The following is a 46,165-nucleotide window of genomic DNA, read 5'->3' as shown; positions in this document are numbered from 1 at the left end:
ATCGCGATCGGTCATCCGATCGGCGCGTCGGGCTGCCGGATTCTCGTCACGCTGCTGCACGAAATGCAGAAGCGCGACGCGAAGAAGGGTCTGGCGTCGCTGTGCATCGGCGGCGGCATGGGTGTCGCGCTGGCGGTGGAACGTCCGTAATAAGTCACAGATAGTCACTGGCGGGATTGGGAAGGGCCAGCGGGCGGCAAGGAGATCGCCGTCCGCATAACGAAAATGGAGTGAGGAATGGCGAAGCGTATAGCGTATGTAACCGGCGGGATGGGCGGCATCGGCACCAGCATCAGCCAGCGCCTGCTTAAAGATGGCTTTACGGTCGTCGTGGGCTGCGGTCCGAATTCGCCGCGCCGGGTGAAATGGCTGGAAGACCAGAAGGCGCTCGGCTTCGAATTCATCGCCTCGGAAGGCAACGTCGGCGACTGGGAATCGACCAAGAACGCGTTCGACAAGGTCAAGGCCGAAGTCGGCGAGATCGATGTCCTCGTGAACAACGCGGGCATCACGCGCGACGTCGTGTTCCGCAAGATGACGCACGAAGACTGGACCGCCGTCATCGACACGAACCTGACGAGCCTCTTCAACGTGACGAAGCAGGTCATCGACGGCATGGTCGAGCGCGGCTGGGGCCGGATCATCAACATTTCGTCGGTGAACGGGCAGAAAGGCCAGTTCGGCCAGACGAACTACTCGACCGCCAAGGCCGGCATTCACGGCTTCACAATGGCGCTCGCGCAGGAAGTGGCCACCAAGGGCGTGACGGTCAACACCGTGTCGCCGGGCTATATCGGCACGGACATGGTGAAGGCGATCCGTCCGGAAGTGCTGGAGAAGATCGTCGCGACCATTCCGGTGCGCCGTCTCGGCACCCCGGACGAAATCGGCTCGATCTGCGCGTGGCTCGCGTCCGAAGAATCGGGCTTCGCGACCGGCGCGGACTTCTCGCTGAACGGCGGCTTGCATATGGGCTGACGGGCGGCGGCTTCCCGCGACGCCGAAACGCGCGCGGGAAGTCACCACTCGCCGGATTTATCAACGATGCGGCGAACATGCAGCAGCGCTTTTTTGCGACAACGCAAGACCTGCTTGCTGCCATCGCAGTAAAGTTTTGCGTTTAAAGGCGTTAAATGACCACCACTACTACTACAAAGAAACCCGCCGAACGACTCATCAAAAAGTATCCAAACCGTCGGCTGTACGACACGGAAACGAGCACCTACATCACGTTGTCGGATGTGAAACAGCTCGTGCTCGATCAGGAAGATTTCAAGGTGCTCGACGCGAAGTCCAACGACGACCTCACGCGCAGCATCCTTCTGCAGATCATTCTGGAAGAAGAGAGCGGCGGCCTGCCGATGTTCTCGTCGGTGATGCTCTCGCAGATCATCCGTTTCTACGGCCACGCGATGCAGGGCATGATGGGCACGTATCTGGAGAAGAACATCCAGGCGTTCATCGACATCCAGCAGAAGCTGACCGAGCAGAGCAAGGGCATCTACGACGGCAACGCGCTCAACCCCGAAGTCTGGTCGCAGTTCATGAACATGCAGGCGCCGATGATGCAGGGCATGATGACGAGCTACATCGAGCAGTCGAAAAACATGTTCGTGCAGATGCAGGAGCAGATGCAGTCGCAGGCGAAGTCGATGTTCAACACGTTTCCGTTCCCGACGCCCACGCCTTCGTCGACGGAAAAGAAGTAGTCCGGTTCGAGGGCGCGTGCGGGCGTCGAGGCTTGCGCGCCTCGGCGTGAGCGCTCGCGCGCCGTCCGTTCATTGCCCGCCCACGGCTCTCGTCGAATCGTACGCCAGCGCCGCGCCGAAATCGCCGCGATACGTATAGGCGCCGTGGTGCTCCAGTGTCGAGCGTGCATCCACGTACACCTTTCCGCCAGAATCGCGCCAGCGGCGGCAAAACGCGTAGTCCTCGGAAAGATAGCGCCCGGTTTCCGGCTCGACCATCACGTCGAAGAAGCGATGGCAGTAGCCGTGCAACGGCGAATCCGGCGGCGCGTCGGGCACGTAGCGCAACTCGGGCATGCGCGCGATCATCGTTTCGAGCACCGCGCGGCGTATGCACATGAAGCCCGTCGGCGCCTCGTCCACTTTCATGAAGCCGTCGTCGTCCACTTCGAGGCGCGCGCCGTCATGCGAATTCACCGGATAGCGCAACGCGCGTTCGAGAAACTGCGCTTGCGTGAGCCCGGCGGGAATCTCGCCCGTCCAGTCGATGCGCTTGAGCGGATACACGCCGGCGACGACATCGCGACCCGCGAGCAGCAGACGCAGCACCTGCTCCGGCGTGAAGCCGATATCGGCATCGATCCAGAAGAGATGCGTGTGCTCCGTATGCATCAGAAAATGCGCGACGGCTTCATTGCGCGCGCGTGACGAGACTTTCGCCGGCGCAGATGCGCATCGAGCCTCGCACGCCGAGGCGCCAGAGCTCGTTGGTGAGCGTGAGCATGCTGGTGGGGTAGCCGGACGTCACTTGGCCCGAGTAGCAGGGCGTGACGAAGAGCGGATTGAAATGGCGCAGCGCTGAGTAGTCGAGCATGAAACCGATGTGTGATTCGAAGCAATGAGAGACGCGGGAAGCCGCGGATTCGCTCGAGTTTGCTGCGCGCCAGCTTCAATCGGAATGAGACAAAGGAAAAGGGGGCCGAGCCGTGTCGGCGGCTCGCCGATGTAAAATAGTGGATTGGCCTGTTGCGTTCCCACAAGACACTCTTCCCGTGAAAAATTCTTTAGATTCAATCGATTCACTCGATTCACTCGCCAGGACGAAGCCCGCGCCGAAAATCGGCATGGTGTCGCTCGGCTGCCCGAAAGCGCTCGTCGATTCCGAGCAGATCATGACGCAGTTGCGCGCCGAAGGTTACGAAATCTCCGGCACCTATGACGGCGCGGACCTCGTCGTCGTCAACACCTGCGGCTTCATCGACGAAGCCGTGCAGGAAAGCCTCGACGCCATCGGCGAGGCGTTGAGCGAGAACGGCAAGGTCATCGTGACCGGCTGTCTCGGCGCGAAAAAGAGCGCGAGCGGTTCGGGCCTCATCGAGGAAGTGCATCCGAAAGTGCTGGCCGTCACCGGTCCGCACGCGACCAACGAAGTCATGAACGCGGTGCATATGCATCTGCCGAAACCGCACGATCCGTTCACCGATCTCGTGCCGCCCGCCGGCATCAAGCTGACGCCGCGCCACTACGCTTACCTGAAGGTTTCGGAAGGCTGCAACCATCGCTGCACGTTCTGCATCATCCCGTCGATGCGCGGCGATCTCGTCTCGCGCCCCGTCGCCGAAGTCATGCTGGAAGCCGAAAATCTGTTCAAGTCCGGCGTGAAGGAACTGCTCGTGATTTCGCAGGACACGAGCGCGTACGGCGTCGACGTGAAATACCGCACGGGTTTCTGGAACGGCAAGCCGCTCAAGACGCGCATGACCGAGCTCGTCGGCGCGCTCGGCGAACTCGCCGCGCAGTACGGCGCGTGGGTGCGCCTGCATTACGTGTATCCGTATCCGAGCGTCGACGAAGTCATCCCGATGATGGCCGAAGGCCCGCTGCGCGGCCACGTTCTGCCGTATCTCGACGTGCCGTTCCAGCACGCGCATCCCGAAGTGCTGAAGCGCATGAAGCGCCCGGCGAACGCGGAAAAGGTGCTCGAGCGCGTGAAGACATGGCGCGAAATCTGTCCCGATCTGACGATTCGCAGCACGTTCATCGCGGGCTTTCCGGGCGAGACGGAAGAGCAGTTTCAGACGCTGCTGGATTTCCTGAAGGAAGCGGATCTGGATCGCGTCGGCTGCTTCGCGTATTCGCCGGTCGAAGGCGCAACGGCGAACGAACTCGACGGCGCGTTGCCCGACGAAGTGCGCGAGGATCGCCGCGCGCGCTTCATGGAACTCGCGGAAGAACTGTCCGCGAAGCGCATGAAGAAGAAGGTCGGCAAGACGCTCAAAGTGCTCGTCGATGAAGTGGGCGCGGAAGGCGGCATCGGCCGCACGGCGGCGGACGCGCCGGAAATCGACGGCGTCGTGTACATCGCGCCGACGACGAAGGCATCGAAGCGCTACAAGGCCGGCGACTTCGTGTCGGTGAAGATCACCGGCGCCGATGGCCACGATCTCTGGGGCGAGGTCTAAAGCCATGCCAGGGATGCCGCACGTCCTCGCGCTCGGCGAGGCCATGATCGAGTTCAATCAGTCGACGCGCGATCAGCCGAACTATCTGCAAGGCTTCGGCGGCGACGTCTCCAACTTCCTGATCGCGGCATCGCGCCAGGGCGCGGCGACGGGCTTCGTGTCCGCGGTCGGCAACGATCACTTCGGGCAATTGCTGCTCGATCTGTGGCGCGCGGAAAACGTCGATACGTCGACGGTGCGCGTCGATCACGATGCGCCCACGGGCGTCTATTTCGTGTCGCACGGCGAGAGCGGGCATCGCTTCGACTATCTGCGCGCGGGTTCGGCGGCGAGCCGCTACGCGCCGTCGCACTTGCCGCTCGATGCGATCGCCGCCGCGAAGGTCGTGCATCTGTCGGGCATCAGTCTCGCGATCGGCGTGGCCGCCTGCGATGCCGCGCTCGCCGCGATCGACCATGCGCGCACGCACGGCGTCAAGGTCAGCTTCGACACGAACCTGCGGCTGAAGCTGTGGCCGCTCGCGCGCGCCCGCGCGGTCATGCTCGAAGCGATCCGCGCAACCGACATCTGCCTGCCGAGCTGGGACGACGTCACGCTGCTCACCGGCCACGAAGACAAAGACGCGATCGTCGATGCGCTGCTGAACCTCGGTCCGAAGGTCGTCGCGCTGAAGCTCGGCAAGGAAGGCGCGTATATCGCGACGCCGGACGAGCGGCGCGTGGTGCCGGGCCGCGTCGTGCAGGCGGTCGATGCGACGGGGGCGGGCGACTGCTTCGGCGGGGCGTTCATCGCGCGCATCGTTGCAGGCGACGATCCTTTCGCCGCGGCGCGCTACGCGAACGTCGCCGCGGCTTTGTCGACACAAGGTTTTGGCGCAGTGGCGCCGATCCCGCGAAAGGACGAGGTCGAGCGCGCGCTGGCAGAATAGCCGCACCTCAAACGAAGGAGACGACAACATGCAACGTGAAGTGGTGGTGGTAAGCGGCGTGCGCACGGCGATCGGCGATTTCGGCGGTTCGCTGAAGGACTTCAGCCCGACCGATCTCGGTGCGCGCGTCGTGCGCGAAGCGCTGTCCCGCGCGAACGTCGCGGGCGATGAAGTCGGTCACGTCGTGTTCGGCAACGTCGTGCATACGGAGCCGCGCGACATGTATCTCGCGCGCGTCGCGGCGCTCGACGGCGGCGTCACGCAGCATGCGCCCGCGCTCACGGTGAACCGTTTGTGCGGCTCGGGCTTGCAGGCGATCGTGTCGGCGTCGCAGTCCATTCTGCTCGGCGATGCCGATGTCGCCATCGGCGGCGGCGCGGAAAGCATGAGCCGCGCGGCGTACATCATGCCCGCCGCGCGCTTCGGCCAGCGCATGGGCGACACGCGCATCGTCGACATGATGGTCGGCGCGCTGAACGACCCGTTCGACAAGATCCACATGGGCGTGACGGCCGAGAACGTCGCGGCGAAGTTCGGCATCACGCGCGAGATGCAGGACGCGCTCGCGCTCGAATCGCACCGGCGCGCGGCGAAAGCGATCGAAGCCGGCTATTTCAAGGATCAGATTCTGCCGATCACGCTCGCTTCGAAGAAAGGCGACACCGTGTTCGACCGCGACGAGCACGTTCGCCTGAACGCCACCGCCGAAGACTTCGCGAAGCTCAAGCCGGTTTTTGCGAAGGAAAACGGCACGGTGACGGCGGGCAACGCGTCGGGCATCAACGATGCGGCCGCGGCCGTCGTGCTGATGGAACGCTCGCTTGCGGAAAAGCGCGGCGCGAAACCGCTCGCGCGGCTCGTCGCGTACGCGCACGCGGGCGTCGATCCGAAGATCATGGGCATCGGCCCGGTTCCCGCGACGCAGAAGGTGCTGGAGCGCGCGAGCCTCTCCGTCGACGATCTCGACGTCATCGAAGCAAACGAGGCGTTCGCCGCGCAGGCGTGCGCCGTATCGCAGGAACTGAAGCTCGATCCCGCGAAGGTCAATCCGAACGGCTCGGGCATTTCGCTCGGGCATCCGATCGGCGCGACCGGCGCGCTCATCACCGTGAAGGCGTTGTACGAACTGCAGCGCATCGGCGGGCGTTACGCGCTCGTGACGATGTGCATCGGCGGCGGCCAGGGCATCGCGGCGATCTTCGAGCGCATTTGAAGGACTCACGGATGATGCCAAGCATGAAAGGGCCGCGGACGGTCGCGGCCTTGACGATCTTCGCCGCGCTTGCCGCGTGCAATTCGCCGATGCCGGCGGGCCAGACCGGCGTGCAGGCGCAGAACGCACGCGAGCCAGCGGGCGCCGACGCGCACGGCGCGCAAGCCGCGATCAAGGAACTCGCCCTGCCGCCGCTGAAGCCGCTCACGCCGAATCCGGAGTACGCGAAGTTTCCGCGCTACGTCGGCACGCTCGGCGACAAGCAGATCGAGATGAAACTCGGCGCGAAAACCGACGAGCCCTCCGGCGTGCACGGCGAGTACCGGTTCGCCGGCAGCCCGAACGTGATTCTCGTCGCGGGCGACCGCGACGGCGACACGCTCGAAATCGAGGAATCGAACGACGGCACGCACATCACGGGCAACTGGGTCGGCAAGTTCGCGGCGGACGGCAGCGTGTCCGGCGAGCGCATGAACCCGGACGATTCGAACCCGCAGCCGTTCGATCTGCGGCCCGCCGCGGCCGGCAAGACCTTGCCCGCGACGGGCACCGCGAAGGCGCCGCCCGCGCCGTCGCTGGAACCTGCGCCGCCCGCGCCGCCCAAGAATGCCGTGGGCGGCACGAGCAACGTCATCATCGGCGAATGATTCGCTCTGTCTTCACCCCGCCGGGCGTTCCGGCGGCGGTCTCTTTTCATTCCGTATTGCAAAGCCATGACTGATTCCAGCAGCAAGGACCGCGATCTGCAAACCCGCATCGTTCAGCCTGAAGACCGCATCACGCCCGGCTTCGAGTCGTTCTCGGTGCCGGTCGCGCGCGCATCGACGGTCGTGTTTCCCGATCTCGCCTCGATGCGCTCGCTCGTCTGGAGCGACGATTCGAAGTGGCGCTACGGCCTGCACGGCACGCCGACGACCATCGCGCTCGCGCAGCGTCTCGCCGCGATCGAGGGCGGCGAATTCGCGCTGCTGCAGCCGTCGGGGCTCGCCGCGATCTCCAACATCTACTTCGGTCTCGTGAAAGCGGGCGATCACGTTCTCGTGCCCGACAACGCCTACGGTCCGAATCGCGATCACGCCGACTGGCTCGCCGCCGATTTCGGGCTGGAAGTGACCTATTACGATCCGATGACCGGCGCGGGCATCGCCGATTCGATCCGTCCGAACACGAAGCTGATCTGGCTCGAAGCGCCCGGCTCGGTGACGATGGAAGTGCAGGACGTGCCGGCGATCGTCGCCGTCGCGCGCGCGAAGGGCATCGTCACGGCGATCGACAACACGTTTTCCGCGGGCCTCGCGTTCAAGCCGTTCGAGCATGGCGTCGACATTTCCGTACAGGCGTTGACGAAATATCAGTCGGGCGGCAGCGACATCCTGATGGGCGCGACCATCACGCGCGATGAGGAACTGCACAAGAAGCTCAAACGCGCGCGGATGCGTATGGGCATCGGCGTGTCGGCGGACGATGCGTCGCTCGTGCTGCGCAGCCTGCCGTCGATGAAAGTGCGCTACGAAGCGCACGACCGCACCGCGTACGCGCTCGCCCAGTGGCTCAAGACGCGGCCCGAAGTGAAGGCGGTCCTGCATCCGGCGCTGGAGGATTGTCCCGGCCACGCGTTCTTTGCGCGCGACTTCAAGGGCGGTGCGGGCGGGCTGTTTTCGATCGTCTTCGATGGCCGCTACACGAGCGCGCAAGTCGATGCGTTCGTCGAAGCGCTCGAACTGTTCTCGATCGGCTGGAGCTGGGGCGGCGCGCACAGCCTCGCGATGCCGTACAACATCCGCTCGATGCGCACCGCGTCGCAATGGCCGCACGAAGGCGTGCTGGTGCGTTTCTACGTCGGTCTCGAAGCGGAAGCGGATTTGCGCGCGGATCTCGAAGCCGCGCTCGCCAAGGCGTTCGCCTGAATGAAAACGGCGCCCCGAAGGCGCCGTTTTCACATCGATCAGAAGAGCCGCAACAAGCCGTCGAGTCCGACGAAGTTGAACGCGAGACTCGCCGATTGCCGCACGACCGGCTTCGCGCGGAACGCGACCGATAATCCGGCTTCCGCCATCATCTTCAGGTCGTTCGAGCCGTCGCCCATTGCGATCGCGCGTTTCGGATCGATGCCGATCTGCGCGCACGTTTCGATGAGCGTGCGCGCCTTCACATCCGCGTTCACGATCTCGCCGACGACCTTGCCGGTCAGCTTCCCATCGACGATTTCGAGCGTATTCGCGCGCGTGTAATCGAGGCCGAGCCGCGCCTTCAGACGCTCGGTGAAGAACGTGAAGCCGCCCGACACGAGCAGCGTTTTCAGGCCCGCCGCGCGCGCGCCTTCGAGCATGCGTTCCGCGCCCGGCGACAGTTGCAGGCGCTCTTCGTAGACGCGTTCCAACGCGCTTGCATCGAGACCTTTGAGGAGCGCGACGCGGCGCGTGAGGCTCTCGTTGAAGTCCTTGATCTCGCCGCGCATCGACGCTTCGGTGATTGCCGCGACTTCGGCTTTCAGCCCGCAAAAATCCGCGATTTCGTCGATGCACTCGATCGTGATGAGCGTCGAATCCATGTCCATCGCGACGAGGCCGAAATCGGCGAGCTTCGCGTTCGCTTCGATAAGGGCGTAATCGAGCGCATGGGTGCCGCAATAAGCGTCGATGTCGGGGCGCTGCAGCGGATCGGCGTCGATGAGACGCAGAAGGGTGTCGTCGACGCGCTGCGTCTCTTTGGCGCGTGCGAGCGCCGCGAGCGGCCGCAGATGCGAATCGGAAATGGCGCTGGGACTTTGAATGACGAGGTTCATCAAAAAGAGCAGGAAAGGGCGGCGAAACCGCCATTGTAAAGAACCTTCAGCGCTGCACGCGCGCCGGATCGACATCCCAGTAAGGCGGCTCGCCGAACTGTACTGCGAGGAAGTCGATGAACGCGAGCGTCTTCGGCGGCACGAACGCGCGGCTCGGATACACCGCCCAGATCGCGACGGTCTGCGCGAGCGGGTAATCGTCGAGCACGGTGACGAGTTCGCCGCTCGCGAGCAAGGGCGCGACGCTCCACGTCGATTTGAGGCCGATGCCGATGCCCGCCGCGAGCGCATCCCGGATCACTTCGCCGTTGTCCGTCACGATGCGCCCGGACACGCGCACGTCGATGACGCCCGTCGGCGTGACGAAGCTCCAGTCGCGCTGATCGGCGAGGATCACGCATTCGTGATCGACGAGATCGGCGGGATGGCGCGGCGTGCCGTGTTCGGCGAGATACGCGGGCGATGCGCACAGCACGCGCCGGTTGCTCGCGAGCTTTTTCGCGACGAGCGTCGAATCCTTCAGCGCGCCGATGCGGATCGCGAGGTCGATGCCTTCATCGACGAGATCGACGATCTGATCGGTCATGCGCAAATCGACGGTCACGCCGGGAAACTGGCGCAGAAACGCCGGAATCAGCGGCGAGATGTGCTGGCGGCCGAGCGAAGACGGCATCGTCACGCGCAGCCGGCCATGCGGATGCGCCCGCGCGCGCCCGACCGATGCGCGCGCGGCTTCGGCGGCGTCGAGCAGTTCGCGCGCGCGCGCCGCGAAAATCTCGCCTTCCTGCGTGACGGAGACCCGCCGCGTCGTGCGATGCAGAAGCCGCGTGCCGAGCATGCGCTCCAGCCCGGCGATGCGCGCGCTCGCCACCGCCGGCGACAAGCCGAATTCCCGCGCCGCCGCCGACAGATTCGCCAGCGCCGCCGCGCGCACAAAAAGGCCGACGTCGAGCAGATCGAGCCGCTCGCGCGTCGTGTCTTCCGTTACAGGATCGCTCGCCATTCGATGGATTTCCCGAAAAATGTTTCAGCGATTATGACGGTTTTCGAAAGACCGATCGCACTTTAAGATCGAATCCAGTCCACTCACGACGGAGCAAAAAATGAAAGCCATCGGTTTGACCCGCTATCTCCCGATTTCCAATCCCGAATCGCTCGTCGATATCGAACTCGACAAGCCCACGCCGACCGGCCGCGATCTGCTCGTGAAAATCGAAGCGATCGCCGTCAATCCCGTCGACACGAAAGTGCGCGCGCCGAAAGACAAGGTCGAGGAGACGCCGCGCGTGCTCGGCTGGGACGCGGCGGGCGTCGTGGAAGCGGTCGGCCCGGACGTGACGCTCTTCAAGGCCGGCGATCCGGTCTACTACGCGGGCGACATTACGCGTCAAGGCGCGAACAGCGAGTTTCATCTGATCGACGAGCGCATTGTCGGCGCGAAGCCGAAATCGCTCGATTTCACCCACGCCGCCGCGCTGCCGCTCACGACGATCACCGCGTGGGAAGCGCTCTTCGAGCGGCTCGGCGTGTCGGCGGAAGGCAAGGACGCGGGCAAGTCGGTGCTGATTATCGGCGGCGCGGGCGGCGTCGGCTCGATCGGCATTCAGCTGGCGAAGCGCGTCGCGAAATTGCAGGTGATCGCCACTGCCTCGCGGCCCGAATCGGCGAAATGGGCCGAAGACCTCGGCGCGGATCACATCGTCAATCACTTCGACGACATTCCGAAGCAGATGAAGGCAATCGGCTTTCCCGAAGTCGATTACGTGCTGATCTTCAACGACACCGACAAGCATTTTCCCGCGGCCGCCGACGTCATCAAGCCGCAAGGCGGCATCGCGTCGATCGTCGAGAACGCGCAGCCCGTTCCCGTCGAATTGCTGAAAGCGAAGAGCGCGGCGTTTCACTGGGAGTTCATGTTCACGCGCGCGATGTTCAAGACGCCCGACATGATCGAGCAGCACAAGCTGCTGTCCGAAGTGGCGCGGCTGATCGACGCAGGCACCATCCGCACGACGCTCGGGAAGAATCTCGGCGCGATCAACGCGGCGAATCTGCGCGAGGCGCATCGCCTTCTGGAAGAAGGGCGCACGGTCGGCAAGCTCGTGCTGACCGGCTTCTGACGAATGTGTTGACGAACATCATCGACGTTGCTGCTCACGCGGGTTTTCCACTAGGATGAGCCAGCGGGCGGGGCGCTAGACTGGATCGGCCCTACAGCTTGCCGGCGCTTCGCGGCGCCGGTCTTTCCTTCCAAGCGCTCGATACGGAGGTGGCGGCATGAATCGTCGTTTGATCGTTCGTCGCATCGTTTCCGTCGCCGCGCTCGCGCTGTTCGCAGCGACCGCCCACGCGACGCCAGGCATCAAGGTTCTCTCCGAAGCGCCCAATGACGGCCCCATCAAGTACACGGTGAAGATGGCGTCGAAGAATTTCGGCAATGAGCAGGAAACGCGCACCATCCGCTCGGGCCAGACGGACGACTTCACCTGGCAGGGCACCGCGCCGAGCGGCGCGCAGGCCGTACCGGACGGGTGCCCGCAGGCGGCGTCGGTGCCCAAAAGCGCCGACGGGCAGGCGGTGCGGCAAGTGCAGATCCGCTTCGCGCCGGTCGTCGCGGACAACGGCGCGGCGAACGTGCAGATCAGCTTTCGCGCGTACGCGCCGAAGGGCACGAGCAAGGTGACCGTGGGCGGCAAGAGCCTGCAATGCCCCGTCGATAATCGCTTCAGCCAGATCGTGCGCTTCTCGATGCCGACTTCTACCGGCTCCAAGAAAACCGTCACGCTCGATGACGGCACGCAGTTGACCGTCACCGCGAGCCGCAAGTAACTCGATGGACGCGCCAGCCTTCCCGGCGCGTTTTTTCGATGCCGCATACGCAACTAACTGTCTTGTTTTCCGAACCGCGCAAACTTGTCGCGCAAACTCATCCTCAGTAAAGCTTACAGATGAACGGCTGCACGCAAGCGCGGGCGACCCGGCGCGCCGTGCGTCCGCACGCCCGCGCCGCTTGGCACGCTTTGTGCGATTCTTGTCGATGCCGCGCTGAAAACAGCGCGCAGAAACGCTTGGGCGCATGTTCCCGAGCGTATCCATCGATTCGATCCGACAGCGAAGGTGCCGCAATGCCGCACATGATCTGGAAAGGCGCGATCAGCTTCGGGCTGGTCCACGTGCCCGTGCAACTCTATCCGGCGACGCAGTCGGAGAAGGTCGGCTTCAACCTGCTCGACAAGCGCTCGATGGACCCGATCGGCTACAAGCAGATCAACAAGAACACGGGCAAGGAAGTCACGCGCGACAACATCGTGCGCGGCTTCGAATACGAGAAGGGCAAGTACGTCGTGATGACCGACGCCGAAATCCGCGCGGCCAATCCCGAATCGACGCAGACGGTCGATATTCTCGCCTTCGTCGATGCGCCCGAGATCTCGTTCCTCTCGCTCGATACGCCGTACTACCTCGCGCCCGATCGCAAAGGCGAAAAGGTCTACGCGCTGCTTCGCGATGCGCTGAAGGATACGGGCAAGGTCGGCATCGCGAGCGTCGTGCTGCACAACAAGCAGCATCTGGCGGCGCTGATTCCGGTCGGCCCCGCGCTCGCGCTCAACACACTGCGCTGGGGCGACGAAGTGCGCGACTTCAGCCAGTTCATGTTCCCGGACGAAGACACGAAAAAGGCCGGCGTCACGCCGAAGGAACTCGAAATGGCCAAGCGTCTCATCGACGACATGAGCGACACCTGGGACCCGACGAAGTATCACGACACCTTCAAGGACGACATCATGGCGCTCGTCGACAGGAAGGTGAAGGAAGGCAAGGTTGCCGAGGTGATGAAGATTGACGAAGGTGGCGAGGAAAAGGCATCCGCCGACATCCTCGACTTGTCCGAACTGCTCAAGCGCAGCCTGAAGAAAGGCGGCGCGGCGAAACGCGGCGGCAAGGCCGCGCAATCCGATGACGATTCGGGCGACGAAAGCGGCGAGGAAACCGCGCGTCCGGCACGCAAGACGACGCGCCGCAAACGCGCATAAGCGCACGACCCAACGACGATGGCTGAGAAACTCGAAACCTATCAACGGATGCGGCGTTTCGACAAGACGCCGGAGCCGTCCGGCGCCACGAAGCGCAGCGCGCGCGCGAAAAAGGCCACGCAAAGCGCGCTGTCCTTCGTGATTCAGGAACACGACGCACGCCGCTTGCATTACGACTTCCGTCTCGAACTCGATGGCACGCTCAAATCATGGGCGGTGCCGAAAGGGCCGAGTCTCGATCCGTCGGTGAAGCGGCTGGCGGTGCACGTCGAAGATCATCCGCTCGATTACGGCTCGTTCGAAGGCGAGATTCCCGAGGGCAACTACGGCGCGGGCAGCGTCATCGTGTGGGATCGCGGGACCTGGGCGCCGCAATCGGGCAGCGTCGAGGACGCGGCGCGCGAGTATGCAAAGGGCAAGCTCAAGTTCACGCTCGACGGCGAAAAGCTGCACGGCGGCTGGACGCTCGTGAAAAGCCACATGCGCGGCAGCGGCGACAAGGAGCAATGGCTGCTGATCAAGGAGCGTGACGACGAAGCGCGTCCCGAAGCCGAGTACGACATCTTGCTGAAGAAACCCGGCAGCGTGCTGTCCGATTCGCTCGGCGCACGCGACGAAACCGGTGCGCTGCGCGAGCGCAACGAACGCAAGGCGGGCGCGAAGAAAGCGCCGGCGCGCAAGACCTCGGCGAAAGCAGCGAAGGCGGGGAATGGTCACGCGCATCCGGATATCGTCGCGAATCGCAACGCCGAGTCGTTGCGCACGTTGTCGCACGAACCGGCGATCGAAGGCGCGCAAAAGGCGAAGCTGCCCGCGACGCTCAAGCCGCAACTCGCCACGCTCGTCGATGCCGCGCCGCCCGGAGATGATTGGGGCTACGAAATAAAGTTCGATGGTTATCGCGTGCTCGCGCGCATCGAAACGGTGAAGGGCAAGCGCGAAGTTCGCATCTATACGCGCAACGGCAACGACTGGACCGCGAAGTTCTCGAAGCAGGTGAAGGCGCTCGACAAGCTCGATATCGAAAGCGGCTGGCTGGACGGCGAAGCCGTGGTGCTCGACGAGCGCGGCTTGCCCGACTTCCAGGCGCTGCAGAACGCATTCGACGTGGGGCGCCCGCAAGACATCGTCGTCTATTTCTTCGACGTGCCGTATCTGAACGGCTACGACTTGCGCAACGTGCCGCTCGTGCAACGCCGCGCGATCCTGAAGGCGGTCATCGAGCCGCTCGACGATCCGGTGCTGCGCTTCTCGCAAGACTTCGCCTTTCACGCCGACGACCTGCTCAAGAGCGCTTGCGACATGGCGCTGGAAGGCATCATCGGCAAGCGGATCGACAGCACCTATGTCTCGGGGCGCAGTGCGTCGTGGATCAAGCTCAAGTGCAGACGCCGCCAGGAATTCGTGATCGGCGGCTATTCGGAGCCCTCTGGCAGCCGCGGGCAGTTCGGCGCGCTGCTGCTCGGCGTCTACGATACGGACGGCAAGTTGCAGTACGCAGGGCGCGTCGGCAGCGGCTTCGATCACGCGACGCTCGTCGCGGTGAAGAAGGAACTCGACAAGCGCGAGACTCAACGCATGCCCTTTGCAAGCGAGCCGCAGGAACGCAGCCGCACGCCCGTGCATTGGGTGAAGCCCGAGCTCGTGGCCGAATGCAATTTCGCGGAATGGACCAAGGAGCGCATCGTGCGACAAGCATCGTTCGTCAGTTTGCGGGACGATAAACCCGCGCGTCAGATCGTGAAGGAAGAGCCCGTGGCCGCGAAGAAAGTCGCGGCAAAGAAAATCGCGGCGAAGAAGACGACGGCCGCGAAAAAGGCCAAGGCAAGTCCGGCTGAAATCGAAGGCGTGAAGATCAGCCATCCGGATCGCGTGATCGACAAATCGACGGGGCTGACCAAGCTCGACGTCGTCGAGTATTACGCGTCGGTCGCCGACTGGATGCTGCCGCATCTGAAGGATCGGCCGGTGTCGCTCGTGCGCGCGCCGGAAGACATCGGCGGCGAGCTGTTCTTTCAGAAGCACAGCGCGAAGCTCGCGATTCCGCATATCACGCAGCATCCCGATATCGATCCGGGACATCCGCCGCTGCTCACGATCGAATCGTCGCAGGCGCTCGTCGGCACCGCGCAGATGGGCACGATCGAGCTGCATACGTGGAACGCGGTGGCGTCGAACATCGAGAAGCCGGATCGCATGATCTTCGATCTCGATCCGGGCGAAGGCGTCGGCTGGGAACGCATGATCGAGGCCGCGAAGCTCACGAAGGATCTGCTCGTCGAGCTCGGTCTCACGTCGTTCTGCAAGACGAGCGGCGGCAAGGGCTTTCATGTGGTCGTGCCGCTTGCGAAGCAGGCGAGCTGGGACGACATGAAGGATTTCTCGCAGGCCGTCGCGCAGCATATGGCGAGCACGCTGCCCAAGCTCTTCTCCGCGAAAATGGGCATGCAGAATCGCAAGGGCAAGATCTTCATCGACTATCTGCGCAACAACCGCGGCTCCAGCACGGTCGCCGCATTCTCGCTGCGCGCGCGGCCGGGGCTCGGCGCATCCATGCCGCTTGCCTGGGACGAACTCGATTCCGTCACGAGCGGCGATCAATGGCATATCGGCAACGTGCGCGAGCGGCTCGATGCGCTGAAGAGCGATCCGTGGGCGGGCTATGACAAGGCGCGTCAGCGGCTCACGGCGGAGATGAAGAAGCGGCTTGGCATGAACGCATCGCGCAAGTGAGCGTTCACAAGGAGACGAACATGAAGCAGGCGAACGCGGGCCCGAAGAGCGTGCCCGAACGCGGACGCGAAATGGCGAGCAAGGATCGCGAGAAGCAGGCGCGCGACGATGCGTCGAACGCGCCGCTGCCTCACGAGGCGGATCAGAACGTCGAATCGCAACGCGAACATGGCGCGCGCGATGTTGGCAAGCAGGCGCACGAGGACCTCGAACACGGTCTCGTCGACACGGACCGGCGCGGCGGCGGCGACTATCAGCGCGACACGCAGCGCGACGAACATGCGAATGCGAACAGCGGCGAAGGGCAGTCGAAGGAGCGCTGAACCGAACGGTGAAAAGCCTTCGCGGATGGCAGCGCGCGGGCCGCTTGCGTAGAATGATTCGTTGATCGGGAGCGGGCTTGAACGCAACGTTCGCCGCGTTTTTTCTACCGATGCGCGTATTTCAACAAGCGCGCAAACCGGTAAGCCCTTCCGATGCTTGCATCCCATGACCGCTTTGCGGACTGAAGCCAACACAACGGAACATGCCACTCGACCTTCTGTCCCGTCTGAAGAACGAAACCGCTGCGTGCCACGCGCGGCTGGAGAATGCGCTCGACCTGATGCGGGACGACCTTCAGCGCGACGAATACATCGCGCTGCTCGAACGATTCTATGGTTACGTCGCGCCGTGGGAAGACGCGGCGGCCGCGTGCCTGCCGTCGTCGCTCGCGGACTTTTTCGATGCGCGCCGCAAGGCGTCGCTCCTCGCCGCCGATCTCGCCGCGCTGACGGGTGAAACGCCGTCCGCCGGATCGCTGCCGCAAGCCGGCGCGCGCGATGACCTGCCGCGTATGGACAACATCGGCGATGCCATCGGCTCGATGTACGTGATGGAAGGCAGCACGCTCGGCGGCCGCTTCATCGCGCCGCATGTGGCCGCGCGTCTCGATCTCGCGCCGGGCATCGGCAACGCGTATTTCGACGGCTACGGCCCGCGCACGGGCAGCATGTGGAACGCGTTTCGCGAGACCGCGGCGGCAAGCGTGCCCGAACGCCTTCACGACGATGCGGTGAAAGCCGCCATCGCGACGTTCGAAAGTCTGCAAGCGTGGCTGTGTCCTGAAGCAATCGGCATCGAGTATTCGCAGCCCGCGCCGGGAGCGGGTTCATGAGCGAGTCCGCGAGCGAGCCGCCCATCGGCGCGAGGGCCGTGCGCGAAGCATCGCAAGGACCGCCCGATGCCGAAGCGCGCCGGCGCACGCTCAGCTCGGGCGTCGCCAGCCAGGACTGCGATGCCGAGCCGATCCACATTCCCGGCGGCATCCAGCCGCATGGATTTCTGCTCGTGCTGTCCGACGATCTGCACATCCTGCAGGTCAGCGAGAACCTCGTCTCGCTGACGAACGCGGGTGTCGACGAACTGCTCGGCGCTCCGCTCGATGTCGTGCTCGGCGCGGCGGGCGCGCAGCGCATCGGGCAGGCGGCCGCCACGTCCGCGCTCGACGACGCGCCGCTTTACATCGGCCCGATCGATCTCGCGCCGTCGTCGTCCGATAAGGCGTTGCGCCTCGATGTGACGATACATCGTCATGACGGCACGCTCATCGTCGAGATGGAGACCGCCGCCGCGACGGGCGATGCGTTCGCGTCGATGTATCCGCTCGTCCGCACGTTCGCGCGCGGGCTGCAGGAGGGCGGCAGCGTGCAGGCGCTCGCGGAGCTCGCCGTGCGCGAAGTGCGGGCGATCACGGGCTTCGGCCGCGTGATGCTCTATAGCTTCGACGAGGAAGGCCGCAGCCACGTGCTCGCCGAGGACCGCGACGCGAGTTATCCGTCGTTCCTGCATCAGTTCTTCCCGGCGTCGGACATTCCGCGTCAGGCACGCGCGCTGTATCTGAAGAACCGTATCCGCCTCGTCGCCGATGTCGACTACACGCCCGCGCGCCTCGTGCCGAGCGTGAATCCCGTCACCGGCCGCCCCACCGATCTCACGTTTGCGACGCTGCGCAGCTTCTCGCCCGTGCATCTGGAGTACATGCGCAACATGGGCACGCATGCGTCGATGTCCGTGTCGATCGTCGTGCGGGGACAGTTGTGGGGACTCATCTCGTGTCACGATCACAGCGCGCGCATCGTGCCGTTCAATACGCGCGTCGCGGTCGAGCATCTCGGGCACATGCTGTCCTTGCAGATCGAAGCGAAGGAAGAGCGCGCCGAGGGCGAATATCTGAGCGCGCTGCGCCGCACGATGAGCCGCCTGATTTCGGCGATGGGCGAGCACGAGAACTTCGTCGCCGGCTTGCGCGCCGTGCCGGGCGACGTACTGAGTTTCGCGCGTTCGGCGGGCGCGGCGATCGTCTTCGACGATCAGGTCACGCTGCTCGGCGCAACACCGGACGAGGACACCGTGCGCGCGCTCACGCACTGGCTCGCGGAAAACACGTCCGGCGTGTGGGCGACGGATTCGCTCGCGCGCGAATGGCCGCCCGCCAAGGCGCACGAAGACAAGGCGTGCGGCGTGCTCGCGGTGCCGGTCTCGCAGATCTTCCGCAACTATTTGCTTTGGTTCCGTCCCGAACTGATGCAGACGATCGAATGGGCGGGCGAGCCGGTCAAGATCGAAAGCGCGGATGGCTCGAGCGCGCCGCGCACGAGCTTTTCGCCGTGGCTCGAAACGGTGCGCGGCCATTCGGCGCTGTGGCGTCAGAGCGAGCTCGAAATCGCCGCCGAACTGCGCGGCGCGCTGCTGAACATCGTGCTGCGCCGCGCGGAAGAGCGCGCGGAACTCGCGACCGAACTCACGCGCGCGAACAAGGAGCTGGAGGCGTTCTCGTATTCGGTATCGCATGATCTGCGCGCGCCGTTGCGCCATATCGCCGGATACGGCGATCTTCTGCGCGAGCAGGAAGGCGAGCGCATGTCGGACAAGAGCCGGCGGTTTCTCAACAACATGCTGGAATCTGCGCGTTTCGCGGGCACGCTCGTCGACGACCTGCTGACGTTCTCGCAGATGGGCCGCGCCGCGCTCCGGCCCGCGCCGGTCGATCTCGGCCTGCTCGTGAAGTCGGTCGTGCAGGAAGTCGAGGTGGAAGGCTCGGGAAGAAGCATCGAATGGGTGATCGGCGATCTGCCGCGCGTGACCGGCGACGCCGCTTTCCTTCAGCTTGCGGTGCGCAACCTGATATCGAACGCGGTGAAATATACGCGGACGCGGGAATCGGCGAAAATCGAGATATTCGCGACCCGAAGCGGCGACGAATACGTGATCGGCGTGCGCGACAACGGCGTCGGCTTCGACATGAAGTACGGCGCGAAGCTGTTCGGGGTGTTCCAGCGCCTGCATCGCGCGGAAGAGTTCGAGGGCACGGGCATCGGGCTCGCCAACGTGCGGCGCATCATCGAGCGTCATGACGGGCGCACGTGGGCCGAAGGGCGGCTGGGAGAGGGCGCGGTATTCTATTTCTCGCTGCCCGTGACATTCCGCAACGCGAACGGGACGCAAGGCGCGCCAAATACAAAGTCAAGAAAAAACCATGCTTAAACCGATATTGCTCGTCGAAGACAATCCGAACGATCTCGAGCTCACGCTCGTCGCGCTCGACAAGAGTCAGCTCGCCAACGAGGTGATCGTGGCGCGCGACGGTCAGGAAGCCATCGACTATCTCACCTCCGAAGGCGAGTGGAAGGAGCGCGCGCCCGGCAATCCGGCGGTGATCCTGCTCGACCTGAAGCTGCCGAAGATCGACGGCCTCGAAGTGCTCGACATGATCCGCTCGAACGCATCGCTGAAGAGCGTGCCGGTGGTCATGCTCACGTCGTCGCGCGAGGAGCAGGATCTCATCCGCAGCTATGAACTCGGCGTCAACGCATATGTGGTGAAGCCGGTGGAATTCGCCGAATTCGTCGAGGCGATCAGCGATCTCGGCGTGTTCTGGGCCGTGCTCAACGAGCCGCCGCCGGGCTCGACGCGCTTTCGCCGCCCGCCGCCCGCGCAATGACCGCTGCGCCCATGAGCACGAATCCGTCCCGGCCGGTGCGCCCGCAAGCGTCCTTTCAAGAGGACGCCTAGATCATGCAGCCTCTGCATCTGCTTCTCGTCGAAGACAACGCACTCGATGCGGAGCTGACGATCGCCCAACTCGAACGCGCGGACTATGCGGTCGAGGCGTCGATCGTGTACGACTCCGCGGCGTTCATCGCCGAGCTGGAGAAAAAGCGCTTCGACGTGATCCTCGCCGACTTCGTGATGCCGACCTTCTCAGGCATCGAGGCGCTCACCATCGCGAGCGAGCGTTCCCCGGACACGCCGTTCATCTTCGTGTCGGGCTTGCTCGGCGAAGAGCACGCCGTCGATATGCTCAAGCGCGGCGCAACCGATTACGTGCTGAAACAGCGCCTGCAGCGGCTGCCCGCCGTCGTGCGCCGCGCGATGCGCGAGAGCGCCGAGCGCGCGCAACGCATCGCCGTCGAGCGGGCGTTGCGCGAAACGGAGACGCATTTCCGCCTGCTCATCGATGCGCTGAAGGATTACGCGGTCATCACGCTCGATCCCGAAGGCCGCATCCGCACATGGAACGCGGCGTCGGAGCGCATTCTGGGCTTTCCCGCGCAGGACGTGCTCGGCCAGTCCGCGAACATCTTCTATGCGCAGGAAGATCGCGAGGGCGGCGTGTTCGACGCCGAGCTGGAAACCGCGCGGCGCGAAGGCAGCGCGAGCGACGACCGCTGGCTCTGGCGCAAGGATGGCCATTCGTTTTTCGCCTCGGGCGTGACGACGGCGATCCGCAGCGAGCACGACGAACTGATCGGCTTTTCGAAGATCGTGCGCGACGCGACCGACGCCCACATGGCCGCCGACGCGCTGCGGCTCGCAAAGGATCAGGCGGAATCGGCGAATCGCGCGAAGGACCATTTTCTGGCGGTGCTCTCGCATGAACTGCGCACGCCGCTCACGCCGATTCTCGCCGCCGTGCGCCTGCTTGAAATGAAGCACTCGCTGCCGCGCGAGGCGCATCCGACGCTCGATCTCATCCGCCGCAATGTCGAGCTGGAAGCGCGCCTCATCGACGATCTGCTCGATCTCACGAGCATCGCGCGCGGCAAGCTGTCGCTGAATTTCGCGAGCGTCGCGCTCGATACCTTGCTGACGAGCGCGCTCGACATGTCCGAAGCCGATCTGCGCGCGAAGAGCCTCACGCTCGAAACGCATTTCGACGCGGGCCGGTTCGTCGTGCTCGGCGACGCGGCGCGCCTTCAGCAGATCATCTGGAATCTGATGAAGAACGCGGTGAAGTTCACGCCGGCGGGCGGGCGCATCGACGTGCGGACCTGGAATCCGGATCCGTCGACGATCGCCGTTTCCGTGACGGACAGCGGCATCGGCATCAGCGCGGAGGCGTTGCCGCGCATTTTCTCGGCGTTCGAACAGGCCGACGATTCCATCACGCGCTCGTTCGGCGGCCTCGGGCTCGGTCTCGCGATCGCGAGCACGCTCGCGCAGAAGCACGGCGGCACGCTTTCGGCCTACAGCGAAGGCCGCGACGCGGGCGCGCGCTTCACGCTGACGCTGCCGCTCGCGAAACTGCAACCCGCGCGCGAGGACGAGCCGCTCATCGAAGCCGCGAGCCGGGAACAGGGACGCGCGCTCAAGGTGCTGCTCGTGGAGGACAACGAGCAGACGTCGTCGGCGATGGCCGAAGTGCTCGAAATGCTCGGCCACGAAGTGTCGGTTGCCGTAACGGTCGCTCAGGCGCTCGAACGCGCGAAGAGCGGGCCGTTCGATCTGCTCGTCAGCGATATCGGCCTGCCGGACGGCAGCGGACTCGATATCGCGCGCGCGTGGCAGAACCTGCAGCCCGACAAGCCGTCGGTGGCGATCACGGGCTACGGCATGGACGAGGACATCCGCCGTTGCCGCGAAGCCGGTTTTCGCGATCATCTGACCAAGCCGGTCAATTTCTCGCGGCTCGAAGCGCTGATTCAATCGCTCGCGGAACAGCATTCGAAATAAGCTATCGGCGCGCGCCGGTCGAAGAAATTTGACAGGCGTCTGCGGGCTTGTGTCGATTCGCGCGCGGCCCGTTCGTCGTAGGCTATGAGACCGCGCCAAACCCGGCGCGCTCACTCACTACACGGAGCCGACATGTCCCAATCCGCCGTCAAGCCGATTCCCGAAGGCATGCGTTCGCTGACCCCGCATCTCGTGTGCGCGGGCGCCGCAGAAGCGATCGAGTTCTACAAGCGCGCGTTCAACGCCATCGAGCTGGGCCGCATGCCCGGGCCCGACGGCAAGCTCATGCACGCGATGGTCAAAATCGGCGATTCCATGCTGATGCTCGTCGATGAGTTCCCGCAATTCGGCTCGGTCGGTCCGAAGGCGCTGAACGGATCGCCGGTCACGATTCACCTGTATGTCGAAGACGCCGACGCCACCGTGAAGCAGGCCGAAAGCGCCGGCGCGAAAGTCACGATGCCCGTCGCCGACATGTTCTGGGGCGACCGCTACGGGCGTCTCGAAGACCCGTTCGGTCATCAATGGTCGGTCGCGACGCATACGCGTGACATGACGCCGGAAGAAATGAAGCAGGCGATGGCGCAGCAGCCTTGCGGTCAATGAACGAAACCACGCACGCTAGTGAGAACGGAGCAACGCACATGCACAAGATTTCGCCCTGTCTGTGGTTCCAAGGCGGCAACGCCGAAGAGGCCGCGAACTTTTATGTCAGCACGTTCAGGAACGCGCGCATCAAGGACATCATGCGCAGCACCGAGTCGGGCCCGAAGCCGGTCGGCAGCGTCATCGCCGTGATGTTCGAGCTCGAAGGCGAGGACTTCCTCGCGCTGAACGGCAATCCGGAGTTCGCGTTCACGCCGGCCGTTTCCATGTTCATCAAGTGCGAGTCGCAGGAAGAAGTCGACCATTACTGGGACAAGCTGATGGACGGCGGCCGTTCGCTGGCCTGCGGCTGGCTCACGGACCGCTTCGGCGTGACGTGGCAAGTTGCGCCGACGCGTCTGCTCGGCATGTTGCAGGACCCGGACCCGGTGAAAGCCGACCGCACCATGAAAGCGATGCAAGGGATGATCAAGCTCGATCTCCCGGCGCTCGAGCGGGCGTACAACGGCGAGTGAGCTACGCGGCGCGTTTGCGGGCTTTTCGTTCGACGAGCTTCGACGCCATGAACCGATGGTCCCGCGAAAACAGCCGCCGATACGTCAGCACGACGGCCCCGACCACGCCGAGCCCCGAGCCCGCCGCAATCAGAAACATGATGACGATCTGATACCGCACCGCCTGCAATGGCGACTGCCCGGCGAGCACCTGGCCGGTCATCATGCCGGGAAGGCTGACGAGCCCGACCACCGCCATCTGATTCAACGTCGGAATCATGCCCGCGCGCACGGCCTGGCGCGCGGGTCTCTGCGCCGCTTCCCAGCGCGAGGCGCCGAGTGCGAGCGACATCTCGACCGCCGCGCGTCCCGAAGTCAGTTCTTCGGTCATGCGCTCGATGCCGAGCGACACGCCCGTCAGGCAATTGCCGAGGATCATCCCGAGGATCGGAATCGCGTATTGCGGCTCATACCACGGATGAATCCGGATCACGACGAACAGCCCGAACGCGCCGATCAGCCACGAACTGCCCCAAATCGACAGGATGCTGTCCGCGCGCTGTCCGCGATAAGTGCGCCGTCCGCGATCGGAGGCGGCGAATCCGGCGATGACCGTCATCAGCGCCATCAGCGGCAGCACGACATACCAGCGATTGAACGCGAACACCCAGCCGAGCACGTACCCGATCAGCAGCAATTGCACGACGGTGCGGATCGCGGCGACGAAGAGCTTGCGTTCGAGACCGAGGTCGAGCGCAACCGACAGCGCGCCATTGACGACGATCAGCGCCGCCGCCAGGCCGATATCGAAGAGACTGAGGTTCTGATAGCCGCTCATCGCTTGTCCTCGCCGAGTACGCCTGCGTTCATCGTCAGATGACGCGTGGCGACGCGCCGCGCCTGATCCGGATCGTGCGATACCCAGATGCACGCGCGCGCGTCATCGGCGTCGAACCACGCGGCCACGAGCGCTTCGATCGAGCGTGCCGACGCCGGATCGAGCGATGCGGTCGGTTCGTCGAGCAGCAGCACGTCGGGCGCGAGTTGCAGCACGCGCACGAGCGCGGCGATCTGCGCCTCGCCGCCGGACAGATCGCTTGCGAACTTGTCGAGGAAGTCCGCGCTGCGTCCGGCCGCCTGCGCGAGCCGCATCGCGATACCGCGATCGAAATGCGTGTCGCGATAAGCCTTCAGCGAAAACGGATAGCGCAGATTGTCTTCGACGGTGCCGTCGAGCATCGCGGGCCGTTGCGCGATATACGCGACGCGCCGCCTGTAAGCCGGAATCTGCGCACGCGCGATGCGCTCGCCGCGCCACGTAACGAAACCGGCATCGCACGCATCGAGCAGCGCGAGCGTGCGCAGAAACACGCTCTTGCCCGAGCCCGACGGTCCGGTGATCGCGGCGCGCTGGCTTTTGTCGAGTGCGAAATCCGTGGCATGCAGCAGCACCGCGCCGCGCGCGGCGTCCCGGCGCATCACGCCATGCGTGGCGACGAGTTCGGTCGATGTCGCGTCCTGCATCGTGGGTGTGTGTGTCGTTCTTTGGATGAGCATCTTACGGACATTCGGCATTCAGCGGACGCATAAGCCGCGGGCACACGATGTGCTGCCGCAATCATAATCAGCAAAAAAGGATGGAGCCGTCATGGCGCAGGCCCGAACGACCGGAAAAAAAATCGGAAGGATCGTCGCATGGATTTTTGCCGTTCTGGCGGTTCTGATCGCAATACTGGTGGTCATTTTTCTGACGTTCGACTGGAACCGGCTGCGGCCCTGGGTGGACGACAAGGTATCGGAAGCAATCGGCCGCCGCTTTGAAATCACCGGCGATCTGAAAGTCGGCTGGCAGCGTCCGCCAAACGAGACGGGCTGGAAACGCTGGGTGCCGTGGCCGCGCTTCTCCGCTGAAAAAATCACGATCGCGAATCCGGACTGGGCGCGTCAGCAGCACTTCGCCACGCTCGATGAAATCGACTTCCAGGTCGAAGTGCTGCCGCTGCTCGCGCACGACATCGTGATTCCGACGATCAATCTCGTGAATCCGTCGATCGATGTCGAGCGGCTCAAGGACAATCGCAATAACTGGACGTTCAAGTTCAAGCAATCGACCGAGCCGTCGACCTGGAATCTCAAGCTCGGCGATATTTCACTCGCGAAGGGCACCGTCGATATCCACGATGAAGTCACGAAGGCCGAGATGCAGGTCGTCATCGATACGCTCGGCCAGGCCGTGCCGATCGGCGAGGTGATGAAGCAGCAGGAAGCGGCGTCGGCGAAGTCGTCGGCGGAAATGGTCGGCAAGAGCGGCGCGGCGAAGCTCAACAAACAAGCGGATGCGGCCGCGGCCTCGGAAGCGTCGGCGGCGTCGGCTGCATCGGCGGCGGCTGCGGCGAACGCATCGGCGCCGAATCCGGCGAGCACGTCGGCCAATACCAGCATCACGACCAAGGAAGGCCCGAAACCGCCGATTCCGCCGTACGCATTCGGCTGGACCGTGAAGGGCACGTACAACAACGGCAAGGTTTCGGGCGAAGGCAAGCTCGGCGGCGTGCTCGCCGTGCAGGACGCGAAGCGCCCGTTCCCGGTTCAGGCCGACGTGCGCCTCGGCGACACGCATATCGCGTTCGTCGGCACCGTGACCGATCCGGCGCATCTGGCCGCGCTCGATCTGCGCCTGTGGGTTCAGGCGGTGAGCATGGCGCATCTGTATCCGTTCACGGGCGTGACCTTGCCCGAAACGCCGCCGTTCGCGACCGAAGGGCGTCTGACCGGCCAGTTCCGCGAGGACGGCAACGTGTTCCACTACGAGAACTTCACCGGGCGCGTCGGCGGCAGCGATATCAACGGTTCGCTCGTCTATGCGGGCAAGAAGCCGCGTCCGCTCCTGAAGGGCGAGCTCGTGTCGCATCTGCTGCAGTTCAAGGATCTCGCGCCGATCATCGGTGCCGATTCGAACGCGAGCAAGGCGAAGCGCGGCGAGACGGAGAAGCAGCCGTCGTCGAAGGCGCTGCCGACCGAAGAGTTCAAGACCGATCGCTGGAAGGCCATTGATGCCGACGTCAAGTTCACCGGCCAGCGCATCATCAAGGATCCTGATCTGCCGATCACCGATCTGTACACGCACGTCATCATGAACGACGGCGTGCTGTCGTTCGAGCCGCTCAAGTTCGGCGTGGCGGGCGGCTCGCTCGCATCGAACATTCATCTCGACGGCAGCGCCGCGCCGCTCAAGGGCCGCGTGTCCGCGCAGGCGCGGCATCTGAAGCTCAAGCAGCTGTTCCCGACCGTGAAGACGATGCAATCCGCGCTCGGCGAGGTCAACGGCGACGCCGCGCTTTCCGCGACCGGCAATTCACCCGCAGCGCTCGCGGCGACATCGAACGGCGAGGTGAAGGCGCTCATCACGGAAGGCACCGTGAGCCGTCTGTATATGGAAGCGGCGGGGCTGAACGTGGCGAACGTGGTCTACGAGAAGCTCTTCGGCAAGCGCGACGTGAACATCAACTGCGCGGCGGCGGATTTCGTCGTGACCGACGGCGTGCTCGATTCGCGCGTGTTCGCGCTCGATACCGACGATGCCGTCATCAATGTCGACGGCACGATCAATCTGAAGACCGAGGACATGGATCTCGGCATCCATCCGCACACGAAGGGCCTGCGCATTTTCTCCCTGCGCTCGCCGCTGTACGTGAAGGGCACGTTCAAGGATCCGCACGTCGGCGTGAGTCCGGTGCTCGCGCTGCGCGGCGCGGCCGCCGTGGGTCTCGGTCTCATCAATCCGTTCGCGGCGCTGATTCCGCTCATCGCGCCGAGCAACAACAAGCCGCTGCCTTGCCAGCAGATGCTCGCCGATATCGGCAAAGCGCCGACCGCGCCGCCCGCAGGGCAGAAGCAGAAGGCGAAGGCGGCGCCGGCGTACATGTCGTCGGATGCGGCGGCGACCGGCGTGGCCAAGTCCAAGGATAAGGACGCGAAGAAGCCGGCGGCGCCGGCGCCCGCCAGCGCCGCGCAGTATCGCGGCAGCTAAGTCGCCGCCGCGCGCTCAGAACGCGTAGCGCACGCCCGCGAAGATGCTGCGGCCTTCGCCCGGATAGAAGATCGCGGTCGACGACGCGGTGCGCGCATCCGCGATCGTGCTGATGTCGCTCACGTAGCGCTTGTTGGTCAGATTGCGCGCGTCGAGAAACACCGAGAGGCCGTTGCGAAAATCCATCCCCGCCTGCACGCCGATGAGCGTATAGCCCGGCACGCGCAACGTGTTGGCGTCGTCGGCCCACGCGCCCGCCGGCACCCAGTCGACGGATGCGGAAATGTGAAAGCCGTTCGGCCGCGCATAGCCGAGCACGGCGCGCAACACGTTCACCGGCACGCCCGCGATGCGGTTGTTGCCGTACTGCGGATCGTCCTTGAAGCGGAAATCGCTCAGGTTCCACAAGCCCGACAGCGTGATCCTGTCGCCCGCGCCCGCGTGCGTGACGTCGCGCCACACATCGACCGATACGCCGGCTTCGATGCCCTGCAGCACCGTCTTGTTCGCATTGAACGTCGATGCCGGTATGTCGGGATTCGTCGTGTACTGAAGCAACTGGTCGCGCACGAGCGAGCGATACGCGGTGACGTCCCAGCTCACGCGATCGCGCGTGCCGCGCGTGCCGAGCTCGAGCGTCCACGCATGCTGCGACGTGAGCGGCGTGAATTGCGTCGTGCTCGAAAAGGTCTGCGTGAGATCGCCGAAATCCGGCACGTCCTGGCTGCGCGTAATGTCCACATACGCCTGGATGTCGCGATTCGGCTGCCACATCAACCCGAGCTTCGGATTCACGCCGCTGAATGTCTCGCTAGCCGACTTGTAGTTCGGATCGGCCGCGAGCCCGCCGTGATCGACATACTTGCGCACGTCGCGCAACGCCTTGAAGCCGGCCATCAGCGCGACGGTCGGCAGGAAGAACAGACGGTCTTCGACGTACGCCTCGTAGTTGTAGGCGCTTTGCGTCGAATCGAGCGTTTGCGCGCCTTCGTTGCCCGACACGTTCACGTACTGCCGCGCCTGCGTGTTGCCGCCGAAGAAACGCGCGCCCGCGATGACATCGTTGCGCATCCCGCTCACGTTGAACGTCGCGGTATAGCGCGGCGCGATGCCGTAGGTCCAGCCGTCCTGATCGATGACCTGGAAGATCGGGTGATACAGACTCTTGTGGATTGCCCATGTGACGATATCGAGCTGCCCGACATCGAGCTTGACGGTCGTCTTGTTGGCGATGCGCTCGGTGCGCGTATCGCGCGCCTGATCGCCCGCCAGCGCGCTCGCGGATGCCTTCGTCGGATTGTCGAGCGCGTCGGAAAGCGAGAGCGTGCCGGGAAGCTGCTGATCGACGACATACGCGCCGAGATAGAAGCGCGTCTCCACATCCGGCGAGAAGCGATAGCCGATATTCGCGTTGAACTGCTCGTACTGGCCGCGCTCGTGATCGCGATAACCGTCCGCATGATTCACCGAGAACGTGCCGATGAAATCCAGCGGACCCATCACGCGCGAAAACTGCGCGCTGCCCCGGATCGTGCCGAAGCTGCCGCCTTCGAGCCGCACGATGTTCGGCGCATCGGCGGTGTAGGCGGAAGGCGTGACGAAATCGATCGCGCCGCCCATCATCGACGAGCCGTACGCGAGGCCGTTGCCGCCCTTGTAGACATCGACGGATTGCAGCGCGAGCGGGTCGATCTGATAGTAGTCGCCGCTGCCATCGGCGAGATTGGTCGGGATGCCGTCCTGCAGTATCTCCAGCCCGCGCGTGTGATAGCCGCGCGCGAGGCCCGAGCCGCGAATCGAGAGGCGCAACTCCTGGCCGTAGCGGTTCTGCACGAACACGCCGGGCACGTTCTTGAGGACGTCGCGCAACGTGAAGGCGTAGGTGTTCTGGTAATCGGCGCTATCGACGAAGCCGACCGAGCCGACCGTCGCGTCGAGCGTGCGCTTCTGATCGGCGACGTTTTGCGATGTCAGCGAATGTTGCGCCTGTCCTTGAACGATGACGGCGGGAAGCGTCGCGGGTTCGGCCTGCGCGAATGCGCGGGTCGCGGCGAGCGCGGTGAGCCCCGTCATGAGGGCGCGTTGTCGGGCGAGTCGCTTCATGGCAGCGTCCTCGCTTCTGCGTGTGCGGACGGCACGACGCCGCCCCTTGCTGAAAGTGAGCATGGTTCTTCTTCGAATTCGTGATGAATGAGCGCGGCGCGATGGACGCGCGGCGCCGTTCGATGCCGCGAAAGGCAATCGATCCGTTAGGACGAATCAGACGAGAACCGGAGGGGCGCGAGGCTGCGCAGTGGTGAAAGGAGGCGGGGGACGCTCGATGCGAATCCGCGCGGCCGCGACGCTGCGGCGTGCAGGAACGTCGAGCGCTGCGGGGGCGCGTGCAGCAGAGATGGCGGGCGCGTGCGCGAAGAAGTGACAGTAGCCGCAAGCCTGGTCGTCGAGATGCGCGAGCGTGTCTGTCGAATGCGTCGAATGATGACCGCCCCAACGCTCGACTGTCGACGCATGCGCCGAACAGAGCTCGGCGGTGAGTTCGTCGGCATGCGCGCTGGCGGCGATCAGTTGCGAGACCATCGGCGCGAACGTGATCAGCAGCATTGCGAGCAATGCCAGCAGTGAACCCGTTCGTTGATGGAAGCGACTGCGCATGAGGACGAAGATTTGCAAATCCCGAGTGGCGGGATTATGCCACCCGCTTACTTTGTATTACAAAGCAAAGCGGACATAAATTTCGCCATCAGCGCGCGGACATGTTGTCCCCATCAATTGGGGAGCACCCTGTTGAAAACGCGCCTAAAAGTCTGCTAAATGACTGATGCCGAAGGAAAAGTCATGCGCGCTTCAGGTTGCATCAATGCGTATCGGGCTTTGTATAACTTATCCCCAGCGCACGGGGAAAGGGCTGTGGAAAACCGCTTGGCGACTCATCTAGTTTCTTGATTTCGCGCTGAAATCCCCGCGCGACGCGCATCGCGCCACTTTTTCGCTCGCGCGCGCGACATCGATGCGATGCCCGACTTATCCACAATTTCTGTGGACAGTAGTGTTGAAAAGCCTCGCGTAGACGCGTTAAGTCTTTGATGAATAAAGATTTGTACGACCTGATCGAAGACGGGCGAGCGCGTGCATCGCGATCGTGCCGCGCGCCAGGTTCAGATCGAAATGCCGGGACCGCCGTTGCTGCCCAGCAGTTGTTCGACCGAATTCGCGTCCGTGTAGTCCTGCTCGGGCAGGCCGTCGAACACGGTGATGACGTCGTTGGATACGCCCGCCTCGCGCGCGGCATCGACGATCGCGTCCTTGTTGGCGGGGTACTTCACGAGACGTAATACCTGGGCGATCTCGTTGTCGATCGGCTCGTCGTTCAAGGCGTGTTTTGCGTGCGTGTCGGTCATTCCGAGGTCCGGTGTCGAGTCAGTGAATGAGGAGGCGCGTCAGGTCTGGACCTGAATCGTCTGGCTCGCCATGCCGTGACTCGGCGTGCGCGATTTCGGCAGCGGCACATGACGCCAGCGCGCGTGATCGAGATCCTGCGCCGCGACTTCGGGCGCGGGCGGCGATACGGGCGCGGCGTTCACGCGCAGCGCGGCGCGCGTCGCGGCAATGGCGGCGGTGGATTCGTCGGTCGAACTCGTGTGCAGCGGCGCGGCATAGCACGAGACGGAAACCAGAGCCATCGACAACAACGTTGAGGTCTTCATCGGGCAACCCCTCCTCACGTAGGCAGCAGAAAAGACCAAGCAAAGCCTATGCCGATGGATATTTCCGCCACCCGCCGTGCGCTCGGACCATGACAGCGCCGCGCACACGGGCGCGACGAGTGGGCGTCGCGCAGACATACTTCGAGTGAATTGTGAAGTCGATCCGACCCGCGCGAAACGCGCGCACGCGAAGCGTGACGCGCCGCGAAATTGCACGGCTGCGCAGTTTCAGCGCGACGTCGGGTTCAGACGGAAGTATGCGTCCAGAAGTGAGGTTTTGTACACGACGCCGAGCAGCAACGGCTGCGTCTTTTTTTCGATGACCGGCAGGCGTTCGCCCTGGAACGCGAGGAAGTGCTGCAGTGCTTCGCCGAGCGACATGTCGGGCGTGAGCACGTCGAATTCCGGCTGAAGATAATCCGCGGCGGTTTTGGATGCGCAGGTCTTGTCGTCGAGCAGATCCGACGTGATGTTCTTCAGCGCCACCACGCCCTGAAAGCGCCCGGCGTCATCGACGACGTACAGATACTTCACCGGATATTCGAGGAACACGCGCGTCATGTCCTTGATGTTCGCGGACAGCGGCACGACGGTATCGGCGGGCTTGACGAGCTCGCGCATCTGCGTCGCGGCGAGACGCAGGCGCTCTTTCTCTTCACGCGTGCGCCGCAGCGTGACTTCGTACATCGACGTCTGCTCGGACGTGCGCGCGATGAAGTACGCGATCACGCACGAAACCATTAGCGGCAGCATGACCTGATACGACAGCGTCATCTCGAAGATCATCAGGATGGCCATGAGCGGCGCGTGCGTGGCCGCGGCGAGAAACGCGCCCATGCCGACCATCGCGTAGGCGAAGGGCGCGGACGTGGAGTCCGGCCAGATTGAATGCACGCCGATGCCGTAAAGACAGCCGAGCACCGCGCCGACGAAGAGCGTCGGCGTGAAGATGCCGCCGACCGCGCCCGAACCGGCGGTGGCCGCCGTCGCGATGATCTTGAAGACGAGCACGGTGAGCAGCGCGGTCCAGGTCCACGGTTCGTGCAGCAGCGAGTTCACGACTTCGTAACCGTTGCCCCAGACTTCGGGCCACCAGATCGATATCACGCCGACGATCAGCCCGCCCAGCGCGAGGCGCACGGGCAAGGGCAGGGGCAAGGTCGAGAAGCGTTTTTTCGATTCGGCGAGCAGCCGCAGGAAGTGCGGCGCGAGCGTGCCGCAGAGCAGTCCGAGCACGACGAAGAGCAGCACTTCGATGCCGGTGACGGTCGGGAACACCGGCATCTCGTACGGCGGCCTGTAGCCGGCGAACTCGCGCATCGTGATGTTGGCGACGACCGACGAGACGACGATCGGGCCGAAGCTTTCCATCGCCATCGAGCCGAGCACGAGTTCGGTGACGAAGAACGCGCCGGCGATAGGCGCGTTGTACGCCGACGTGATTCCGGCCGCCGCGCCGCACGCGACGAGCAGACGCAGGCGCGGCGGATCGAAGTGCACCCAGCGCCCGATCAGCGACGACACGAGGGCGGCGAGTTGCACCATCGACCCTTCGCGACCGATCGAGCCGCCGCTCGAAATCGTGATGAGCGACGACAAACTGCGCCATACGCTTTGCCAGACGGGCACGACGCCATCGCCGATGGTGACGGCTTCCATGTAGTCCGTGCTCGCATTCTTGCTCGCGCGCTTGCGGGCGATCAGCAGGCAGACGCCCGCGATGAGACCCCCCACGGCGGGCAACAGCACGCGCACGGGCCAGGGCAGGCTTTGCGCGAGCGCGACGAGACCTTCCGAATGATTGCCGAGGAGCCGCTGAAGGATCTCAATGCCTTCGCGAAAGACGGAGGTGGCGAAAGCACCGGCCACGCCGACGACCACCGCCCAGACGAGCATCGTATGCGAGTCCGACAGACGGAAAAGCCGTTGGGCCCGTGTACGGAGCTTGAGCAGAAAGGAGAGCACTTTTGCGAAATCGTGGAATGCTTAGAAGCAAATGGAATAAGGGACTCGCAAGGATAGCATTGCAGGGCGGCGCTGCGGACGTCGAAACGCGTTCGTCAGAGTCGAAAAAAAGCCCGGCACACGCCTGGCCGGGCTTCGTCGGAGCAATCGCGCGTCACCACTTCGGCGCGAACGGCGGATTCGCATTGCGCTTGCCTTCGTCGAGCGCATCGATTTTCGCGATGTCGTTGGCGTCGAGCTTCAGTTTCTGCGCGTCCCAGTTGGCTTTCTGATGCTCCGGATTCGTCGATGCCGACAGCACCACGATATCGCGCGAAAGCAGCCATGCGAACGTCACCTGCGCGGGCGTGGCGCCATGCTTCCCGGCGATCGCCTTGAGCGTCGCGTCCGTATGCGCGCGCCCTTCGCCGAGCGGCATGTACGCGGTCACTTTCACGCCGAGCTTTTGCGTCGCATCGACGAGCGCGCGGTTCGCGAGAAACGGGCTCACTTCAATCTGGTTCGTGACGATCGCGTCGCCGCCCGGCGCCTTCAGCGCTTCTTCGAGCAACGGCGCGGTGAAATTCGACACGCCGTAATGGCGAATCAGCCCGAGCTTCTGCGCTTCCTGCATCGCCGCGAGCGTTTCGGCGATCGGCACCGCGCCGTCGGGCGACGGCCAGTGCACGAGCGCGAGATCGATCGTGCCGATGTCGAGCTTCGCGTGACTGTCCGTGAGGCTCGCGACGAGCGCGTCGTGCGAGAGCCGTTCCCACCAGACTTTCGTCGTTACCCAGATATCGTCGCGCGCCACGCCCGATTCGCGCACGCCCTGACCGACGGCCGCTTCGTTGTTGTAGTACTGCGCGGTGTCGATATGGCGATAACCGAGCTGCAATGCGCTCTTCACCGCGTTCGTGGTCTTCGCGGCATCGACGCGAAACGTGCCGAGACCGAATGAAGGAATCGTTTCTACCATGCTGGCTCCTGGTGAGTGTCGAGGTTTCAAGCGTCCTGATCGAGTTCGGGATAGTGCCTGAAAATGCCCGATTCGTTGAACGGGATGCGCCGTTCCGAATCGACGTAAGCCGCGATGTTCGGCCGTTGCAGCACCGCATCATGAATCGCGGCCACGCGCGGATACTGCGCGCCGAACTCCTTCATCGCGCGCGGAAAGGCGTAATGCAGGCCATCGACGATCTGGAAGATGGACAGATCCACGTAAGTCGCCGTATCGCCGATCATCTGCGTATCGCCGTGCGGGTTCTGCGCAAGCACGCGCTCGAAGTACTTCATGAACTTCGGCACGCGCTTGTCCAGAAAATTCTGCGTGCGGATTTTCGCCGCGTCCTTTTGATCTTCGTAATAGAGATCGGTCGCGAGCGGATGATGCGTGTCGTGCACTTCGGCGACGAAATCCGCGATCGTCAGTTGCAGGCCGTGCGCGACGTAGCGCAGGCCCTCGTCCTTCGGCGCGAGGTTCAGCTTCGGCCCGAGATAAAGAAGAATGTTCGCGACGTGGGGGACGATCAGCTCGCCGTCCCTGAGAAACGGCGGCGCAAACGGAATATGCGGCTCAGTCTTGCTGTTCAGGACTTTCATCATCGCGTCCATGCCGTAGCCGCTGTTCTTCGATTCGCGCGCGACGTCGATATATTCGGCGCCCGCATCTTCGAGCGCGAGCCGGACGAATTCGCCTCGGCCCTGCAATCCGTCCCAATAGTAGAGTTCGTAAGCCATGAGAAAGGGCTCCTCGTCGGGGCATGCCGCATCGGCGGCGAAGCGTGAGTGTGCGCGTTTTTGACGTTCGGCGGAAAACGCGCGAACGAAGAGGCGGACGAGCAACACGCGTTCCCGTCGCGCGGCGATGCCATGACTCGTCGCGAATCGTGCAAAATCGATGTTTTGCGTTTTCGAGTAGCGGAGAAGAGATGAACAAGCAAGGCTTCACCACAGGCATCGTTCACGGCGACAGAAACGCGGGCGGCGAGCACGGCGGCGTGCGCCAGCCGATCCACACATCGGTTCAGTACGGATTCGAGCGCGTGGAAGATCTGATCGGCGTCTTCCAGGGCACGAAGAAAGGCGGTTTCAACTACGCGCGTCAGGGCACGCCGACCACCGCCGCGCTCGAACGCAAGATCACGAGCCTCGAAGACGGCATCGGCTCGATCTGCTTCGGCACCGGCATGGCGGGAATCACCGCCATTTTCCTGACCTTGCTGCGCGCGGGCGATCATCTCGTATCGAGCCGCTACGTCTTCGGCAACACCAACAGCCTGTTCGGCACGCTGCGCACGCTCGGCATCGAAGTGACGATGGTCGATGCAACTTCCGCCGAGAACGTCGCGAACGCGATCAAGCCGAATACGCGCATGGTGTTCGTCGAGACCATCGCTAACCCCGGCACGCAGATTCCCGATCTCGAAGGCATCGGCGCGTTGTGCCGCGAGCGCGGCCTCGCGTATGTCGTCGACAACACGATCACGTCGCCGGCGCTGTTCCGGCCCAAGGCGGTCGGCGCGAGCCTCGTCGTCAATTCGCTGACGAAGACCATCGCGGGTCATGGCGCGGCGCTCGGCGGTGCGGTGACGGACACGGGTCTCTTCGACTGGAGCGCCTATCCGAACATCGCCGATGATTACCGCAAATCGCCATCCAAAGAACAGGGCTTGCTGCAAGTCCGCAAGAAAGGGCTGCGCGACATGGGCGCGTCGCTGTCGTCTGAGCAGGCGCATTCCATCGCGATGGGCGCGGAAACGCTCGCCCTGCGCGTCGCGAAGTGCAGCGAGAACGCGCTCGCGCTCGCCCAGTATCTGGAGAAGCACGAGGCCATCGGGCGCGTGTTTTATCCGGGATTGCAGAGTCATCCGCAATACGAGATCGCTCAGGCGCTGTTCAAGGGTGCGTCGTGGCTGCTGTCGTTCGAGTTGCGCCGCGCAGACCGCATGATCGATGTCGTCAACGCGCTGCAGTTGCCGGTCAAGGCGACGGGCCTCGGCGACACGCGCACGCTCATCATTCCCGTTGCGCCGACGATCTTCTTCGAAGCCGGCCCCGAAGTGCGCAAGTCGATGGGCATTTCCGACGGCATGCTGCGGCTTTCGGCGGGCATCGAAGATATCGACGATCTGATCGCCGATTTCGAGCAAGCGCTCAAGCTCGCGGCATGACCTTGGTGCGCGCCTCGCGCACTACGAGGCGCGCGCGTAGTAAATGTTCTGCGGATGGCGCGCTTCGGCGAAGAAGAACCATCGCTCGGCGACGAGCCCGAGATACTGCGTGACGCACGCGAGGCAGAAGAGCGCGACCGATTGCGCACCGATCCCGAGCAGCATCAGCACGAAGGGGACGGCGAACGCGCCGACGAGAAACGTCCACTTGATGCGCGCGATCGCTTGCGCCGAGCGTCCGTGAAAGAACTCGCGCAGATTGAACGCGCCCGCCGTGAAGCCCCGCGACTTCTGCACGACGTTCGGCCCCTTGATGCCGGTCGCGCTCTGCACGGTCGATTTCGGCCGCAGCTTCGCATTGCGCTTGAGCGCGGCGACGCGCGTCGCGCAGCCCGCGAGCGTCAACGTGCACGCACAAGCGGCGAGACCCGCCGCCAGTGACGGCGCGAGCCACGCGGCGCACGCGGTCGCCAGCGTGAATCCCGATGCGCAGCCGAGCAGCACGAAGTTGACCATCGTGAGCGGCGTCGCCCATTCCTGCAGGAAGCGCAGGCATGCGTAGATCATCGCGGTGCAGACGAAAAGCGCCGCCGACGCGATCACGCCGATCACGCCGACGGCAAGCGACCACGGCGCGCCGAGCCAGTGCGCGAAGCCGTACAACGCGGCGCATCCGAGGAACGCGGGCAGGCACAGGCATTCGCGCGACAGCCACGACGTACGCCACATCGCGATGGCGCGCCATGCCCGCTCGGGATGCCCGAGATGGAAAAACGATGCGACGAGGCCCAGCCCGCCGAGCACGACCGACAACGCCGCGCCGAGGATGAAGAACAGTTGCGAAGGCGCGTCGATCAGACCGAGCTTCGCGCACGCTTCGACACCGACGAGCGCAATCAGCAAGCCTTGCGCGGCGCCGCTCAATGTCGTGAGAAACACGACGGAAAACGCGGGTTTCATGTTCGAGCTCCGATGAAAGTCAGACGCGCACGGCCATCGACGCGAGATTGAGTTCGCCGTGCGCTCCGGGTGCGTCCGGCGCTTCGGCGTCTTGAGACTGACAGCCGCACGAGCCGCCGCCGCTGCTGCACGCATTCACGGGACGACGCGGCAAATAATGATTCGCGGGCTTCGTGTCCCATTCGGGCATCAACTGATAGCCGCCGCGCTCCTCGATCGCCTTCGACACGACCGACTCGGGATCGTGGATATCGCCGAAGAGCCGCGCCGACGTCGGACACGCGAGCACGCACGCCGGCTTGCGATCGCGTTCGGGCAGCGCCTCGTTGTAGATGCGATCGGCGCACAGCGTGCACTTCGTCATCTCCTTGCGCGCTTCGTCGAGCTCGCGCGCGCCGTACGGACACGCCCACGCGCAGTACTTGCAGCCGATGCACTTGTCGAAGTCCACGAGCACGAGTCCGTCTTCCTTGCGCTTGTAGCTCGCGCCGGTCGGACAGACGGGCACGCACGGCGGATCCTCGCAGTGCAGGCACGACTTCGGAAAGTGGATCGTATCGGCGAGCGGAAATTCGCCGGCTTCATACGTCTGCACGCGGTTGAAGAAGGTGCCGGACGGATCGGCGTCGTACGGGCGCTGATCCGCGAGACTGCCAGCTTCGCCGGACGTGTTCCATTCCTTGCAGCTCGTCACGCAGGCGTGGCAGCCGACGCAGACGTTCAGATCGATCACCAGGGCCATTTGAGTCATGCCGGTCTCCTTCAGTTTTTTACGTCGCGCTTGATGGCGTTGCGCAAGCGCGCCGCGAACTCGCCGCGTCCGGCGAAGTACGTCTGCACGACGCGTTGAACCGATCCCGTCATGCCGGGCGATGGACGCATCGGCGCGAATTGCGGCAGCGTGTGATCGGCATCGCTTTCGGCGGGATAGACGCGCACGCGCACGTCGTACCACGCGGCTTGTCCGGTGATCGGATCGGAGTTCGAAAAGCGCAGGCCTTCGCGCGCGGACGCAGGAAGCTCATCCGTGATGAGGTGATTGAGCAAAAAGCCCCGCTGCGATTCGTTCGCGTCGGGACCGAGGCTCCACGCGCCCGATGCCTTGCCGATCGCGTTCCACGTCCACACCGTTCCGGGCTCGACGGCTTCGCTATAGCGCGCCATGCAGCGCACCTTGCCCCATTGCGATTCGACGTAAATCCAGCCGCCGTCCTCGATGCCGTTCGCCTTCGCCATGCGCGGATTCATGTACAACAGGTTCTCGCCGTGAATCTGCCGCAGCCACGCGTTCTGCGAGTCCCACGAGTGATACATCGCCATCGGGCGCTGCGTGACGGCCGCGAGCGGATACTGCGCGAGATCGGTCGTATCGAGTTCCAGCGGCGCGTACCAAAAGGGCAGCGGATCGAAATATTCCTCGATGCGTGCGCGCAAGTGTTCCGGCGGCTGCCGGCCTTTCGTGCGACCCTGCGCGGCGAGGCGGAACTTCTGCATCACGTCGGAATAGAGCTGGATCAGGATCGGCTCGTTGAACTTGCGAAAACCTTTATCGACGGCGAATTGCAGGTACGGCCCGTTCTGGCCGCGCATGTATTGCAGCTCTTGGGGCAGCGTGTAGTGGTAGACGCAATCGTGCTTTGCGTACTCTTCCCATTGATTCGGATTCGGCTCGCCGACGAGCGCGTCCTTGCCGTCCTTGCCGCGCCAGCCGATCAGAAAGCCCACGCCCGACCCCGGCGCCGTCTGATGATTGACGATGAAATCCGGATAGTCGCGATACTTGCGCGTGCCTTCGGGCGTCGTGAACGCGGGCAGCTTCAGGCGGCTGCCGAGCTCGACGAGCACTTCCTGGAACGGACGGCATTCGCCGGTGCGCGGCACGACCGGCACGCGCACGGAATCGACGGGACCGTCGAACTCGGAGATCGGGCGGTCCAGCATCGACATTGCGTCGTGTCGTTCGAGGTAGGTCGTGTCGGGCAGGATGAGATCGGCGAATGCGGTCATCTCCGACTGGAACGCATCGCACACGACGATGAACGGAATCTTGTATTCGCCGTTGACGTGCTTGTCGGCGAGCATGTTGCGCACTTCCATCGTGTTCATCGACGAGTTCCATGCCATGTTGGCCATGAAGATCATCAGCGTGTCGATGGGGTACGGATCGCCGCGCCATGCGTTCGTGATGACGCTGTGCATCACGCCGTGCACCGCGAGCGGATATTCCCACGAGAACGCCTTGTCGATGCGAACCGGCGTGCCGTCGTCGTGGATGAAGAGGTCCTCCGGCGCGGCGGGCCAGCCGAGCGGCCCGCTCGCGAGCGGCGTGTTCGGCTTCACCTGATCGGGGTGATTCGGCGGTTTCGCCGATGGCGGCACCGCGCGCGGAAACGGCGACTTGTGCCGGAAACCGCCCGGACGGTCGATCGTGCCGAGCAGCGACATCAGCACGGCGAGCGCGCGGATCGACTGGAAGCCGTTCGAGTGCGCGGCGAGACCGCGCATCGCGTGAAAGGCGATCGGGTTGCCCGTCACGGTGTCGTGCTTCCTGCCCCAACAATCGGTCCATTGAATCGGCAGCGTGATCTTGTGATCGCGGCTCGTCTGGATCATTTCGGCGGCGAGGCGTTCGATCGTCGCGGCGGGAATACCGGTGATCTCGGCGGCCCATTCCGGCGTGCACGTTGCGACCTGCTCGCGCAGCAACGCGAAGGAGGGCGCGACGCTCGTGCCGTCGTCGAGCGTGTAGCGGCCATCGAGCGCGGGCGCGGCATCGTCGGCGTGATGCGCGACCGCGCGATTCGTCTTCGTGTCCCACCAAAGATGATTCTGCGGAAAGAGCGGATTCGATTCGGCCGCGCTTTCGTCCTTCACGAAAAGGCCGAACGTGTCGCTCGCTTCGTTCATATCGAGCAGTTCGGCCGCGTTCGTATAGCGCGTGACGAATTCGTGATCGTAGGCGTCGGCGGCGATCAGTTCGTGGATCAGCGCCATGAAAAGCGCGCCGTCTGTGCCGGGGCGGATCGGCACCCATTCGTCGGCGATGGCCGCGTAGCCCGTGCGGACCGGATTGATCGCGATGAAGCGTCCGCCCGCGCGCTTGAATTTCGATATCGCGATCTTGAGCGGATTCGAGTGATGATCCTCCGCCGTGCCAATCATGAAGAAGAGCTTCGCGCGGTCGAGATCCGGGCCGCCGAATTCCCAGAACGAGCCGCCGATCGTATAGATCATGCCCGCGGCCATGTTCGCCGAGCAGAAGCCGCCGTGGGCCGCGTAGTTGGGCGTGCCGAAGTTCTTCGCGAAGAGGCCGGTCAGCGCCTGCATCTGGTCGCGTCCGGTGAAGAGCGCGAATTTTTTCGGATCGGTGGCGCGCAGGTGTGCGAGACGCTTTTCGAGCGTATCGAGCGCGAGCTCCCACGAGACCGGCTCGAACTGCGCTTCGCCGCGCAGTGCGCCGGGTTTTCGCATCAGCGGCTGCGTGAGGCGTGCGGGCGAATACTGCTTCATGATGCCCGACGCGCCTTTCGCGCAGATCACGCCTTGATTGAGCGGATGGTTCGGATTGCCGTCGATGTATCTGACTTCGCCGTCGCGCAGATGCACGCGGATGCCGCAACGGCACGCGCACATGTAGCACGTCGTGGTCTTGACATCGAGCTTCTCGTTCTGGGTACGAGCGCCGTGTTCCATGAGTGCTCCTTCTAAAGCGTTATCGCGCGACGGGGACGTTCGCGCGATTCGGTACTTCACTGCATCGGCGATCGATCAGCCGAAGAGGCGTTCGACGCCGAGCGTGATCGCGAGGCCGCCGCCGACCAGCCACGCATACAGGATCGCGCCGGTTGCAAGCGCACGCGGGCCGGCCTGACGGATCTGCGCGATGCGCGTCTCCATGCCGAGCGCGGTCATGGCCATCGTGAGCGCGAAGGTGTCGAGCGTGTTGATCGTGCTCGTGGCGGCATCGGGCAGAACGTGCAGCGAATTCACGACGACGAGCGCGAGAAAGCCGAGCGCGAACCAGGGCACCGCGATCTTGCCGTTGCCTTGCGCCGCGCCGTCCGCCGTGTTGCGCGAGCGGCTGATCCAGAAACCGATCACGAGCAGCACGGGCACGAGCAGCATCACGCGCGTCATCTTGACGATGGTCGCGATATGCGTCGCTTCCGGGCTGACGTTGCTCGCCGCACCGACGACCTGCGCCACTTCGTGAATCGTGCCGCCGAAAAAGAGGCCCGCGCCGAGCGTATCGAGATGCAGCCAGCCGGCGTTGAACGCGAGCGGGTAGAGGAACATCGAGAGCGTGCCGAACAGCACGACGCTGCCCACCGCCATCGCGCTCTTGTGCGGCTTCGATTGCAACGTCGATTCGAACGCGAGCACCGCGGCCGCGCCGCAAATCGCGCTGCCGGCTGCCGTGAGGAGTGCGGTATCGCGATCGAGCTTCATCAGCTTCATGCCGGCCCACGTACCGATGACGAGCGTGCTGACCACGACCAGCACCGACACCGTGAAACCCGACACGCCGACTTGCGCGATTTCCTGAAGGCTGATGCGCAGCCCGAAGAACGCGACCGCGATGCGCAGCAGCTTGCGCGCGGAGAAGTTGACGCCGGCCGCCCAGCTTTCCGGCATGCCGTGACGCAGCGCATTGCCGTAGATCGCGCCCGCGACGATGCCGACGATCAGCGGGCTGATGCCGAGCCCGGCGATAGCGGGCAGCGAAGCGAGGCGCGTGACGGCGGCGGCGAACAAGGCGACGAAGAGAATGCCGTTGAGTTGCCCGCGTCTGGATGATGCGGCCGGCGCGAGCGTTTGGGCGGACTGAACCGTGGACATGGATGAACCCGTTTGACGATGATGACTCGATGGGCTAATCCTATTCTCGATATATGAATATGAAAAATCGTGATTTAGAATGGGAAGTATCGGACCACCTTATATTTAAAACAGATGACCCCGGAACAGCTGATAACGTTCGCAACGGTCGCAGAGCACGGCAACATCAGCCGGGCGGCGGTGGCCTTGCATTTGTCGCAGCCCGCAGTGTCGGGGCAGTTGCGCCTGCTGCAGGAGGAATTCGGCGAGCCGCTTTATCAGCGTGATGGCCGCGGCGTGCGCCTGACCGCAGCCGGCGAGCAGTTGCTCGGCCATGCGGAACGCCTGCGCGAGACATTTCGCGCGGCGCACGCGCTGCGCGACGCATTGCGCGGGCTGGAGCGCGGCACGCTGCGCATCGGCGCGAGCACGACGCCAGCGAGTTATTTGCTGCCGTATCTGATCGCTGCGTTTCACAAGCGCTTTCCGGAAGTCGTCGTGACGACCATCGACGGCAATACCGCCGACATCGTCGCTGCGCTCGGCTCGCTCGATATTGCGCTGGTCGAAGGCGCGCCGGGACACGATCTGCCGCTCGGCACCACCGTCACACCGTGGCGCGAGGACGAAATCGTCGCGATCCTGCCGAATGGTCATCCGCTTGCCGACGGGCGCGATGCCGCCACGCTCGATCAGCTGAGCGAGCATCCGCTCGTGCTGCGCGAGCCCGGCTCGGGCGTGCGGCAGATCATCGAGCGCGCGTTCGCCGATTGCGATGCGCCCATGCGCGTCGCGCTGGAAATCGCGGGCGTCGAGGGCGTGAAGGAGGCGGTGCGCGCGGGCATGGGCATCGGCTTCGTATCGGCGATGTCGATCCGCCACGAGGACAGCGCGTTGCGTCGCGTGCGTATCGCGCCGCGACCGCTCACGCGGCGTTTTTCCATTTTGCTGCCGCACGCGGCAACGCCGTCACGCGTCGCGGCGCGTTTCCTGGAGTTGTGCGAGGAACCGGGTCTCATCGGCTAGGGAATTCCACTATGGCGCGTCGATGGCGGTCTGACGCACCATTCGTTCTCAACAGGGGCGCTGCGGCGTCCTTTTCGAAAATCGTTTATGGAACCGGTTCCACCGAGGAATTTCGAGGCCAAAACCCATAGTGAGAAGCGAGTGAATCAAAAATCCCGCATCGATGAAAACCGCGCAGAAGTCGTGATCGTAGCGAGCGCGTTCGGCGCCGATGCGATCCGTCGCGATGGCCACGCCGCGTGGGCGGCGGTCGCGGCGCGCGCGGGTGCGGATGGTTTCGAAGTGCGTCGCGAGTTGTTCGCCGATGACGCCAATTCGCAGCCCGATGCACTCGCGCAGCTCGGCGCACGGATTCGCGCGCACGGATTGTGGGCCGTCCATTCGACGCCCGCGACGCTGTTCCGCGACGACGGCGCGCTCGATCTCGATTCGCTGCGGCTCGCCATCGACGAGGCAGCGGCGATGGACGCGCGCATCGTCAAGCTGCAACTGGGCGGCGCGGAGCGTGGTGTCGCGACCGATCCGGCCACGCTCGATCGCCTGATGTCGGCGATCGCCGCGTCGAAAGCGCGCGTCGTCGTCGAAAACGGACAGCTGAAGGCAGGCGGCACGATCGGCGCGTTCGATGCGCTCTTCGCCGCGCTGCCCGCGCGAAGCGGCCTCGCGATGACTTTCGACACCGGAAACTGGCACTGGGCGGAGCAGGATCCGCTCGACGCGGCGCAGCGCCTCGCGCCGCACGTCGCGTATGTGCACTGCAAGGCGGTGATGGCCGAGGGCGCGCGCCGTTTTGCCGCCGCGCCCGCGAACGGCGACGCGCGTTTCGCGACGCTGCTCGCGCAGTTGCCGGGCGATGTGCCGCGCGGCATCGAATATCCGTTCATTCCGGGCGCGGACGGTTCGCTCGACGCCGACGCGGCGCGCCAGGTCGCACGAATCGCGGCATTTTGAATGCCACTTTGAATTACGCATTTTGCATTCAGCATTCATCTGCAAAGGAACCCGACATGCAAGCCAAGCCTGAAGTCCTCGACGTCGTCACTTACGGCGAAGCGATGACGATGTTCGTCGCCGCCGTTACCGGCGATCTCGCGAAGGCCGGTCAATTCACGAAGCGCGTCGCGGGCGCGGATCTGAACGTCGCGATCGGTTTGTCGCGCCTTGGTTTCAAGGTGGGCTGGATGAGCCGCGTCGGCAACGATTCGTTCGGGCGCTATGTGCTCGACGTACTCGCATCCGAAGGCATCGACGCGCGCCGTGTGACGATCGACGAGCGTTATCCGACGGGCTTTCAGCTCAAAGGCAAGTGCGACGACGGCAGCGATCCGGCCGTCGAGTATTTCCGCAAGGGTTCGGCCGCGAGCCATTTGTCGCTCGACGACTACGCCGCCGATTACGTGCTCGGCGCGCGTCATCTGCATCTGACGGGCGTGGCGCCCGCGATCTCGGCGACCTCGCGTGAGCTTGCGTTCCACATGGCCCGCGAAATGCGGGCAGCGGGCAAGACGATCTCGTTCGATCCGAATCTGCGTCCGACGCTGTGGCCGTCGCGCGAGGCGATGGCCGAATCGCTCAATGCGCTCGCCGCGCTCGCCGACTGGGTGCTGCCGGGGGTGTCCGAAGGATTGACGCTGACGGGCTATGCGAAGCCCGAGGACATCGCCGCGTTTTATCTCGATCGGGGAGCGAAGGGCGTCGTCGTGAAGCTGGGCGCGCACGGCGCGTATTTCCGCACGGCGGACGGCGAGCAGGGCATCGTGCCGGGCGTGCCGGTCGAGAAGGTCGTCGATACGGTCGGCGCGGGCGATGGCTTCGCGGTCGGCGTCGTGAGCGCGCTGCTCGAGGGACGCGATGTGCGTCACGCGATCGCGCGCGGCAATCGCATCGGCGCGCTGGCGATTCAGGTGATCGGCGACAGCGAAGGACTGCCGACGCGCGCCGCGCTCGATCTGCTCGAAGCACAGGATTCCAACGACAAGACGGCCAAAGCCGCGTTCGATCTGGCTTGAAAGCCACCAACCGAGACTCAACCGAATTGCGTTCGGAGACAACCATGCAAAGTTCTTCCAATCCCACGCTGGCCGTGCGCCGCTGGTGGGCGATCATGCCGATCGTCTTCATCACGTACAGCCTCGCGTATCTCGACCGCGCCAACTACGGTTTCGCGGCGGCGGCGGGCATCAATCAGGATTTGGGCATCAGCAAGGGACTGTCCTCGCTGATCGGCGCGCTGTTTTTTCTCGGCTATTTCTTCTTTCAGATTCCGGGCGCGATCTATGCCGAACGGCGCAGCGTGAAGAAGCTCGTGTTCTGGAGTCTCGTGCTGTGGGGCGGCTGCGCGACGCTCACGGGCATGGTGAGCAATATCCCTTCGTTGATGGCGATCCGCTTCGTGCTCGGCGTCGTCGAGGCTGCGGTGATGCCGGCGATGCTCGTCTTCATCGCGAACTGGTTCACGAAGTCGGAGCGCTCGCGTGCGAATACGTTTCTGATTCTCGGCAATCCGGTGACGGTGCTGTGGATGTCGGTCGTATCCGGTTATCTCGTGAACTCGTTCGGCTGGCGCCACATGTTCATCGCGGAAGGTTTGCCGGCGGTGGTGTGGGCGGTGATCTGGTGGTTCATCGTGAAGGACAAGCCCGCACAGGTGAGCTGGCTCACGGATCAGGAAAAGAACGATCTCGATGCGACCTTGCGCGCCGAGCAGGCCGCGATCAAGCCGGTGAAGAACTATCGCGAGGCGTTCAAGTCGCCGGCGGTGATCAAGCTGTGTGCGCAGTATTTCTGCTGGAGCATCGGCGTGTATGGGTTCGTGCTGTGGCTGCCTTCGATTCTCAAGAGCGGATCGACGCTCGGGATGGTCGAGACGGGCTGGCTGTCGGCGGTGCCGTATCTTGCGGCGACCATCGCGATGCTGCTGGCTTCGTGGGCCTCAGACAAGCTTCAGGCACGCAAGGCTTTTGTGTGGCCGTTTCTGCTGATCGGCGCGGTGGCGTTTGCCGGTTCCTACCTTCTCGGGTCGACGAACTTCTGGGCTTCTTATGCGTTGCTCGTGATCGCAGGGGCTGCGATGTATGCGCCCTATGGGCCGTTCTTTGCGATCGTGCCGGAGTTGCTGCCGAAGAATGTCGCCGGGGGGGCGATGGCGCTCATCAATAGCATGGGGGCGTTGGGGTCGTTCGTCGGGTCGTATTTTGTGGGGTATTTGAATGGGGCTACTGGATCGCCCTCTGCCTCTTACGTTTTCATGAGCGCCGCGTTGTTGATGGCTGTTTGGCTTACGCTGGCGGTTAAGCCGCAGGCGGCGGTTCGGGCTGGGGTTGTTGTGAGGCCTTGAGGTTTTTGCTTTCGCTTTTCGCTTTTGCTTTCGGTTTCGCCGGATCCCGTTGTCGTGTCGGTCTATTGGCACTGCCCCTGTGCGGGGCGGCAGTCACTTTCTTTGCCGTCGACCAGAGTTAGCGCTTTAGCGCTTACTCTGGTCCTGTGCAAAGAAAGCAACTGTATTGAGCGTCAAGGGTTGAGTTGGTAAGGATCATGGTTTTGGGGGATTCCAAGTTGTGCCGTCGCGCATCA

General features: G+C 64.0%; 41 protein-coding genes and 1 pseudogene. 25 read left to right on the top strand and 17 right to left on the bottom strand.

The window, feature by feature from the left end:
• The 3 genes and pseudogenes from NCR93_RS07740 to phaR form a co-directional block, all read left to right on the top strand.
• Positions 1-150: pseudogene (locus NCR93_RS07740) on the top strand (acetyl-CoA C-acetyltransferase); the annotation flags it as partial.
• Positions 151-237: 87 nt separating this feature from the next.
• Positions 238-978 carry a 3-ketoacyl-ACP reductase gene (locus tag NCR93_RS07735; protein ID WP_008349413.1) on the top strand — a complete coding sequence of 247 codons (741 nt, stop codon included), beginning with the start codon at positions 238-240 and terminating at the stop codon, positions 976-978.
• A gap of 155 nt (positions 979-1,133) precedes the next feature.
• On the top strand, positions 1,134-1,709 hold the full coding sequence (gene phaR, locus NCR93_RS07730) for a polyhydroxyalkanoate synthesis repressor PhaR (RefSeq protein WP_033537161.1): 576 nt from the start codon (positions 1,134-1,136) through the stop codon (positions 1,707-1,709).
• A 69-nt stretch (positions 1,710-1,778) separates the two neighbouring features.
• On the opposite strand, the gene NCR93_RS07725 is transcribed toward phaR, so the two are convergent.
• Together NCR93_RS07725 and NCR93_RS07720 are read right to left on the bottom strand one after the other, a co-directional pair.
• Positions 1,779-2,360 (bottom strand): hypothetical protein, encoded by a 582-nt coding sequence (locus tag NCR93_RS07725; protein WP_239295304.1) that lies wholly within the window; start codon positions 2,358-2,360, stop codon positions 1,779-1,781.
• 19 nt (positions 2,361-2,379) lie between these two features.
• Positions 2,380-2,562 carry a hypothetical protein gene (locus NCR93_RS07720; RefSeq protein WP_239295305.1) on the bottom strand — a complete coding sequence of 61 codons (183 nt, stop codon included), beginning with the start codon at positions 2,560-2,562 and terminating at the stop codon, positions 2,380-2,382.
• A 250-nt stretch (positions 2,563-2,812) separates the two neighbouring features.
• Between NCR93_RS07720 and rimO the strand changes: the two genes are divergently transcribed.
• The 5 genes from rimO to NCR93_RS07695 all read left to right on the top strand — a co-directional run bounded on the left by rimO (position 2,813) and on the right by NCR93_RS07695 (position 8,198).
• A complete protein-coding gene (rimO, locus tag NCR93_RS07715) occupies positions 2,813-4,150 on the top strand; it encodes a 30S ribosomal protein S12 methylthiotransferase RimO (RefSeq protein ID WP_208457004.1) in 1,338 nt (445 codons plus the stop codon).
• Between the two features lie 4 nt (positions 4,151-4,154).
• A complete protein-coding gene (locus NCR93_RS07710) occupies positions 4,155-5,078 on the top strand; it encodes a sugar kinase (RefSeq protein ID WP_175982250.1) in 924 nt (307 codons plus the stop codon).
• Between the two features lie 28 nt (positions 5,079-5,106).
• Positions 5,107-6,291, top strand: coding sequence for a beta-ketothiolase BktB (bktB, locus tag NCR93_RS07705; protein WP_175982249.1), 1,185 nt, complete (start codon positions 5,107-5,109; stop codon positions 6,289-6,291).
• 23 nt (positions 6,292-6,314) lie between these two features.
• Entirely contained in the window at positions 6,315-6,938 is a 624-nt protein-coding gene (locus tag NCR93_RS07700; protein ID WP_372492607.1) for a hypothetical protein, read from the top strand.
• A gap of 66 nt (positions 6,939-7,004) precedes the next feature.
• On the top strand, positions 7,005-8,198 hold the full coding sequence (locus tag NCR93_RS07695; protein ID WP_008349419.1) for a cystathionine beta-lyase: 1,194 nt from the start codon (positions 7,005-7,007) through the stop codon (positions 8,196-8,198).
• 38 nt (positions 8,199-8,236) lie between these two features.
• Here the strand turns inward: NCR93_RS07695 and serB are convergent, their stop codons facing one another.
• A complete protein-coding gene (serB, locus tag NCR93_RS07690; protein WP_175982248.1) occupies positions 8,237-9,076 on the bottom strand; it encodes a phosphoserine phosphatase SerB in 840 nt (279 codons plus the stop codon).
• 46 nt (positions 9,077-9,122) lie between these two features.
• Positions 9,123-10,079, bottom strand: coding sequence for a LysR family transcriptional regulator (locus NCR93_RS07685; RefSeq protein ID WP_034473407.1), 957 nt, complete (start codon positions 10,077-10,079; stop codon positions 9,123-9,125).
• Between the two features lie 100 nt (positions 10,080-10,179).
• Between NCR93_RS07685 and NCR93_RS07680 the strand changes: the two genes are divergently transcribed.
• From NCR93_RS07680 to NCR93_RS07630, 11 genes are all read left to right on the top strand, one after another.
• The gene (locus NCR93_RS07680; protein ID WP_175982247.1) at positions 10,180-11,196 is read left to right on the top strand and encodes a zinc-binding alcohol dehydrogenase family protein; all 1,017 of its coding nucleotides are present in this window, start codon (positions 10,180-10,182) and stop codon (positions 11,194-11,196) included.
• Between the two features lie 157 nt (positions 11,197-11,353).
• The gene (locus tag NCR93_RS07675; RefSeq protein WP_008349423.1) at positions 11,354-11,905 is read left to right on the top strand and encodes a DUF6013 family protein; all 552 of its coding nucleotides are present in this window, start codon (positions 11,354-11,356) and stop codon (positions 11,903-11,905) included.
• Positions 11,906-12,201: 296 nt separating this feature from the next.
• Positions 12,202-13,110 (top strand): non-homologous end joining protein Ku, encoded by a 909-nt coding sequence (ku, locus tag NCR93_RS07670; protein ID WP_175982246.1) that lies wholly within the window; start codon positions 12,202-12,204, stop codon positions 13,108-13,110.
• Between the two features lie 18 nt (positions 13,111-13,128).
• Entirely contained in the window at positions 13,129-15,843 is a 2,715-nt protein-coding gene (gene ligD, locus NCR93_RS07665) for a DNA ligase D (protein ID WP_034473413.1), read from the top strand.
• Positions 15,844-15,863: 20 nt separating this feature from the next.
• Positions 15,864-16,166 (top strand): hypothetical protein, encoded by a 303-nt coding sequence (locus NCR93_RS07660; protein WP_175982245.1) that lies wholly within the window; start codon positions 15,864-15,866, stop codon positions 16,164-16,166.
• A gap of 203 nt (positions 16,167-16,369) precedes the next feature.
• The gene (locus tag NCR93_RS07655; protein ID WP_008349429.1) at positions 16,370-16,999 is read left to right on the top strand and encodes a biliverdin-producing heme oxygenase; all 630 of its coding nucleotides are present in this window, start codon (positions 16,370-16,372) and stop codon (positions 16,997-16,999) included.
• Positions 16,996-19,368 (top strand): ATP-binding protein, encoded by a 2,373-nt coding sequence (locus NCR93_RS07650; RefSeq protein ID WP_175982244.1) that lies wholly within the window; start codon positions 16,996-16,998, stop codon positions 19,366-19,368. Before NCR93_RS07655 ends, NCR93_RS07650 begins: the two co-directional genes overlap by 4 nt.
• Positions 19,361-19,825, top strand: a complete 465-nt coding sequence (locus NCR93_RS07645; protein ID WP_008349436.1) for a response regulator — start codon at positions 19,361-19,363, stop codon at positions 19,823-19,825. The genes NCR93_RS07650 and NCR93_RS07645 overlap by 8 nt, the downstream gene beginning before the upstream one ends.
• A 74-nt stretch (positions 19,826-19,899) precedes the next feature.
• On the top strand, positions 19,900-21,837 hold the full coding sequence (locus NCR93_RS07640; protein WP_008349438.1) for a hybrid sensor histidine kinase/response regulator: 1,938 nt from the start codon (positions 19,900-19,902) through the stop codon (positions 21,835-21,837).
• A 132-nt stretch (positions 21,838-21,969) separates the two neighbouring features.
• Positions 21,970-22,443, top strand: coding sequence for a VOC family protein (locus NCR93_RS07635; RefSeq protein WP_008349441.1), 474 nt, complete (start codon positions 21,970-21,972; stop codon positions 22,441-22,443).
• A 38-nt stretch (positions 22,444-22,481) separates the two neighbouring features.
• A complete protein-coding gene (locus tag NCR93_RS07630) occupies positions 22,482-22,958 on the top strand; it encodes a VOC family protein (protein ID WP_008349443.1) in 477 nt (158 codons plus the stop codon).
• Between the two features lies 1 nt (position 22,959).
• Here NCR93_RS07630 and NCR93_RS07625 read toward each other — a convergent pair whose 3' ends face one another.
• Both NCR93_RS07625 and NCR93_RS07620 read right to left on the bottom strand, forming a co-directional pair.
• Positions 22,960-23,775, bottom strand: a complete 816-nt coding sequence (locus NCR93_RS07625; protein ID WP_008349446.1) for an ABC transporter permease — start codon at positions 23,773-23,775, stop codon at positions 22,960-22,962.
• Complete coding sequence (locus tag NCR93_RS07620; RefSeq protein ID WP_175982309.1) at positions 23,772-24,461, bottom strand: ABC transporter ATP-binding protein; 690 nt, start codon at positions 24,459-24,461, stop codon at positions 23,772-23,774. Before NCR93_RS07620 ends, NCR93_RS07625 begins: the two co-directional genes overlap by 4 nt.
• Positions 24,462-24,585: 124 nt before the next feature.
• On the opposite strand from NCR93_RS07620, the gene NCR93_RS07615 reads away from it, so the two are divergent.
• Positions 24,586-26,967: an AsmA family protein gene (locus tag NCR93_RS07615; protein ID WP_034473425.1), complete on the top strand. Its 2,382-nt coding sequence runs from the start codon at positions 24,586-24,588 to the stop codon at positions 26,965-26,967.
• Positions 26,968-26,982: 15 nt separating this feature from the next.
• On the opposite strand, the gene NCR93_RS07610 is transcribed toward NCR93_RS07615, so the two are convergent.
• From NCR93_RS07610 to NCR93_RS07580, 7 genes are all read right to left on the bottom strand, one after another.
• Positions 26,983-29,070, bottom strand: a complete 2,088-nt coding sequence (locus NCR93_RS07610) for a TonB-dependent receptor family protein (protein WP_250496840.1) — start codon at positions 29,068-29,070, stop codon at positions 26,983-26,985.
• 156 nt (positions 29,071-29,226) lie between these two features.
• Positions 29,227-29,619 (bottom strand): DUF2946 domain-containing protein, encoded by a 393-nt coding sequence (locus tag NCR93_RS07605; RefSeq protein WP_175982241.1) that lies wholly within the window; start codon positions 29,617-29,619, stop codon positions 29,227-29,229.
• 503 nt (positions 29,620-30,122) lie between these two features.
• Positions 30,123-30,365 carry a DUF2795 domain-containing protein gene (locus NCR93_RS07600; protein ID WP_034473428.1) on the bottom strand — a complete coding sequence of 81 codons (243 nt, stop codon included), beginning with the start codon at positions 30,363-30,365 and terminating at the stop codon, positions 30,123-30,125.
• A gap of 39 nt (positions 30,366-30,404) precedes the next feature.
• Positions 30,405-30,671, bottom strand: coding sequence for a hypothetical protein (locus NCR93_RS07595; protein ID WP_008349457.1), 267 nt, complete (start codon positions 30,669-30,671; stop codon positions 30,405-30,407).
• 228 nt (positions 30,672-30,899) lie between these two features.
• Positions 30,900-32,636 carry a ClcB-like voltage-gated chloride channel protein gene (locus NCR93_RS07590; protein WP_008349459.1) on the bottom strand — a complete coding sequence of 579 codons (1,737 nt, stop codon included), beginning with the start codon at positions 32,634-32,636 and terminating at the stop codon, positions 30,900-30,902.
• 154 nt (positions 32,637-32,790) lie between these two features.
• The gene (locus NCR93_RS07585) at positions 32,791-33,594 is read right to left on the bottom strand and encodes an aldo/keto reductase (protein ID WP_175982240.1); all 804 of its coding nucleotides are present in this window, start codon (positions 33,592-33,594) and stop codon (positions 32,791-32,793) included.
• A gap of 26 nt (positions 33,595-33,620) precedes the next feature.
• Entirely contained in the window at positions 33,621-34,355 is a 735-nt protein-coding gene (locus NCR93_RS07580) for a glutathione S-transferase (protein ID WP_175982239.1), read from the bottom strand.
• 191 nt (positions 34,356-34,546) lie between these two features.
• Here NCR93_RS07580 and NCR93_RS07575 point away from each other — a divergent pair, with 191 nt between their 5' ends.
• On the top strand, positions 34,547-35,788 hold the full coding sequence (locus NCR93_RS07575; RefSeq protein ID WP_175982238.1) for a cystathionine gamma-synthase family protein: 1,242 nt from the start codon (positions 34,547-34,549) through the stop codon (positions 35,786-35,788).
• A 21-nt stretch (positions 35,789-35,809) separates the two neighbouring features.
• Here NCR93_RS07575 and NCR93_RS07570 read toward each other — a convergent pair whose 3' ends face one another.
• The 4 genes from NCR93_RS07570 to NCR93_RS07555 all read right to left on the bottom strand — a co-directional run bounded on the left by NCR93_RS07570 (position 35,810) and on the right by NCR93_RS07555 (position 41,587).
• Positions 35,810-36,748: a dimethyl sulfoxide reductase anchor subunit family protein gene (locus NCR93_RS07570; protein WP_175982237.1), complete on the bottom strand. Its 939-nt coding sequence runs from the start codon at positions 36,746-36,748 to the stop codon at positions 35,810-35,812.
• A gap of 19 nt (positions 36,749-36,767) precedes the next feature.
• Positions 36,768-37,499 (bottom strand): 4Fe-4S dicluster domain-containing protein, encoded by a 732-nt coding sequence (locus NCR93_RS07565; RefSeq protein ID WP_175982236.1) that lies wholly within the window; start codon positions 37,497-37,499, stop codon positions 36,768-36,770.
• A gap of 11 nt (positions 37,500-37,510) precedes the next feature.
• On the bottom strand, positions 37,511-40,441 hold the full coding sequence (locus tag NCR93_RS07560; protein ID WP_175982235.1) for a molybdopterin oxidoreductase family protein: 2,931 nt from the start codon (positions 40,439-40,441) through the stop codon (positions 37,511-37,513).
• Between the two features lie 75 nt (positions 40,442-40,516).
• Positions 40,517-41,587 carry a YeiH family protein gene (locus NCR93_RS07555; protein WP_008349474.1) on the bottom strand — a complete coding sequence of 357 codons (1,071 nt, stop codon included), beginning with the start codon at positions 41,585-41,587 and terminating at the stop codon, positions 40,517-40,519.
• Positions 41,588-41,701: 114 nt separating this feature from the next.
• On the opposite strand from NCR93_RS07555, the gene NCR93_RS07550 reads away from it, so the two are divergent.
• From NCR93_RS07550 to NCR93_RS07535, 4 genes are all read left to right on the top strand, one after another.
• Positions 41,702-42,592 carry a LysR family transcriptional regulator gene (locus NCR93_RS07550; RefSeq protein WP_008349476.1) on the top strand — a complete coding sequence of 297 codons (891 nt, stop codon included), beginning with the start codon at positions 41,702-41,704 and terminating at the stop codon, positions 42,590-42,592.
• Positions 42,593-42,733: 141 nt separating this feature from the next.
• On the top strand, positions 42,734-43,543 hold the full coding sequence (locus tag NCR93_RS07545) for a sugar phosphate isomerase/epimerase family protein (protein ID WP_175982234.1): 810 nt from the start codon (positions 42,734-42,736) through the stop codon (positions 43,541-43,543).
• A gap of 56 nt (positions 43,544-43,599) precedes the next feature.
• On the top strand, positions 43,600-44,601 hold the full coding sequence (locus tag NCR93_RS07540; RefSeq protein WP_008349480.1) for a sugar kinase: 1,002 nt from the start codon (positions 43,600-43,602) through the stop codon (positions 44,599-44,601).
• Between the two features lie 44 nt (positions 44,602-44,645).
• The gene (locus NCR93_RS07535) at positions 44,646-45,929 is read left to right on the top strand and encodes an MFS transporter (protein ID WP_008349482.1); all 1,284 of its coding nucleotides are present in this window, start codon (positions 44,646-44,648) and stop codon (positions 45,927-45,929) included.
• The last annotated feature ends 236 nt before the right edge of the window (positions 45,930-46,165 follow it).

This window comes from Caballeronia sp. ATUFL_F1_KS39 (assembly GCF_023630985.1).
GTDB lineage: Bacteria > Pseudomonadota > Gammaproteobacteria > Burkholderiales > Burkholderiaceae > Caballeronia > Caballeronia zhejiangensis.
The sequence above is the reverse complement of the archived record's forward strand: the minus strand, read 5'-3'. Positions and strand labels throughout refer to the sequence as shown.

Coding starts and splice junctions, on each gene's coding strand:
- NCR93_RS07735 (WP_008349413.1), top strand. CDS start 238: ATGGCGAAGCGTATAGCGTATGTAACCGGCGGGATGGGCGGCATCGGC.
- phaR (WP_033537161.1), top strand. CDS start 1,134: ATGACCACCACTACTACTACAAAGAAACCCGCCGAACGACTCATCAAA.
- NCR93_RS07725 (WP_239295304.1), bottom strand. CDS start 2,360: ATGCATACGGAGCACACGCATCTCTTCTGGATCGATGCCGATATCGGC.
- NCR93_RS07720 (WP_239295305.1), bottom strand. CDS start 2,562: ATGCTCGACTACTCAGCGCTGCGCCATTTCAATCCGCTCTTCGTCACG.
- rimO (WP_208457004.1), top strand. CDS start 2,813: ATGGTGTCGCTCGGCTGCCCGAAAGCGCTCGTCGATTCCGAGCAGATC.
- NCR93_RS07710 (WP_175982250.1), top strand. CDS start 4,155: ATGCCAGGGATGCCGCACGTCCTCGCGCTCGGCGAGGCCATGATCGAG.
- bktB (WP_175982249.1), top strand. CDS start 5,107: ATGCAACGTGAAGTGGTGGTGGTAAGCGGCGTGCGCACGGCGATCGGC.
- NCR93_RS07700 (WP_372492607.1), top strand. CDS start 6,315: ATGAAAGGGCCGCGGACGGTCGCGGCCTTGACGATCTTCGCCGCGCTT.
- NCR93_RS07695 (WP_008349419.1), top strand. CDS start 7,005: ATGACTGATTCCAGCAGCAAGGACCGCGATCTGCAAACCCGCATCGTT.
- serB (WP_175982248.1), bottom strand. CDS start 9,076: ATGAACCTCGTCATTCAAAGTCCCAGCGCCATTTCCGATTCGCATCTG.
- NCR93_RS07685 (WP_034473407.1), bottom strand. CDS start 10,079: ATGGCGAGCGATCCTGTAACGGAAGACACGACGCGCGAGCGGCTCGAT.
- NCR93_RS07680 (WP_175982247.1), top strand. CDS start 10,180: ATGAAAGCCATCGGTTTGACCCGCTATCTCCCGATTTCCAATCCCGAA.
- NCR93_RS07675 (WP_008349423.1), top strand. CDS start 11,354: ATGAATCGTCGTTTGATCGTTCGTCGCATCGTTTCCGTCGCCGCGCTC.
- ku (WP_175982246.1), top strand. CDS start 12,202: ATGCCGCACATGATCTGGAAAGGCGCGATCAGCTTCGGGCTGGTCCAC.
- ligD (WP_034473413.1), top strand. CDS start 13,129: ATGGCTGAGAAACTCGAAACCTATCAACGGATGCGGCGTTTCGACAAG.
- NCR93_RS07660 (WP_175982245.1), top strand. CDS start 15,864: ATGAAGCAGGCGAACGCGGGCCCGAAGAGCGTGCCCGAACGCGGACGC.
- NCR93_RS07655 (WP_008349429.1), top strand. CDS start 16,370: ATGCCACTCGACCTTCTGTCCCGTCTGAAGAACGAAACCGCTGCGTGC.
- NCR93_RS07650 (WP_175982244.1), top strand. CDS start 16,996: ATGAGCGAGTCCGCGAGCGAGCCGCCCATCGGCGCGAGGGCCGTGCGC.
- NCR93_RS07645 (WP_008349436.1), top strand. CDS start 19,361: ATGCTTAAACCGATATTGCTCGTCGAAGACAATCCGAACGATCTCGAG.
- NCR93_RS07640 (WP_008349438.1), top strand. CDS start 19,900: ATGCAGCCTCTGCATCTGCTTCTCGTCGAAGACAACGCACTCGATGCG.
- NCR93_RS07635 (WP_008349441.1), top strand. CDS start 21,970: ATGTCCCAATCCGCCGTCAAGCCGATTCCCGAAGGCATGCGTTCGCTG.
- NCR93_RS07630 (WP_008349443.1), top strand. CDS start 22,482: ATGCACAAGATTTCGCCCTGTCTGTGGTTCCAAGGCGGCAACGCCGAA.
- NCR93_RS07625 (WP_008349446.1), bottom strand. CDS start 23,775: ATGAGCGGCTATCAGAACCTCAGTCTCTTCGATATCGGCCTGGCGGCG.
- NCR93_RS07620 (WP_175982309.1), bottom strand. CDS start 24,461: ATGCAGGACGCGACATCGACCGAACTCGTCGCCACGCATGGCGTGATG.
- NCR93_RS07615 (WP_034473425.1), top strand. CDS start 24,586: ATGGCGCAGGCCCGAACGACCGGAAAAAAAATCGGAAGGATCGTCGCA.
- NCR93_RS07610 (WP_250496840.1), bottom strand. CDS start 29,070: ATGAAGCGACTCGCCCGACAACGCGCCCTCATGACGGGGCTCACCGCG.
- NCR93_RS07605 (WP_175982241.1), bottom strand. CDS start 29,619: ATGCGCAGTCGCTTCCATCAACGAACGGGTTCACTGCTGGCATTGCTC.
- NCR93_RS07600 (WP_034473428.1), bottom strand. CDS start 30,365: ATGACCGACACGCACGCAAAACACGCCTTGAACGACGAGCCGATCGAC.
- NCR93_RS07595 (WP_008349457.1), bottom strand. CDS start 30,671: ATGAAGACCTCAACGTTGTTGTCGATGGCTCTGGTTTCCGTCTCGTGC.
- NCR93_RS07585 (WP_175982240.1), bottom strand. CDS start 33,594: ATGGTAGAAACGATTCCTTCATTCGGTCTCGGCACGTTTCGCGTCGAT.
- NCR93_RS07580 (WP_175982239.1), bottom strand. CDS start 34,355: ATGGCTTACGAACTCTACTATTGGGACGGATTGCAGGGCCGAGGCGAA.
- NCR93_RS07575 (WP_175982238.1), top strand. CDS start 34,547: ATGAACAAGCAAGGCTTCACCACAGGCATCGTTCACGGCGACAGAAAC.
- NCR93_RS07570 (WP_175982237.1), bottom strand. CDS start 36,748: ATGAAACCCGCGTTTTCCGTCGTGTTTCTCACGACATTGAGCGGCGCC.
- NCR93_RS07565 (WP_175982236.1), bottom strand. CDS start 37,499: ATGACTCAAATGGCCCTGGTGATCGATCTGAACGTCTGCGTCGGCTGC.
- NCR93_RS07560 (WP_175982235.1), bottom strand. CDS start 40,441: ATGGAACACGGCGCTCGTACCCAGAACGAGAAGCTCGATGTCAAGACC.
- NCR93_RS07555 (WP_008349474.1), bottom strand. CDS start 41,587: ATGTCCACGGTTCAGTCCGCCCAAACGCTCGCGCCGGCCGCATCATCC.
- NCR93_RS07550 (WP_008349476.1), top strand. CDS start 41,702: ATGACCCCGGAACAGCTGATAACGTTCGCAACGGTCGCAGAGCACGGC.
- NCR93_RS07540 (WP_008349480.1), top strand. CDS start 43,600: ATGCAAGCCAAGCCTGAAGTCCTCGACGTCGTCACTTACGGCGAAGCG.
- NCR93_RS07535 (WP_008349482.1), top strand. CDS start 44,646: ATGCAAAGTTCTTCCAATCCCACGCTGGCCGTGCGCCGCTGGTGGGCG.